The sequence below is a fragment of the Glutamicibacter sp. AOP38-B1-38 genome, assembly GCF_052377485.1.
Lineage (GTDB): Bacteria > Actinomycetota > Actinomycetes > Actinomycetales > Micrococcaceae > Glutamicibacter.
In genome coordinates this window covers 1-55,962 of sequence record NZ_JBQSWU010000027.1, presented here as the reverse complement: position 1 = coordinate 55,962, position 55,962 = coordinate 1, and the positions used below count along the sequence as shown (strand labels likewise).

Genomic DNA, 55,962 nt, shown 5'->3' with positions numbered 1-55,962 from the left:
AACCAGCCACAAGCACCTCAGCAGGGCGGTCAGTTCCAGCAGAACCAGCCACAGAATCAGGCTCCGCAACAACCAGAACAGGGAAGAACGCCTCAGCCTCAGCAGGGTCAGTCAATGCGTGAACAGCCGATGCTCGACGGCGAAGATTTCTAGACGAAGCTCCTGTTCCAGGCACCCGTCCAACACCATGGACGGGTGCCTGTGATTTTTAAGCACGGGTCACCGTTCGCAGACCGGCATGATGGGTAGCAGAACGTGTGGAGAACGGACATAAGCCTCGAATGGATAACCAAGAAAAGCCTAACGGCCTAAAGCAAATCAGCGATGACAAGAAGAAAGTCGGACTGGAAGCGCTTAAAGGGTTCACTACAGGTGGCGCGACCGGCGCAATTACTGGCGGTGTCAAAGGTGCGCTCAAAACCAAAACAGGAAAGAAGGCAATCACTCTGATCATCGGCGTATTGCTCATCGCCGGCATAGTTGTAGGAATGGTCGGATACACGCTTTTTGTCAGCATGATCGGGCAAGAAACCGAAGCTAGCACCTCAAATGCGAGAGCCAGCATGTCCTTAGCCACCATGAACAAAAGCGTTGGCGCGGACAATGGAGACGACGTGAAAACCGTTATGACCGCCTCACAAGAGGTCGAATGGGAACTGACCGTTGCAATCTGGAACCTTCAAAGGCAAGCTAGCGGAGGCGTTGGTGACTATCAGGTCACTAATAAAGCCATTGAAGACAAGAAGATCAGCAAGACCGATGCTGAAAATCTCGAAAGCTCCACCAGGTTCATCTCCCGCGAGCTTGCCCGACACCTACGCGATAACAGCACCAAAGGCGTAGCAACGCTCGATGCTGGTCTGATGGAGAGCGCCAATGCTAAGGGCGAATGGGTGCGCTCCGTTGGCAACGATGACCGAAGTAAAGAGAGTGCCGAGTACGCGAAAAAAGCCATCACTAAATCAGTCAGTGCACTGCCTCTGAGTGGGGTCAAAGACCGCGCTGATGAAATCTACCGCGTGGCCTTAGGGTGGCGCACCGGAGATTCAGGGGCACCCTCGCCGGACAACAACGCGCCAGTCTGTACACCTGGTGATGGAAGCGATGGAACCGTACACATTCCAGAGAAATATCGGAGCCTTGTTGAAGAGGCCTCGAAAATCTCTGGGCTGTCGGTGAACCTGCACGCGAGCCAGATTCAAGCTGAATCGTCGTGGAACCCTAATGCCTCTAGCGGGGTTGCATTCGGGATCGTCCAATTCAAAATGGAAACTTGGGCTGAGTATGGAAACGGCGGAGACATTTGGAATCCAACCGATGCGATTCCAGCACTCGGTAGGTACATGAAGTTCATCAAGGACAAGATGGAGCCATTGGCCAAGGGCGACGAAGAGCTTCTAGCAAGAATGACCCTATTTGGCTACCACAATGGCCCTTATGCGATTTCCAATAATGGTAATGACTTTGAAAAGGCGCTTTCGGTCTCTCCGCGGGGCAAGGCCTACGTTGAAAAGATCATGGCCGGCTCCAAAGGCACCTACACCGCAGATTGCAAGGAAGATGAAGGCGGTGGCTCGCAGGTAGCCGAGGGCACCATCACCGAAACAGCCGGTAAGCTCGCCTGGGATCAATACGTCGAAATGCCCTACACGAGCATGGCTTACGCCTATGGCAAGGACAAAGCACGCCCAGAGTTCGTTGAAGCCGCCAGCAAGCTTTCAAAGGACTGGCACACCGCATACTTCACTGACTGCGGTGTCTTTGTCTCAACAGTCATGCGCACTAGCGGTGCAGACCCAACCTTCCCCAAGCGCAGTACGCCCGTCATGCTGAACTACGTCAGGAACAGCGAGAAGTACGACACTTTCATCCCTAAGAGTGAAGCTGACCTGAAAGCGGGCGACGTTCTTGTGCTCAACGGACACATTTATCTATACACCGGGAAACGAAACGCATCCGATACCGGGCGTGCGCAGGGTGCTTCACTAAGCGCGCGACCACCAGCAGGTCACTACGTGTACCTCTCCGACCGCCGTGGGCAGTACACCGTCGCCCGATTGAAGAACCAGGACTAACCATGAATGTCGCTACAACCGCTCAGAAAAAGCCTTTGGCTCTCAAAATCACTATTGCTGTTCTGATCGCCGTAGGCCTTGTGGGAGCATATTTCCTCACCATCGGAAATCCTCGCGAGCCAGAGGCACCAAGCACTGCCGAACTAACTATTAGTGGCTCTCCGAAGGAATTCAACCTGAAGGTCAACGGCCAGGACTACGGGTTAGTGAAAGACGGCGAGACAGTCACGATTAGCGCCACGGGGTCAGTAGAGCTGGTGGCCTCCCGCGAAGGCTTCGCGGACGTGACAATCCCATGGCAATTGTCATCGGCCAACAAAAACGGTGTACACCTCGCGCTAGAAGCCCAAACCGATGAGGCGAAGGCCATTGTCGCTGAAGAGCAGAACCTCGCAAACGAAGCCGAGGTTGGAGAGGCCTACGTCAAAGACGCCGAAAAGGCCTACAAGGATTACCCAATCCTCTCCGATTTGCCATATCAGGGCAACCGTTTCGAGCTGTACCAAGGGCTAGCGAACAAGCAAGGCTACGAGTTCGGACTTTACCTGCAACTCTTCACCGGCACCGAGGATGAAGGGCGAACCGCTTTCAACGCCTGGATGAAAGACCACGGGTACGACCCAGCGGGCTACAACGTGATTGAAGAAATCAAGTCTGCCAAGCAATCAGCTCAGCTGCCGGAACCGCCGACTAGTGGCGCTCTCGGTGCAATCACCGTAGACAGTATCACTGTGCACGACAATCCTGAGCTGAAAGAACGCACTGCTGATCAGCTAGCGCAGTACTTCGGTCTCTACACAGCCACGTGGGAACCCAAAGAAGACGGCTATATCGAATATTCTGAACAGCGCGCCAAACCACTCATGGCCAAGAATTTAGCCGACACCGTAGAAGAACCCTACAAGCCAACCATCACCTTCAATTGGCAGGTCGCCCAATCAATGAACGGACGCTCCTACCCATGGATTCAAACCTACGAATCCACCACCAAAAAGGGCATCACTAAAGCCAAGATGGAAGTCTGCTGGGCATGGATCGCGGACGAAGAAGACCCAGTATTCGATGCGCCACGCGAACTCGACGTGACGGTGAAGGACGGCAAGGTGCAGGAGTACTACTACACCGACGGCGACCCACTAGTTGACCAGTCCGGTACGATCTGCGACCCGTCGAACCGTTAGACCACAGAGAATTAGAAGGCACCCCATGAATAACAACGTCGATCCGAGCCGACTGCGCAAGCACTACCTGACCGAACCCGGAACCCCGCTGATCATCGCTGAAGACCCGATTGGGCGCATGTATGACTTCACCGTGTTTGCAGACGACACAGGCTTGCCAACCGAGAACATCTCAGCAAGCACCCTCTGCGCCGTACCGCTCCCCATCGTCACCGCCGATATGAACCCAGCCCGCCCCTATGCGCACGTGAACCCGGCAATGATGTGGCACCCGCTCTTCTGGCTTCCATCACGCCTGATCGAACGCGATGTTTACCTGAACGACGATGGTGAAGAAAGGATCGAGGATGACAAGATGTGGTCTTTGCGCCTTTCTCTCGAACTCATCGCAGGAATGGTCTACAGTCCAGAACTCGGCTGGCTCAACATGATGGAACTCATCGGCATCGACGTGAATGACCCCGCCGACGTTGAACGTATCCGGCGCTGGCAGAACGGCGCAGAAGACGATGCTCTGGACAGCATCAACCTAGATGAGCTGATGCGAGACCAGCAGGAACCAAACTGGGCAATGGAAACCACCCAAGCCTTGGTCGATGAGGTAGAGAACGCACAGTTGGCTGTCCATGCGTCGGCGCTGTCCACCTACCTGCAAGCCGGCATGGAAACTAATGACCCGTCAGGCCTGGTGCAACGACTGCTTGAATGTGCCGTGATAATGGATGTTGATTTCACTGAAGTCACAGACGAAATGTTCGAGAATCTGGACACTGAGCACCTGGTGAACACGCTCGATGAACTGTACAACGGTGGAGAGCCAATCGCCTTTGATGCGCTGTTGGAGTATGCGAAGCCAATGCTCGGCATCTTCGATGACATTGCCACCGAATTCGCTGAGTCTGTTGAAGCTGTGCAGGAGGCGTTCACGCCTCAGGCCAGCTAGACAGGTTGGCCGACGGGCACACGCTGGCCGGGCAGGCACTATTCGGTGCCTGCCCGGAGTGGCACCAGGCGAGAAAACAACCCTCGGATGAACGTCGATGCCATTGAAGATCAACACGAAATTCTGGTCTGTATCGCCAACGATCTAAAAAAGTTGCGAATAATTCTTAGAAAAATCACCACCACCCAATTTTTTCGCACACATCTATAAGGTATGAGCGACGTTTCATGGCGATCACGCCAACGCAAAGGACAGTCCAGTGGCGGACAGTTCGCTACTGAGCGCAAAAGAGAATCCAACGTCTCCCTTGTCTCAGCGCAATCAACTGTCACCGAACCGCAAAGCATGTTCGGTGACTTCAGCGAGGCCGAAGTGCTCAACATCGCTGAAAGGTGCGCCGAGAAGTACTCCCGCCAGTACTGGGCCGGCGGTCGCAAGGTAAGCCACAAGGACAAAGAAGACATGGTGCAAGAATCCCTGATTGCTCTCGTCTCCCGAGTTCAAAAGCATGGTCTGCCCGACAACGTGCCCCATTATCTGATGGGAGTCATGGCCTCCAACATGTCCAGGGCAAGCTCGGAAACTTGGCATGCAGGTGACCGTAAGGGCTACCGAGTCCTCAAGGCCTTGCAACAGCAACGCGAAGAACAGATCGGCAGGAAGCTCAAGAGCACAGAGACCGATGCACTGGCCAATGAAATCATCGAGACCTGGCCAAAGTACGCGTACCTGGACGTAACCAACCCACGCGAAGAACAAGCAACTAAACCTGAGGAAAATGCCTCCAACCCTAAAAAGCCACGCCCTGGCTTCCAGCACACGTACCAATACCTCAACGTGAGCTTGAACCTTCCTACTTCCGAAGATGGGCCAGACATGGGAGATCTGATCGCTGACCCGGCGAAAGCCACCTCCCACGTGGCACCTGGTTCCTCACTCGACCGGGTTTTCCGAGAAGTCGAAGACAAAGGCTGGGTGAGCGAAGGGGCAACTGAGAAGGAGGGGCATAAAGTAGGCCGTCTGACCAACGCTAAGAAGGACATATACCTAGCATTAGCTGAGTCATATGACGCACCAATTCCGCGCCTGAATAGTATTAAGGTGTGGGAAGCCAACAAACTGCTGAAGCAAGTCCGTGACAGCGGTTTCGAGGACATAGAGGATAAGACGCTGTTTCGCGCGTTCGGTGATTTGGAGAAGAGCGACCGCATTAGGGTGCGCAAGGTCTTCTACAAGCACCCTAACTACGCGCAGGAGCTTTGGGAGTCGACAATCAAGTACTCAACTGAGCAACAGGCTGAGGACGTGTGGGGTGGATCAGATGAAGCAGACTACGGCTCTTTCTGAACATGGGAAGGGAACTAAATGAGCAAGCAGTACCGGAACCGTGTGCCGAGAGGCCAGAGCACCGGTGGCCAATTCGCCCGTGAACGGCGCAATGAATCGAAGGTATCCCTCACGGGAGCCTCCAACGCGAGAACACCGGACGATCCTGGTGGGTCAGAGAAAGATTTCGGCCCGGACAAGTTTGGTGAGGAAGAAATGAAAGCGGTGATGAGCGACATGGAAAGCACGATTGCTGAGCGCATCAGTGCTGTGCACTCCATGAATAGTGGCGCGCCTGACTTAGCGCTAGCTGATCGAGACCCGCTTATTCGCGCACAAACTATAGGTCTTGTTGGATCCACGCCCGAGCAACAAGAACAAGCCATCCAAGACCCGGAAACTCGGCGCATCTACGAATTCCTCACCCAAAAGAATCATCGCTAAAACCACTGTGCCAGGGTCACCTCCCACAGACCGGCATGATGGGTAACGACCACTCCCATAGTCGACTCACACTTCCATTAGGAGAACCAGCATGAACATCACGGACACCCTGACGGGTTCGATTTTCACGGACACCATCAGTAACTCTCTCGTCATCGGTGCCAACGCCACAAACCTTAAGGGTGGTTGGGATAAGGTCTGGGGTGCTTTCACCTCGGGCTGGGGCGGATTCGCGCTGTTCCTCACCATGATCGGTGTGCTTTTGGCTGTCATTGGCATCGTGACCGCGATTATCAAGGCACGTCGTAACGAAGGTTCTGGTGCAGGCAAGGCTTTCAAGGGCCAGTGGATTATCTTCTTGCTAGCAGGCGTAATGGCCGGCCCACAGCTCATCCTTCCAGTGCTTCTGGGAACCATTGATATTTTGATCAACGTAGGCTTCTCGCTGTGGCAGACCTTCTTCGGGGTCAAGAAGTAAGACAGCAAATCAACCACGAGCGGGAACAGCACTAGCCATGGCAAAAAGCCTTCCGAACATGTTCAATCTGACCGAAATGACTGGCCGGCAATCGGCAGGCGAACGGCAAGTCACCATGATGACTTTTGACATGGCACGACGCACTCAGTTGATCATTATCGGTGCAGGCCTTCCAGGCCTCCTGATCAGCGCACTACTGTTCCCGCTTCTTGGAATCTGGTCGACCCTAGCCTTGCCACTTTTCCTTGGAGCAGGTTTCTATTTCTTCCACCTGAAATCTCAAGACGGTCTGGAACAGCGGAAATACAAGCAGTTTCTCACCAAGTACAAAAGCCGGAACAACAAGTTCATGCGCGGGATGGAAGAGGTAACCATCGGCCAGTTCAAGATGGACTGGATCGTTCGCACCGTTGGTGAAGTACCTTTTGAAATGCTCACCCCGGACATTCAGAAACTCGTTGACCACGACCGCTGGGAACGGGAAGAGCAAGACCGGTATATGCAGAAGGTTCAGGACGAGAACGGTCTCAAGGCAGAGAGACGGGCCAAAGAACAGGTGATAGCTGAACAAGCTCAAGCCAAACTTGACCGGAAATACACGCGCAGAACTAGGACTGGCCTCAGTGCATCCAGCCTGAAAACCAAGTTACGTCGCGCGAAGTCGGAAGATACCGAGGATAACGATGAAGGCTAAACCAATCTGGGCACGGCTCATTACCACTCTTGGAATCCTCGCTCTATTCCTTGGCATTACCGCATCGCCAGCTAATGCGTTCTCATCGGTAGTGAAGACGGCTCCCACTGTTGCACATCCCGCATCTTCAGGTAGCGTCTGCAACACCAGTGGCGAATCCGGTTCTGAAACCTCGAATCTACTGCCAATCAACCGCTGGTCAGACGCATCCAGCGAAATGCTCACTGTTCTGCTTTCGCAAGACCACATCCAGAACATGAGCGACCGCGCGAGTCGAAACACACTAGTCGGCTCGTTCATGTCCTTCGGCAACACGATGTTCAAGAGTGCCACCGAATTCGTGACGTTCTCATCCAATTTCTGCTTCTTAGATAAAGCAGGCGGAGCTATCGACAACATTGTCGGTTCCCTGGGCAAGACCATCTTCAAGTCCGAGGTCATGACCTTTGTTATCCTCGCCCTGTTCGTCTACGTCATCTGGGTCTCACGTCGTACTGGTTCCTTCGACTTCAAGACCTTTGGCACGAAGATCGCAGTCATGTCTCTGGTGCTCTTCATGAGCTTCCAATCCGCGCTGTCTACCGGGGGCGGAGCGGACAAGGGCGGAGATATAGGCAACAAAGATGCGAACTATCAGCCAGCTATCGGCGGTTTCGGTTGGGTAATGGTGACCGCAAACAACACCTTGGGCGCGATCATTTCTTCTCCGGCAGGTCTTTTCGAGAAGGGCATCAACGGCGACAAGAACATCTTCGACAATGATCCAGTAGGCGAGCGGAATACCAATCCATTGTCTTGCAGTATGTACGTCGAGGGCATGCGTGATGAATACGTCAGCACCTACCCGCAGAATGTTTACGGCCTTAATGCCGGTATGCCACTCATGCTGGACTCAATGTGGCAAGAAATGGGTTTGCGCGCATATAGAACAGCTTCTTTCGGCTACAACCTGCCTAACCCTGAAGCCCCTAAGAACGCTTACGATGATCAGGCATGGTGCCGTCTTCTGGAATGGAATTCCGGTATTCCTGGCACAGTCGGCTACGACAAAGCTACCGACGTGAACGGCGATACAAGCGGTATGTCTGGCGACGGTGGACGCGTTCCACGATTGTCAGGCGATTTGGAAAACGGTGTTTCCCAACGCCACGCGCTTCGAGAAGCTGGCCTGGGCGACAACCTGCCGACAGCACCTGGCATTGGCACGGGGCAGGGTGATGGGGTAGTAGGTAAATCACCAGGCGATGAGCTTTGGCCATACACGTGGCAAGGCAATGCTTTTAACCCCGGCTCGGATGTAGAGAAGCAACGATCCCTGATCGCTTGGAGCGCCTGCAACCTTAAAGACGGCGAACGCGCGGGCGAAGGAAATTCGTGGGAGATTCGAGGCGACTTTCAGCAGATATTTCCCCCAGACAAGCGTTACGGAGAAGAGTGCGCCAAGTGGTTCCGTGGGTACGACGATCCAGGGAACTCGCCCTGGGCAGGCGATGGTAGACAGGACGCAAAGAAGTTCGAGTTCCCTACCACCAAGGGCGAAGTGGATGAAAAGGTAGCTAAGGCAGGCGGAAACCCTGCCCTGGCCAAGTACGTCGCCACTATCAATGGCAATGACAACCAGCAGTCCATGGCATCATCTATCGTTTACGTCTTTTCAGCAGGCGTACTCTCCGTCGTGTTCTTCATCTTCGGGGCGATCACCCTCTGCGCAAAGATCTTCTTGGCTCTATTGATCTTCGGACTCTTCGCAGGCCTCCTCATGCTCTGCTTCCCGAAGTCGCTCCCGACCGTCGTCGGCAAGGTCGGTAAAATCGCAGTCTCAGTCATTTTGCTGACTTCGATGGTTGGCTTCCTCTTTTCGCTGATCACCCTTCTAACGCGCATGATGCAAAGCGCAGGCAACATGTTCCTCATGCAAGGTAGCATCATGCACCTGCTCTGGATGGGCTTGTCACCTGTGGTCGCCATTGTGGGGCTTCATTTCGTCTTCAAGGTTGCGAATATCCCGTCTCCCTTCACTTTCAAGGGAATGGCTCAGTGGGCAACCGCTGGCGGTGCAGGTGTCATTGGCGGTGCAGTAGGTTCAGGCCTCACACAAATGCGTCAAAGTGGCCGAAACATGCTCAGCCGAGCAGACCGTCGGAGCATAGGAGCGCGATCACGGAAGACTTCACCAATCCAGCGTCTGAGCAACCGGGCCAGCCAGCACAACGCTCCTGGCCAAGTAGGCGCTGACGGCGTTAACCGGCGCAAGTTCGCCAAGAAGACCGAACCAGCTATGGCGGGCGGACAATCGGGCGCATCGAAAGGCCACGGACCTACCGACAATCCAGGGGCACCAGGCTTGGATGGAGGCTCCACGGCTCAGGAACCTGTAGCGTTCCGTAAGGCTGGACGAGCGGGGGTACCTGGTGGCGAAGTCGAAATTGAGCGTCCAATGGGAAACAGGTTCTCGACCGGCGAGAAGTTTGCACGCAGGGAGACCCGGAACATGCGCCACCAGGATCGTCTTGATCGTGGCCACGCGATTGAACACGCGCTGAACTCCCCTAACCTCCCAAGGAAAGATCGAAGGCTCCTGGAAGAGCAACAGCGGTCTGACCGAAGCGTGGACGACAAGTTCAGGGATGCTAGTGTTCGCGCCTACTCCGGCGCACACCAAGTATTCGGGGCTGTGCGTTCAAAGGAGTCGTGGAAGAACGGTGCGAAGAGTGCTGGGCGCGGTATATGGCAAGGTACTCAGGCCACAGGACGCGGTATCAAACGTGGCGTAACCAGTGAGAAGTTCAAACGCATGGCTCATGATCCTGCCGGCGCTATGGCTAGTGGAACTGTGGCACTGGGCAAGGTCGCAAAAACCACTGCTAAATACGGTGCCCTCGGGGTTGGCCTCACCATGGCCAGCGCTCTTACGGGGGGAGTGGCCGCTCCGATTCTGATAGGCGGTGCTGTAGCTGGCATGAACGCTGGGCGCATTGCTCGCGGTAGTTCCAGAGTGGCCCGTGCAGGAGCGAATGCGGTGAGACAGCGCAAGCAACGTGTTGAGCGTAGACAGGGAGCAGTTAACCGTTCTCTCGCCGGGTTCCGCACCCCGGAGCTATCTCAGGCCAGGGTAGAGGCCAAGCCTCAGTCTGATCCAATACGTCAGGTGAAGAAGCCTCGTGTGATCAGCCCGAAAGCTCAGGAAACGCAGGTACGGAAGCAGAGAACAATCGAAGTACGGAACGCAGACCGAACGCGCCAGCAGGAACAGCGGAACCGCGACCGCTTGATGAGCCAGCGTGCGCGGGAGAAAGAACAGTGGCATCGGACGAACCGACAACCAAGCCAAATCGGTTCCATTAGGGGTGCGCACTGGAAACCTCGCCCATGACCCGCTAATCAAGGAATGAGCTGTGGCCACCATGATAAACGCAGGTGGCCACAGCTCAAGTCGTTGGAGTGAAGAATTGAGGGAGTAAAAACTGTGGCCAGGAACTATTCGGTTCCTGGCCACAGTTTTTACTAATTAAGAATTCTCTGAAGCTGAAGGCACTGGTTGCATCGTGCATCCCGATCCTTCAGGGGCGAACATCATGTACCTCTTGGCTACGCCACCCCGAGCATCTGATTCAGTCTTGAAAGCATCTAAGATCGCTTGACCAGCGCTTCCTGGCTCGCAGGTGAAGTTCGGAAGGCTCGCAATCGGCTCACCGCCACCTTCGCGGTCGTAAACAGCAAATACCTGTTCGAAAGCGTACTCTGCTGGGTCTGACGTATCAGATATAGGGAATTCCATGCCTCCACCGGCAACCGTAACGTAGTCAGTTTTGATGCTTGAATCACCGTAATTGAATGGGCTTATCTCACTTTCCCATTCGCTCGCAGTCTCGCGGAAAGAGGAATCCCTGATGCTCCCTGGGCTTTTCGATACCAAGCATCCGTTTCCATAGGGGATGTTGAACAGCGGATCAATCGTACTGGTCGATGTTGACTGAGTACATGCCTGGTTGACCAGCACGTAAATCTCGTTCTTTGCCTCGAACGCTTCATCTTCGTCTTGGCCGTCTTTGATTTTGTCGACGCGGAATTCTGAGGTGAAGTAGTCGTTTTTGTCGGCTTGTTCCTTGAGGAACTCTTGAGTCTTCTTCTCTACTGCGGACTTTGAAGCTGGCTTGCCGTTGTTTTCCTCTGCCAACCGTTCGACGAAGCCCTTCCTGACCTTCTCAATGATGTATCCACCGTTGGGGAATTCCTGGATGGTCATGGAGGCCCGTCGGGCCGTGCCGTTGGGGGCGTTGTAGGCGAAGGTCTGGTGGAACTTGGTGGATTCCTGGTCTGGAGTGAGTTCTGGGAAGCCAGACAGGTCGACTTTTTCTTCGGTCTGAGGGTTTTCACCGTTGTTTGGTGCGTCATTGCTGGTACAGCTTGTTAGCAGTAGGCCGGCTACGGCCATGATGCTCATCGCCTTGTACGTTTTGTTGCGCATGACTTTGGTTCCTCGAATGGTTCCGGCCAGGTCGTTCCTGGTGGTCTTACCTAAAAAAATACCGTATTTACGGGAAAAATGCTGTATTCCTGCCCATAAATACGGTTAACTCTATGGTTTAACAACTGTGAGCGGTTGTAAGTCCAGCCTAGCAACGGCACCGGGAGCCAACGAAAAACTGTTTCCTGCCAGCACACACTGTCGGCGCACCATTCCTGAGAGGATTGGAACAACCCATCGCACCGACGAAAGGACAACCTATGTCTGATTTGCCCGGCAACCCATACGCAAACATGAAGGACGGCGTTAACGAAACCCGCGCCACCCTTGCCCTGGCATACGAACAGCGTACTGCCAGCCTCATCGCGCTCATGGCTGACGAAGACTACGCCAAGCGCTACGGCGCTCAAGTTTCCAAGGAAATCTCTAAGCGCCTTGGCCTGAGTGGCAACAGCAAAAGCTAAGAACCCAGCTCGAATGCCCCGCTCTCTTACTCCATATGGGGGGGCGGGGCATTCTCCTATCCAATCGATGACGGAAGGACACCACCCGATGAGTTCCCTACCTGGAAACCCGCACTTCTTCGAAGGCCCACAATTCGCCACCCCGGAGACAACCAACGAGAAATTCATCGCTGAAAACGGCCCAACTGACACGACAGCGATCCTTTCTGAGCTAACCCGCAACACGGAGGCCACCCTCGCACTGGCATTCGAACAACGGACAGCAAATATGCTTGCGCTAGTTGCAACCTCCTCCCAACTAACCAAACTAGACGTTGCTGGACAGCAACTTGTGGTGGCTGAAGCCATGCGACGGCTCAGGCTCCCTGCGACGAACTAAGCACTTCTGAATTATCCTGTGGTGTCCTGCCCTAGCCACCTCGGGCAGGACACATCCACACCATCTGACTGGCAGGACGACTGAAATAAGCCAGGGTGGCTTCGAGCAGACCGGCATGATGGGAAGCAAAATGTTCTGAGAGTCCGCGGTGCAAAGTTTCTGTTCCCTCGTGCACACATTGTGCGCACTAAAACTTCTCAGAACGGAAGGACACCATGAACGCCACTAACACTAGCCTCTGCGAGTTGGAGCGCCACACTGAGGCTTATGGCCTCAGTCGCGGATTGATTATCGCGTTGCTCATCTCCATCGCGGGTACGGCCATGATCATCCTGGCCTTGTCGGGAACTCTCTCACTCGCACCGGCGCGATACCTCAAAGGCGGATCTGGCCATTCGCCCGTATGGGAGATTTCAGTCTTGGCCGGTGCATTCGTCGCGCTCCTTGGTTACAGGCCATTTTCCGGCTGGCGCTTGAGCAAGCTCAATGGGGCAATCGAACAAACTCGCACCCAGGAACAAAAGAGCGGCGGCCTTGATGACTGATCAGCTCTTTGAAACGCCTGGTGTGAAGTACACCGAGCGCGACATGCTCAACCTCCTGACCCTCCGGTACAACACCGAACGCCGGGGCACCATCGCTGACCGGTACGTGCGAGCCGAGCACGTCCGAAGCACCCAAAACCTCGGGCGCATAGTCTCCATCGCAGACTTCATTGCCGTGGACAAGTACTCCACCAAGCAGGCCTTGATCGGACACGAAGTGAAAGTATCCCGCGCTGACTGGCTCACCGAACTGAAAGACCCTGCCAAATCCGAACGGATCAAACGGTTCTGCACCTACTGGTTTCTGGTTGTGCCGGATGAGAGCATCGTCAGGCCTGACGAACTGCCTGAAGGCTGGGGATTGATGGCCAAAGCTGGAAACCGGCTACGCATCAAGCACCAGGCACCGAAGCTTGCCCCGGAACCAATGACCCTTGATTTCGTGGCAGGCCTGACCAGTGCCGTCCAACGAACCGCGTTCAGAGAACCCCTGCACAGGTCGGCCAGAACCGTGCAACTGTGGCGGGAGAAAGCTAACGATTCAATCGCTGTGTGCCAATCCTGCGGAGAGCCGGCACCATGCAGATACCACCAGAACGGAGTGAACTAATGGGATACGGACAATACCTCCTGAACGACGGTCGCGAAGCTGGATACACCGTGACAGCAGAGTGCGATAAGCCTGGTTGCTCAGTCGTAATCAACCGTGGACTGGACTACCTCTGCGGAGAGTCACCAAGACTCGATCCAGACACAGAGTACGGATGCGGGCAGTACTTCTGCGCAAAGCACCAGGGAGACTGGCACGGTTGCCCTAACCCGGAGTGCGGGAAGTTCTCGGCCGAGGGGGGTCTGTATTGCCAGCGTCCACGCGACCACGAAGGTGCTCACTTGGACTTAACAGACACCATCGAGTTCGAGAAGACAGAGGATGACGATGAATGAACAAACTGAGCGCTTAGACGGCGAGGCGGACGAGACCATCCTGGGCGTGCTTCGGGAGCATTCCGCTTGCTATGACCAAACCGCCGTCTTCTTGATGTGTACCTGTGGCTGGGGCTATGGAGAGCACCTGGATGAAGAATCTCATCTGTCGCACCTGGCAGGGTTTTTGGAACTTCACGAACAGGAAGCCCGGGCGAGGGAGCTGGAATCCTACGTGCAGGCCATTGAGCACATCGACGATGCGATCCTCCGAGGGGCTGGCAAGGATGATCGTTGGTACGATTTCATCCTCGCGGAGAAGGAATTCCACCGAGTCGGATACGACAAAAAGCAGGACTATGTGACTGCTACCGTGCACTATGCCAAGTACCGGGCACAGCAAATCCGAGACGGCCAACTTCAGTTAGAAGAGGACGAAAGCGGAGATACCGGCACCGGATGAGCTGGAAGAATCGGTGGCGTACTGACGCTAAGTTTTCCAGGGAAGAGGGGTGGTTCCTGAACCAGTTGGTTCGGGGAGCACCCCTCTTCTGTGCAATGTTCCGTTTACAGCCGTGCATGACTGGCTTATACGGCGGTGATTTCAGAGAATTAGGTGAACACCTGGCGCAGAATAGATCCAGGAAGAACTGCCCGTCGTGGAGGCCAAATTGAGTGCACCTAAGAAACCGAGCGCCCGTAAAACGAAAGCAATCAAGGCGAAGAAGCCAATCAAGTGGGATACCTCCTGGGCTGAACAACAGTCGGCCAAGAACAAGGCGATGATCGAATCGGGGGAGTCTTTCGCATCTCAGAAGCGCACAGGGAGGGAGAAATCCCCATCGGCTTACAAAGAAACCCGCTAGTACTCCTTTCCTCTTCTGGCACTCGTTAGAAGCGACCACGACTAACCCCAAGCGCTGATGATCCCCTGCAATGCTCAAACAATTCTTTCCCATCCGGCACACATGGTGAGTGCCCTGGATGTGGCCTCTCTCCATTTCCAGATCCAGTCGCAAGTGATACTGGTAGCACCCAAGGAAAAGATAGATTCATGATCCCCGGAATTCCATCGAGAGGAACCCCATGAGCACTACTAACCATGATTCAAAGGCCACCACGGCAGAAGACACCCGCCTGGTTCAGTACCCGGAGCACGAGAAGTTAGCCAAAATCACCAAGGAATCACAGGCGATAGCTGACTTTCTTGAGGCCACCGAATACCAGCTCGGGCACTACGTGACCTATGAAGGCTTCTCCAATCCACAGTTCGTGCCCCCGTCGGAACCGCTAGAAAAGATTCTCGCGAAGCACTTCGACATTGATCTAGCGAGAATCGAGCAAGAGAAACGGCATATGCTTCAGAACCTCTAAAAATGAGGGAGCAGGCCAGCTCGCAAACATTTAGCGCTCTCTAACCGCATCGGGTAGGGAGCGCTATTCCTATGCCCGCAATTTTTCCTTTCCTGCCGGCACACATAGGTATTGCAAGAGCAAACCTTCCCAGCGAAAGGGGAACAATCAGTATGACTGCCCACCAAGAAACCATGAACGAGATTCTGGACTTACTCGACGAACTGAACGTCGATCAGCTCGCCAACCTTGGACACAAGATCAAGGGCATTGCAGAAAAACGCGGAGCTTTGTTGCCGTGGATTCTATGGGCAAAGGAAGACTTCAATCCTGATGCCTATGAAATCACCGAACAAAAGGCCGAAATGGCGATGGACTACGCATGGAATGCCGTGCTTGCCAATAAGCGCTTCACTGACCTTGCTGAGACAGATCGGGAGCGTGTGAATGAGGCTATCGCTGAGGGCGTGGAAGCTGTCAGCGCCAGCGGTTTTGAGCCGGGGCTAACCCGCGCAGAGGCTGACGCGATGGAGCGCCGAGCGCTAACCCAGCTAGAGCCATGGGTGGTCTATGAGGTGCCCGAACGTCGTTCCGAGCCAGAACCGCACTGGCATTCTAACTGGGGTGTCAGCCCGGACGGTGAGGGCATGTACTGGTATGAGTCATTCGCAGAGATGGTGGACAACCACTTCGGTATTGGGCGACTTGTTCCGCGTGTACGCATGGGGTCGAAAAGGCTCGAAATCATTCGGTAGAGTGCGAGAACGACTTCCCTGATGGGGGTGAGCACTTGTCCCACGTGGCCATGACCGAAAAGGACTTTGAGGCTATCCGCTACGGCGAGGACGACGAGAGCTGACCGACCGAAGAGACAATGGCTCGCTAATTCATGGGGATTAGCGAGCCATTGTGCTAATTTAAAAGTGGCTGATAGCCCAGCCCGTCTCCGAGCCACCGGATCACCCGCATTGATCTGCCGGCATTCGAGGACAAGCGCCTCAGGTGACGGCTCGATTATTTCCATGGTTTCCTTTAGCCGTGCGGTTATATGCGGGATGAGCGCGCGTTGAGACTAAGGGGATCATTATGACTTCCACCCGCATCACTAAACTTGCCCGTGAAATTCAACGGCAGACCGGGGTTCCTTATAGCCTCGCCCTGCGTGAGGCCAAACAGTCAGTGGGGCTGAGTCTTCCTCCCACGGATCTGGTTCCTCCTAAGAAACACTCACACAGCTATGCAGTTGCTTATGACTACGAGGAAACGCACGGCGACAATACTTCTCAGGTTTTCTTCGGTGTTCACAAGGACACTGGTGCCCTGGCCAGGGTCGACTTCGACGAAGAAGTTCATCTCTTGATTTCAGGAAGCCCCAATTCTGGCAAAACGACCCTACTGAAGAACCTAGCGTTTTCTGTACTACGCCTCCGCCCGTGCTACGAAGCATCAATCATCGCTATCGCAGATTCTCGCGAGTACCTTTTCGCTAACGGTTTCGCCAAAGCTGTCGCACGCACCCTCCAAGAGGCCGTAGCAGTACTCAGGGCTGTTCGGCAATCAGTGATTGACCGTATCGAGATTCAGGAAATGTATGCTGTCTATTCGCCAGAGCTTCCCCCGGAAGAGGCCCTATTCGATGAGGACTTCAATCAGGGTCGTCACGTATTGTTTATTAGCCATCTCTTGGAATTGCTAACCCCAGTAGCTGTTCCGCGAGAAACCCCGTTGTCCGAGTTCAAGAAGCTCCGGGATCAGATCATCCAGGAGAATGCTTGGCGGGCAGAGATGAACGAGTTGTTGAAATACATCATTGTGCACGGAGAGAAGGCCAAGGTCTCCGTCGTCTGCGAAAGTGACCTTTTTAATGAAGACAGCGAGTTTCCCGCTATTCCGGCCCTACTTAGGAAATCTGCGCGCATCCTTCTGGGCGATAGAGTCCACCTAGCCCGCCGAACCCTGCTTCACCATCCTGATAAGACTTCCCTCTTGACCTACCCGATTCCAGCCGGCGTCGGAATCCTCAGTTCCAAAAAGTGGGGAGACAAGGAATTTCTGGGTTGGTTTGATGACCATTTTGAAGCTGACCTCAACCGTGCTGAGATTCTTACCCAATCGGTCGATTTCGGAGATATACGGCCACTCTATGCCTTGGCCGAGTACATGGATTAGGTCTATTGGGTGCCGGGGAATTTGCGCGCCGGCAACCTACCCCACTCAGTTAACGCCACCCAATATCTGATAGATTTGGGTCTAACAGGTGAATGGTCTCGCCTATCTCCGAGCCACCGAGCTACCTGCATTAGCTCACTGGCATTCGAGGACAAGCTTCTAACGCTGACGGCCAGCTTCTTCATGGTTCCTTTGTCGTGCCGTTGGATGCAGGGAGACCGCACGCAGGCAAAAGGAAATCGTCATGACTTCTCAACGCACGCGTAAACTTGCTTTATCCATTCAGGATGAATTGGGCATAAAGTACACCGAAGCACTCCGTAAGGCCAAGATTCAGATCGAGGAACGCTTGGCTCTTGCAGTCACTGCACCCTCTGCCTCACGAGCCACTGAGTTAACTGAGCGTCGCTTCCCACATGAAGGAACTTTCGGCTCTGGCCTGCCCTTGGGGCTGGACGAGACCTACGGCAACTTCGTGACTTGGAATTTCAAAGACAACGATCACCTCCTGTGCGTTGCGCCCACTGGCAATGGGAAGACCGTCTTTCTACAGAACCTTGCCTACAGCGCGTTGCGTTCCGTTCCCTCAGCCGAACTCTCGATTGTTTCTTTGAAATCGCCGGACGCTTTTAGGTTCGCTGACCCACATGCGAGAGGCGTAGCGCGTTCCATTGAAGATGCTGTTGCGCTCTTACGGGCGCTCAAGGATATGGCACTTGGTCGCCAGGAGTTGATATCGAACCATGGCGTTTCGTCTTTCCACGAGCTTCCCAGAAGCGTGCAGCAGACTTATGGGTTGGAGCTTCGTCGGCATATTCTAATCATTGACGAATTGTCCTCTCTGACTGAGGTAATTCCAGTTCCAGAGACACCCGAGCCTTTTGCCCCGTCTTCTGATGATCAGAAAATTATGGGTGAGAACGCTTGGCGCTCTGAGATGAACGAAATCTTGTCTTTCCTTGTGCGGGCGGGTCATTCGGTCGCGATTTCTGTTGCAGGGGCTACCCAGAGAATCCATTCGACCATGGCGCTAGAATTGGCCGACTACGTGCAGAAGTCGGCACGGCTCATCATGGGTCGTGTGCCCTCTAACGAAGCACATCTTCTAACGCTCAATCAGGCCGACCGACGACCATTCTTAGCCCCGATGAATGTAGGCCATGGTGCTTTCATTCCCTCTTCGGGTGAATCTGAGCAGGTTATGATGTGGCCTCCTCTTGACGATGAACAGATTGAATGGCTCGAATCCTCGCTACAGCCATTGAGTGACCGCCAGAGGCTCGATCTAGACGGGCACAGCGACTGGTGGATTGATCGCATGTCCTACGACGTTTAGGCCTCAGTTCGGATATTCATTTCCCTACCTCCCGGCACACCTTGAAGGCGTATCAACAATGCCCCGCGAAAAAGGGGCTGATGTGCTGGGAGGAACTAATGAGCACACTGTACCGGCCAATCTGCCAAGGCAAGACGCAAAAAACCACCGCTGAAGCTATTTATAACTACGTGGTGGCCAACCTGGAACGGTGGCTGGCCTCTAAAGGTGAGGTGGACGTGACGTTCCGGCTCGACGATTCAGCCGTGGCCATTCGGTTCCAACAGGGTGGCCTACGAGGCAACGTTCTGCCGGTGATCGCGCCGAAGAACCCGGCAAGCAAGGCCGAACCAGCCTTAGCTGGTTCTCTCGCTGACGGGATCGGAGAGGACTTCAAGGCAATTGACGGTAGCCTCGCCCGTCGCGTAGATGCCGTTAGGGCACTCAAAGTCGTCATCGGTCGCGCACGGCGCTGGCACAACGCCTAAGCGTTTGGGTGGGGCATTCCAACCCCATGAATGCTCCACCCTGTCCGTCTAGTCAGAAATAATGGAATTGATTGGCCTCGATCTGGTCATCAAAATAGAATTAAGGAGTTAAGCCTATGATGGGCGCTCACCATGCTGCCTGTGGCGCTGGTGCCTGGGTGGCTCTGACGAGCAGTGTAGAGATTCCACTCGACCTGATTACTGAGAAAATGGGTTGGAACCCTGTCACCCTGCAACTAGGGCTGGATTTGCTCGATGTACCAGGATTCGGAGTAGTCCTGGGCGCACTCATTTGCGCAGGATCAGCACTTCTGCCGGATGCTGACCATCACTCAGCGACTATCGCGCACTCACTGCCTCCCGTCTCAAACATCCTGTGCCGGGTGCTGGGCAAGGCTTCTGGCGGGCATCGGCATGGCACTCATTCGATCCTCGGCATCTTGTTTTTTACTCTGATCGCCATTGGAGCTAGCTTCGCCACAACGATTGTAGACGGCTGGGGAGCCGTGAATGTTGGTGCCGGCATCATGTCGGTCATCCTCATTAGCTTCGCCTGCAAGGCACTTCGGATCATCCCTGATTCTTGGCGTAAGTCTCCCTGGGGAATCGGCGTGGTCTTTGGTGCCCTGGTAGCGATCAATGACTTCGGGGAACCACGCTGGTTCGCGTACTGTGTCGCCCTCGGCGTAGTCGTTCACCTATTAGGCGACATGATGACCACAGGCGGATGCAACCTTTTGTGGCCTGCCACGTGGAAGCCACCAGCGGTAGTGCGTAAGACCCCGTGGCTGAACAAGTGCTGGATGGATAACGGCTACCTAGCTATCCCAGTGCTAGGAAATGCCGGTTCAATACGCGAATGGCTCCTACTAATACCGGTCTCCTTGTATGCGGTCATCGGAGTACTTCAAGCCTTGGTGGCCACAGGGCAATCGTATTTCCGCTAAAACCGGGTGCTTCAAGAAAAGTATTTGAACGCCCGTGACCGGAACGAAAGTTTCTGGGGGCTAGCTACACATTGGCCTTGTTAGTTCCCAAGACCTAGAAAGAGGCCAAAGACAATGCCCCTGTTTCAAACCGTTCTCCCTGAGAGCTTCACGGAGTCTGCTGACCCTGCCTTGTTCACGTGGCCAGTCATCCTGCTCATGTTCGGCGCAACTGTCGCGCTGTACCTCGCACCTTTACTGATCGGCTGGTTCATTGACTCGGTTTTCAGTAATCCTTCCGCAGGATGGGCTTCTAAGAGCATCAGCGGTCTGCTGTCGGCAATCAGTGTTTTCTTCGCGGTGGTACTGCCTATCCGGCTGATCGAGGGAGTTGAATACCCTAGTGACGCGTGGAGGCTCGCATTCGGGTTCTCCCTGATCGGACTCGTTTTCATCTGGTGGATGCACAAGATCACGGAGAATTCCCGCGTGAGCTGGATCATCGGCGGAAGTTATACCGGGTTGGTTCTGCTCACCGCGTTTTTCGTAAGCATGAGTATCCTGCTCAGTAATCTGGGTGCATACCTGGCTACTATCCCTGTGGGTCTGATCGTGGTTACCGCTCTGTTGATCTTCAGCAGGCGTTAGTCGCTTCTAGAGCTGGTGGACACCGGTCTGGCTGGCGGTGACCACCAGCTCTAGTCTTCATCCCGCGAACAGCCCGAATTTTTCTTCCCTGCGCACACATAGTGAGTGTTCGAGTTTCCCGACCTATGAAAGAGGTTGCCCGATGTTTCCAAAATTCGATGTTACGCCCATGCCCGTAGAGACCGTCGATACGAGTCTCACCTCATGGTCAAGCGTGATCATGATGGTTGGTCTGACCCTTGCCCTCCCGTTAATGGTTATGGCATTCAACTGGTTCATGGAAGTTGAGCCGTTCAGCCCTATCGCTAGGTTCTTCAGCAAGCTGGGATTCGGTGTGCTGTGCCTTTCCAGCGTTAGCGCTATTTTGGTCTTGCCGTTTGTCCTCATGAACCGGGCGGAGTCTGCCGGTGGCGTGTGGACGATGTTCATCATCTTTGTGATGATCGCATTTGTCTCCCGGTGGTTGATGAAGCAATCCGAGGTCGATGACTGGACTAGCTGGGTTATCTTTGGCGTGTTCGTCGTCTTGTGCTTCATCGGAGCCATCGTCATCAGCTTGTCGCTCCTGATTCAGTCCTTGATCGCTTCGGTTGTCCTGCTTCCGCTTGGAGTTATTCTCATTGTCGTAATTGCGTTCATGTCTCTCAGCCAACGCGCGAACTAGCTTCTGATTAGAGACGGCCACTGCCCCGCTAGGGTAGTGGCCGTTTCGTGTATCTGGAAGTCGTGCTGAATTTCCAAGAATGAAAAACGATCCAACAGGAAAGAAATTTTTCTTTCCTGCTGGCACACATTGGGGCTGTCCGAACAAAAGTTTCCTAATGAGAGGAACAGGCAGTGACCAACTTTGATCAAAACGAGAATCCCATCTCGTTGCGCGATGCTGAGAGCATCCTCGCCTACATCCCGCACGCACTTGGCTTTCAGCCTAAAGACTCACTGGTGCTCCTGATGTTTTCCGGCACCACGCTTGAAGCCACCATGCGCATAGACCTCTGCCACACGCAGAACAACATGAGCACCTGGGCTGACCAAGCTTCCGCCATGACACGTCGTCTGGACAGCATCACCCGCGTCATCCCTATCGTTTACGTTCCTGCCGGCGACCATGCTTCTAGCGCTCACTACTTGGAGCTCATGGACAAACTCGTAGAAGCTCTAGAGTCCTACGCTGTTGACGTGATCACCGCATATGGAGTGGATGACGAGGTGTTCGGGTACTCGGAAGATGAGTACATGAACGTGGATTTGAGCAACCTCAAGTTCCACCCTGTCAGCGTTCAACTAGTCGCCGGTGGCTCCGCGCCACAGCCGAAAACATGGAACGCCACTGACGTTCCACGGTGGGGGAACATCGACCGTGTTCGCGCTTTGGTCGCTGACGCGGAGTATCAGCTCCCGGATCACTTCGGCGCATGGATTGGAGTGCTACAGCAGGCTGACCCAACGACCATCCTCACGGATGAAGAGAACTGCGTGAAGCTCCTACACGGCCTGAACAGTAAGGTCGTGCGCGACATGCTTCCGGTCCTTGCAGGGCTGGGAGAACCCGCGATGAACCAGTTCTACGCAGAGGTGAGTTCAGGCGTAGAGAGTTGCTTTGCACAATTTCTGCTGGGCCAAGGTAATTTCACACCAAATTGGGAACGGATTGACCGGCTTGATGCAGTATTGCGTCTGCTCGTGGGTGGTGCCGAGCAAGATGAACGTCACGCGATCATGAGCTTGATCGCTTGGATCGAGTGGGCGCGTGGCCGTGGATCATTGGCGATGCCGTTGATTAGGCAATCCCTCTCTGAGGATGGAACCTACAGCCTGGCCAACCTGCTCAAGCGACTGATGAAGTCAGGTTTTGTTCCTGATTGGGTGGAAGATAAATATAGGGCTTGGCGACCGAATTTCCGCCAGTAGAGCCTAACCAAACTGGCATTGGTGGGGCAGGTGCGCAAGCTTAAGCACCTGCCCCACCAATTCATTTAGATTCCTGGTCGATGGGCAATTCCAGAACGTCCGCCAGAGCTGATAAAAATGAATTGGTACGACATTAAACTTTTGGAGCATTTTGATTGGATTTAGAATGCTCGCGTCCACAACCACTCTGGACGCTGAGCAAAAAATAATAGGAATCTTCGAGAACTGGTTCAGGTCTCGAAAATTCGACGATCTGCCCGCTTCAGATGCCCGAACGGAAAACTCCAAAGGACAGACCCTCCGGCATCAGTACCGCGTCATGGAGGACGGCACGAATGCCTACCGCTGGCTCCTTACCGAGGAATGGGAAAAAGCACACTGGCAAGAAGACGGGCTAGATCAAACCGCGCGCACACGCATCACAGTCACTTCTCAAGGCGACAAAGTGTGGGTGCTCGCAGACATACTTCCACCACTGGAAAAATCGCGCTACGGGGGCGACAGGCCACGTGATACGACTACGCCTGCTTTCATTCAGCCCTTGTTGAAAGCCGTTGATTTCCATGACGGAGATTCCCCCCTTTCTGCTGGACACTCGCTTGTCCGAACGGCGGAAGGACTAGACCTACTTCTCAACACCATCCAGGATGAGAACCGGCGCGGGATGGTTCTTGTCACCACCCCGCCAGAAGACCAAACCCCGGAACGCTGGCAGGGTACGGTTCATGACGTATTGAAAGGTATGCACGGGTTGACCAGCATCCATATGGTTGCCGGCGAAAAGCTCGACGCTTTCAACTCCTGGATGGGAAACGCCCACGGAATAGCGCCCGGAAGCATCAGAACCTACAAAGCCTCGGTTGACCTCGACAACCGGCTCGATGGGCATGCCCACCGGATCATGCAGAAGCACCGCATCTATTCGGAGGCTTCTCATCGTCTCAACCGTTTGCTTCGCCGTTCGCTCATCAAGGAGTTGGCCGGCGTTGAACTTCCCGACACTCTACGCCGTGCAGACCTTGAATTCCGCAAGCCTGTCCGTCACCGACAAGAATCATCGGTCTTTGAACAGGCCGTCGAAACAGTCAATCTTCAAAACGAAAACACCGAACTCAACGAACTGCTCGATGCCTCCGATACAGAGAACGCTGTACTTCGCGCGCTCACGGAGGAAATCGAGCAAAGCAACAGGGAACTGTTGGACGAAACTGACATTCTGAACTTCGAGATTTCTGCCAAACAGGATGAGCTAGACCGCGCTCATAGTGAAATCCAAAGGCTCAGGCACAAACTGTGGAGTACTGGCGATCAAGATGCGTACATCGAGCCGGCCCCAGAAGAACAGAGCGCTCCGCCCGAGAGCTTCGATGAACTTTTGAAACGAATGGTCGAATTGCCTGGTGTGCACTTCAGTGGCAATGAGGAAATTACCAGAGAACTGGACGATTTCAGCGATCTGGGCGAAAGCGTAGTCCAGAAAACTTGGGAAGTACTGCGCACTTTTGACGCTTATGCAAAGGCTCGAACCGGCAAAGAATTTGATGGTGGAATCTTCCAATACCAGCGGAATACCGAGCATGGATTCTACATGCGCATTAGACAGATCAGTGCCCAGGAATCAAACACGGTTCAGCAGAATGGCAAGATGCGCGATCAAAGGCTTTTTCCTGTGCCTGCTGAAGTTGATCCTTCAGGACAAATGCTCATGTATGCCCACGTGCCTTTGGCGACCAAGCGAGGTCGTTCCCCACGGCTCCATTTTGAAGACACCTGGGCATTCAATGGACAAATCACCATCGGGTATATCGGCCCGCACCTTGACAACAAATCCACGAACTGAGAGGACAGCACATTGGCACAACCATCGACCCAACCCACACGCACCCCAAAAGAACTGGTCGCGAAAGCGATCAAAGAGTGTAGTGAGCAGTCCTCTGAGTTCCGCATCTATCCTCGGGAACTAAGCCGGGAGACCTACGCGCTACTCATCTTTGCCTGCTCGGTACACTGCCCGATTGAGCGAGTTGCTGAAGAGAGATTCCGTGTGACCTCCATGACTGAGAAGGGCAAAACCTTCTCGATCAAAGAGGGGGATGACTTCCGTCGGGTATTCAAGCTCATGATCAAGGCCTTCCTCCCCGGCCCGGATCAGCGCATGCCCTACCTAAGACGATCTGAGCAGTACGCTGAGGCTTGCTTGTCCACCGTCGATGAAATGCAGGAGAATAGCGGTTCACTGCCACTGCTCTCCGATATTTTGCCAACACTCAACACGGAAGCTGGCTCCGACCAGGAAAGCACCGACGAGACCGCTGGTGATGAAAAGAAAGATCCACGGGATCAGCTTGACCCTCCGTCGTCGGCAGAGATACAAGCCAGCCTGCCTACTCCAACCGCTAAAGAGAACGAACCCTCGGCATTCGATGAGATGAGCGCCGAACAGAAGATCGACGCGATTCAACGAGTTCTGGGCATCACCAAGAAGACCCGTGAAGAGCAGGCGCAACGGGAAAAGACCATCATCAGGCTTACGGAACGGGTGAGTGCGCTCGAAGCTCGAACGGAGGAGCTGAAAAGGGAGAACGAAGAGGCGGAAGAAGCCAAGACCAAACTGCGCCGAGAGTACGACGACTACAAGCTCAAGGTTCGGTCAGTACTTCTCGACTAACTTCTTGAAGCACTGAAAGGGCGGGGCACTACGAATTTCGTGGTGCCCCGGCTGTTGTTTAATCCAGTTCGAGGAATGGGGCAGGAAAATATTTGTCGTACTGGCAGCACACAATAGAAGTGAACAACTACTAGCCCACCCGAAAGGTGCCGGAAAAACTAATGTCCGATATTCGCCAGAATTTGGCCAAGAGTCCTGAAATTCAGAACCTTTCGATTGATCCGCGGAGTGTCACTCAAATTGTCATTGATGCACGCCGTGGCACCTCAGAGAAGCCCTTGTCGCCTTGGCAACATCACACGCGCTGGTCAGCCAAGGATGCTGGCATCATGTGTGAACGTATGCGCGAGCTGTACCAATCGCCTTATGCATTACTGACTACGGCTGAGCTGATTTCACGGGGTAACTTCGTCTTCCCCCCAGGTACTGATCCTGCGCGCAGTACTGCTCAAAGATACCTTGATTTCTGGGCTTCTGATGATGTTCTCATCGGCTTCCTGGATGACCCGACCGCCGATATGGTGCTTGCATCCAGCCTCAGCGCACCTCCTGGCGTGCTTCATGAAGACGAACTGATCGCACCACGTGGCATCGTCTTCTTCCAAAACCCGACCAGGATGTTCGAGGATATTTTCACCGACCTCCCGCCTGAGGAAATCGTTCCAGTGCGCGCAATTGCCTGGGAACTGCCTGTAGAGCAAGGGCAGAAATTGGTCTCGCTCACCACCTACTTTGATGGGTCGGAGCAGGTATTCACTGAGATTCCGTTCGAGGGCTATTCGGCTGAAGAACGTGCCCGGACTGAAGAATTCATCGCCAAAACAGCTTCTTATCTGAGCACTGGCCTGATCAATAATATCGTTCTAGACCTGGTTGAGGACGAACCAAAGACCAGCTCGCAGAGACTCATCAATTACCTACGCGCCCTGAATGCTATCTCCCAGTCACCCCGCACTAGCTCCATTACTAAGGCCGTGGCCGTCGCCAAACGCAAGAAAGGGAAGCGTACTTACACCAAGGAACGCCCAGTCACGATCATGTCACTGCACAAGCCTGAGACCGCACAGTATGAACTAGACGGCGTGCGAGGCACTGTCCAGCGTCAGCATTGGGTACGAGGGCACTGGCGCAAGCAGTGGTACGCCACTATGGAAGACCACCGCCTGAAGTGGATCGACGGTTTCATCAAGGGCGACCCGGAACTGGGAACAGTGAATGCGCGGAAAGTCACGAAGTTTTAACCCCTCCTGTCACACATGGAACGTATCGCCAGGATCTATTTGAAGAGGGGATGAAGGTTTTCCTGTCGGCACACAATTAGGCTGAAATAACGAACAACTCAAATTTAGGAGAAATCATGGACTACCCGGAGACCGCAACTCATGTAGTTAAATTCGATGACGGAAAAGTTGCTTGGTGGGATACTGCACTCGGCTACTTTGGAGGCGACGACGACGTAGTGGCCAACGCGATCATGTACGCCGTCTACGGATGGACTGTCCGCCTCGGCGCAATCAACGTTGGCGCTAACAAGACGACCCCACTAGGTATTGCTGGTGCACTGGCATCCTACGAGCCAGGGCGAGCGTTCTTCGTGGTGATACCCGAAGAGGTGGTAGAGCAGGCCTTCAGTAGTGAAGACGAAGAAATCAACTCGTAGTCCAGTTTTGGGGTGCCGAAAATGAAAATTCAGATTAGCCTGACCGTGGAAATTGACCCTGAAGCATGGGCCAGCTTCTACGGAATCGAAAAGCATGATGTACGCCAGGACTTTAAACGATGGGCAGTTCAAAAGATTCTTGAACATCCAGAAGGTCTGGTTTCACCAGCTCCGAAGAACGCTTCCACTGATTAGCGCTAAAGACTGGCCTCAACGTTCATCGTAAAATCGTTTGGTCTAGCTCTACGCTGGTTTGGTTTCCGAAGTTCCTTGACGATTTTTTGAGGACAGTTTTCGATATTTTTCTCCTGAATTCGCCACAGCCTCTATTTTTCGCATACATCTATAAGCATGGACAGAAACGATTCGTCATGGCGTGCACGGCAACCGAAAGGCACAAGTGCTGGTGGACAGTACGCCACCATGCGCTCCAATGAAGCCCGCATCAGCCTGATCAACAACAAGCATCAGATGAACCAAACCCTAACGAAGACTCTGAACGAGTTTGACGGCCTCATGGTCGACGGAGTGCTGACGGGTCGTGACGGCCAGTTTCAGGTCAATTTCATGTCCGCCAACGAGGATCAGCATCTCACTGACGGTTTGGCCATGCTCGAAGAAGAGGCGCGAAAACATGGATTCTTTGAGCTAAAGGTTCACCCCAACGCTTTGGAAGACTTTGACACCCCTGAACAGTCAGCTGGGTTCTTGAGTTCAGCCGGATACAAGTTCGATGGTCAGTCCTACGTGAAGGAACTGCGACAAAGACCAGCCGACATAGCTCCCGAGCCAGCGCCGGAGCCGGCACCTGTGAAGCCAGCGCCGGCACCGAAACCACCACGGCCTGATGTGGTGAAACCTTCTCCTGCCCCAGAGCCACCCCCTGCGCCAGAGACCAGCAGTGGAACGCTCTCGGAACGCGGAGTACCCACGGCGGAGATTACTGAAAAGAACTACGACGGTAGCGTTCCTGTTCCCGCTCATTTGACCGCTAAGTACCAAGAACTCATTCGCAACATCAATGACCCCCAGGGCGGAGAGCAGGGAGCTGTCGCTTTCGGTGCTCTACTAGCCAAGCGAGCGGACGTTCTAGCCGGGTTTGATGTTGAAGCAGAAGCAGAACGCCTTCGTAAAGACACCATGCGCATCCGCAATGAAATCAAAGACGGTCTGGTGGCTTCCCGTGGTCATGCAACCATGGACGGCATCTCATCTCGGTTGGAGTGGAGGGTAAAGTCGGCCGACCTTAGCGACCCGACTCTGAAAGTGAACAACACTAAACTGCGTGACGCGTACCGGCAGACGCTTGCGGAGATTCGACCAATGGGAGGCACGGCACAGACCGGTAAGCGTGCACAGAAGAAAGCCATTTCGTACCTGAACGAAGCAACCAAAAACTTCCCAACTGAATGGGTCGAACGCTCAAACACCCATGGAAACCCCCTGGTTCCCAAGATGAGCACCAGGCGCGCACACTACATTCCCGCACGGCTGAGCCAGGACGGGCTGACCGCTCCGCTCACTATGAACGAGGAAAGCTCCTATGTAGATGGGCAAGCCGGTGCGGTCGCCGTGGCCACGCATGAATTCACTCACCGGATGGAAGACGTAGTTCCTGGCATCTATCACCTAGAGAACCAATTCCGCACCAGGCGTACAACGTTGCCTAATGGGCGACTTGAACCACTTGTTCCCATCTATCGGCACACACCAAGAGAGAAAGCGCGCGTCGATCACTTCGCCAGCCGGTACATGGGCAAAGTCTATGGTTTCGGCGGGTATACCGAGATTATGTCTACAGGCACAGAGGCGCTGTTCGGTGGAGAATATGGCGGGTTGACGGGAATGAGCCGAGGCACATCTGCCGACAAAGACATGAGAAATTTCATTCTCGGTGTCCTGGGCGGGCATACCGTGAAGAACTAAGTAAAGGAAGGCGGCTTGAATGCCTAGACAACCGCGAATCTATTCAACTGCGGTAGACATTTCCGCGCGAACCCAAGGGGATCGCGTACAAGCATTGCTGGCGCTAGCCTACGAGCTTGAGCACGACGGCTCCGATCAGCGCATGTTTGCAGATGCCACCACGTTCTTCAGTGAGCAAGATCAGAAGCTCAGCAAATCGACTTGGTGGAAGGTTCGAAACTCTAAGTACCTGGTCACCTCCTATTCTTTCCTTTCCACCCTGGCTCGCTTCCTAGATGTGGAACCTCAAGTGCTCACCCGCGAGCACGCTGAGTTGCCGGTAGATATGGGGGAGGGGATGACAATGCTTCATGATGCCAAGGTTCGAAGGATCATAGATTTCGTGGAGCAACAGTTCGGCGCTGTAGATGACCAGACTCGCCTGAAGCTTACGCAGGCGCTGGGCTAAATATGTGCGCTGAGACGGGCCGTTCCTGACACTGGTTTGGGGCGCTCTCACGGTAGTGATTTGCCGTTTAAAGCCAGGCAAGAATGTTGTGCACGAGTCAACTCCCACAGACCGGCATGATGGGAATTGAGAAACAATCAACTTCTAAAAGGGGAGCCTGTGACCATGAATGGCGCGAGCGCACTAATTTCTACTTCTGTCAACGGAGGCGAGACCGGACAGAAGGTCGAGAGAACCTTCAACGAAATGTGGAATAGCGTCATCGCCTCTGATCCGCAGACCGAAGACGCAGTGTTCGTTGTCGGCCTCGCGTGGGTCATCCTGGCTGCCTGTGGCGCACTTTTCAGCTTGAAGAAAGGCTGGAAGAAAGCAGGCATCAGTTTGTTCTTCGCTGTTATTCCCGGCCTCTTTCTGATGTTCCCGCAACAGACTCTTCTAGCTTTCCTCGGGTTCCTCGGTTTCATTTGGGAATTCATCGGTCGCTTCGTAGAATTCGTCACAAACTTCAATTCTTAGTTCCTCCGGCCAACAACAGAAAGACTCACGGTTTTCCCATATGGCAATGATCCGAGTTTCCGACCTTAGCGGAAAGCGAGACGCAGAAGTCCTCCAATTCTCAGTTGGAGACGAGACTTTCGAAATTGACGTGACCTACGAAGAGAAAAGCGTCATGGAACAAACGTTGGGCAAGTTCCTGACCGTTGCCCGCAGAAAGCCCTCAAGCGCTAAGAATCTGCCGACACGGGCAATGGAGAGTAAAGCAATCAGGGAATGGGCTGAGGCCAACGGACATGACCTCAGCCCTCAGGGCCGATTGCCTAAGCGCATCATCGAGCTGTATCGGAATCGCTAGTTGAGAGTTTCTGAGACCGCCACTTTGACTGGTGGCGGTCTCTTGGTTTAAAAGGACTGGCCTCCCGTACCCTTGGTTGGGTGGGAGGCCTAGCTGGCAATGTGGGCGACTAGCAGTGGTCGAAACCGTAAGCCAGGTTGTAGAGACCGTTCACCAAGTTCTGCACGCCCAATCCAGCTTCGTGGCGTTGCTGAATCCTCTTCAGCTCTCGGTTGTACGTATCGACTTGTTCGTCGGCCCAAATCGCGCCATTCCAGCGTCTCTCACCGAAAGGCACCGGTTCAAAGCCGGTGATACCTGCTGGGAGGGTTGTGGTTTGTGCCATGGTGCTCACCTTTCAAAGGCTGGTGCTCTGTCGAGCGGTGCGCCTGTCCGGGTGACCGGCGCTCACTGACCATGTGTGTCTGGCGGAGAGAAGTTTTCGGCGTAGCGGGTCGCGCCTTTAGTTTCCCCATGGTTCTAGGACAAGCCCGTTTCTATGGAATTGCTGTGCGGTTGAGCGCCAACAGCGAGAAATAACCCTGACCCAAGGACATTCCAATTTTTCACTCGTAGGCTTCCAAGTGTGGAGGAAATATAACCACCGAAACGGAGGCACGAATGAACATTGATCTTAATAGGATTGACCACACTGAAGCCGTCTCTAGGCTGTCCTTGTTGGGCATAACCCGCGAAGCATTTGAAACCGCGCGAGGGCATGATGAAACCTTCCCGACTTCATACGACGTGCGGGAAAAGACTCCTGACAGCTGGGTGGCTTACTACGACTGGCCCGACTTGGAATCCTGGGCTAAGCGGTACATCGTCTCTCGCTAGACGCAAAAACAACGGTGGGTATCAATTTTGATGCCCACCGTTGTTGTGTTCAGATGAGGCTAACCGTCTTGGGCTTTCACTAGCTTCTCAGCTTGCAGTTCCATGTATATGTGGTGGTGTGCGTCTTCTTCATCGGTATCTGATTGTGCATGGGTGCGGATAACCCATGAAGCGTCCTCTGTTTTTCCCATGATTCTGAATAGGTCCGCCGAGGACTCAGCCTCTTTGCAGGAGGTCTTTTGCCATATGTCGTCTTCGACCCAGTAACGGGTGACTTCGGTGAACTCTTCGACGGCATCAAAAATTGGATCTTCAGTCAGCGTGTCGAGCTGAGTTCGAATTGACGTTATTGCATCTTTGGCTTTCTTCCACTTTTCGTCTGCGATCTGTTTGTCTTGGTCGCTGTAGTCTCCGAACTGAGCCTGGTAACCAAAGTCGCTTCTTCCTCGTTCGGCCATGCAAAGAACTTCTTTCAGCCCGTCTACAAGATCTTTCGAGAAGCGTAGGGTCAGTGCCATGAATGTTTCCGTTCTCGGTGGGCGGTTCTGTGTTGACCGCCGTGCACTCATAATGTGTGGCATTTGGGAACGTTTTCGTTGCGGATACGCCCAGGGTGCCAGATCGTTTCGAGAATTCTCTAAAGTTTTTTCGCCAAGAGTCGCCACACCTGCATTTTTTCGCACACATCTATAAACATGAGTAATCAAAGCCGAGTTCAACGTGGTGTGCGAGAAGGCGGACAGTACACATTCGGTCGCCAAGCAGAGGCGAGTGTGTCACTGATTCAGTCGGCTCCGACCGCAACGGACGATACCCGTACCCAGACCATTGCCGATCCCGAGCCGACCGTTCAGCCCGAGACCCTGACTATCAATCCCGATTTTGGTCAGGAACGAGCGGATCTTCTTGCTTCCAAGGGCTACGTTCCAGCAATCTCCGTCGACAAGATTCAAGAGAGTGAAGCCCGAGATTGGTGGGATAAGCACGAAACTCTAGGCGAATATGGTGAGCGCAATCGTTCGGTTATGCGTATGCCCAACAACGCCACCCCGAACATGACCCCAGGCCGTGGCGACGGTGGTACTCGCATGACCCATAGGCGCACCTACGAGGGTGGCGGTACTTCCATCAGGATGCCTTCCGTTACGTCAATCCGCCGTGCTAGCGCCTTGAACAATGACGTGACCATGGCGGTGCCTGTGCGCTACAAGGACGACCAGGGCAACGAAGTAGAGTGCGACGTGCACGTTACCCAGTCTGCGCCTGGACGATGGCACGTATCTGCCATGGGAGTGGAAGACGAAGCCCTATCGGCACACATTTCCGAGTCCGTTCAGGCTTCGCTGGAAGCGCGCCGTATTGGCAATGCCCTACAGAATGTTGATTGGGCTGAGCGTCGTCGGCAGATGCACGCATCTGAAGGCAAGATTCTTCATCCGTTGCCTAATGGGTCTTCATTTGTTTCCGGGGTGGCCTATAACCGTGCCAGTGGTTTACTCGTCATGGAGATGAATGGCCGACACTATGGGTACAACATTGACCCAGCAACTTATCGACAGTTGTTGGAGTCTTCTTCTCCGGGAAAGGTCTACAACGAGCTGATCAGAAAGCGCACTGGCAGTACCCCCGTTCAGCAGTGCGAAAAGTGCCAACGCTTCACCTCGGCCAAGGAACCGCACCGTTGCCCAGGGTTCCACAAAACCTTGAAGGGAACTGGTGCTTCGGCAACGCGAAGCGCCCGCCAACGTGCTTCCCTTGTGGCCGAGCGTCAGGGTTCGACGCTCTATAGAGGCAAGGACGGATCAGCTTCGCCACGTTCAGCTTCGCCTTTGACTGTCTGGGATTCCCAGACTGTCAACCATGTAACGAAGGATTCAGGTTGGACGCGTCCTGCTGTCCAGGCGTTGGAGAATGGCCACATCTATGAAGTGGACTCGAAGAATAACCACTACGGTTTCCGCGGGGTTGGCCGGCAGACGGCAGGGAACCTCTACCGTTCCTTGCCGAGCCATGTCCTGCATGCCTCGCATCATGGAGCGCCACCGCTGTCAAAGATGCTTCATCTGACCAAGAATTTTAGCAGTGTTGAGGTTCTTGGTCGGTTGAACTCTCCGAACTCGAAAGATGAAGGTGTTCAAGGCACCGGCCTGCGTATCCGCGACTCGAACCTTGTCGCCAATATGCGTTCTCTGAGCGGAAAGGTCAGCGGTGAAAAGCTAGATCAGCAGATGTGGCTCAAAGTTTCTTCCGTGACTGACCTGCCGGTTGGTAAGACTCTCCCGAAGACGCGGATTGTCCGCACAACTGAGGGCGAGGAAGCAGTTGAGTTGAGCTGGGTCTAATTGGCCGGTTGCGGGGCGAAGGATTTTCTCCCCAGTGGCACACAGTGTAGGTACAAGCGATCTCTTCCAGCAGGGATGAGGTTCAAGGATGAGGAGGGATGAATGGCTGTTTCAATGAATAGCATCATCTGTCTATGCCATTGCACTCAGGATCACGCTAACCTACTCGGAGAAGCAATTGGAATCCGGGCCGGCAAACGTCATCTCCGGTTGGAGGGGTTCGCTGAAGCCTACGCTTTAGCTCACCCAGCCGAGCAAGTCACTGTGGCATCAGAATTGGCCAAGTGTGGTTGGAATGCAACGACTGCCAAGCTACACAGTGCCGACTACCGTCAGGCGGTAGACCGTGCGTGGGTTCATTCGCAGACGATCCACGGAGAGGAATGGCCCATCGAAGTTGCCCAGGCGTTCCTTGATCCGACACAGCCAGTTCCAGAAGGATTGCCGAAGGCCGTAAAGAATCTTGTGTGCCCGATGCCTGATGAGGGATTCGTCGTCAGCGACAAGTTGAGGCTCACGACCTACCTGCCCTGGTTCCGTTCCAAAGGTGCGCTGATCGTTCACCAACAAGACCAGCCTTGCGATCAGGCCACCAGCCAAGACCAATACATCCATATCGGCTCCGGGAACTCGGCCAAGAACTATTTAAAGGCCTCTGAAGCAGTTCTTCAGTCGCTCACCACTAAACTTAACAGCTAAGGAAAACACTCATGTTGAAAGTTACTGAAAAGAACGAAATCCTGGTTCACAACGACGGAGCAGAATTCCCATTTGCCATGATCACCCGCGCAGATGGTGTCGAAAAGACTGTTTTCGCTGATACGCGAACCGACCTGTTCACGTTCTTCATGCCCGGATATGACGCACTGAACGATGCCGATGCTCAGGAGCAGTTGCAGTCGTTTGCAGAGGTCACCTGCGCACAGCTTCAGTCTGGGGCGGTAGCCAGCGCCGAGGGGTTCGACCAGGACAACTACACCGAGAGCCAGTTGAATGCGATCTTCGGGGAACGTGGGCTTCCTACGGTGCTCAAGGAATGGACTCGCGACGAGCCTTTCCCTCTGTTCTTAGTTGCAACTCTGCATGAGCCATATTCGGCAACGGTTCTTCCCGAAGGTGGCAACATCGTCCTGCTGAATCCTGAGAACGAGACCACTTTGCTGGAATCCCTTGAGAAGGCAGGTCTGATTCGCTTGATGATCAACCAGGATGCGTTGAACAACTACTCCGACCAGCCTGACACTTTCCAGAACGATGAGGCTTGGGCTGACCCTCGCTTGCTTGGGGTCTGGGATGCAAACAGCTAACCCGAAGATTGGCACCTTCCTTCAGAACTGAAATCACGCTGGAACACCTGCGAAACAACGCCAGTGTTCCAGCGTTTTTCCTTACCTGAAATCTTCTGTGCCAGGGTCACCTCGCACAGACCGGCATGATGGGTTTCAGAGGACGATTGGCTACCATTCAAAGGATTCATCATGGATTATTCGGCGCTATCCGAAGAGCATCAGAAGCTCAAGCCTGAAGAGATTCTTGCTCTGCCTGAATACCAGGCGATCCTAGCGAGTCGGGCCAAGCTCCCGGAAGATATTCAGCGCCTGTATGGGTTCATTGACCACCTCTACATCCACAAGGTCTCCAACGCGCACATTCACCCCGATAAGCCGGTGCGCCATGACATTCAAGATGTTCTCCGCATTGATAACGAGAGCGCGTACTCCCTCTTCGTTGAAGAGGAAATCAAGGCGTGGGCTGAATACGGGCGTAAGGCCTCGGACGTGGCACGGGTCGCGCATCTATTGAAAACTCACGGGCATGCATCCGTCGCTATTGATACCGACTTCGCGCGCGTTCGAGCCACCTTCCGTGACTCTATGCAGGGCTTCTCCGCATCCTTCCGTGTAATCCCGCGTGAAGTACCTACTCCTGAAATGCTGGACGTTCCCGAGGTAATTCAGGTTCAGGCCAAGCGTCGCTCCGGCCTAATCTTTGTGTGTGGCCCATCTGGATCAGGTAAATCTACGCTGAACCACTCTCTTCTGGGCAAGATCAACCGTGAGACCAACCGACATATCTACACGCTTGAAGACCCTATCGAATACCTTCACAACGAGGCCGGCGCGTCATCTATCGTCCAGAGAGAGATTGGCACCCACACGCCAAGCTACGGCGCTGGTGTTGCTGATGCGCTACGTTCCAAACCACACGTCATTCTCGTGGCCGAGATTCTGAAACCTGAAGATGCCCGTGCGGTACTCCGAGCGGCCTCCACTGGACACCTTGTACTGACTACCTCGCACGCTGGTTCAGTCCGCGAAGCTATTGAGTCTTTCGTCGCGTGGTTCCCTCCTGAAGAGCAGGAACAGACCCGACGACGCTTTGCCGATGTTCTGTTAACTGCCGTGGTACAGAAGCTGATTCCTCGTACTGATGACACGTTGTTTGCGGTTCGTGAGATTCTGACGAACACTCCGAATACTGCTGATGCCATTCGTAATGACCGATTAAGTGGAATCCAGCAAATCATCGTTTCCAATGCTGAGAAAGATTCGAACAGCATGGAGCAATCCCTGGCGCGCGCTGTCCGCGAAGGGCTGGTTTCCTTACCTGTCGCGAAGTCCTTTGCCCGTGATAGTGGTGCACTCGATGAAATTCTCGGCCAACTGCAACAGGCCGATGAACTGTCCAAGCCTAAAGCCGGACGCTTCCGTCGCTAAACGGACTTACTTTACTTCCCGAAGGATCTATTCATGACCGAAGTTGCTGAGAAACCAGCTACGAAACGTAAGCCGTTCATCACTTTCACTCCTGGCAGACGGGCTGATACCAACACCATCGCGAGAAGCCTACGTTCCCTGAGCCTGCAACTTTCGCTGTCCACCAGCGAGCAGACGGCCCTGTTGACCATTGGCGAGCAGTACCGAAAGTACGACATTGGGCACAAGTTCATCAAAGCCTCCAACGACATGGTGGCTAACGGAACTACACTTAGTGAGGCGCTAGCCAGCATCGACATGATTCCCCTGATTTCACGTCAGCTCATCGCGTCTTCGCAGAACACCTCCCAGCTCTACGCCAACATCAAATCCGCAAGCGAGATGGTTGCCGATTCTAAGAGCGTGAAAAAGCGTGTTTGGGGGGCGCTCATTCCATCCATCTTCAATGTCGCGGTCACTCTCGCTTTTATGTTCGTCGCAGTGAACTTTATTGTTCCGAAAATGATCGAGGTATTTGGTAATTTTCAGGCTGAAACGCCGGCAACAACCTACGTGCTCCTAGCGGTGGCTGAGGTTGTGAAGTGGACGGTCGCCACAGTCTTCATCGTCACTCTCGTATTCATGCTCTGGTGGACGGCCTTTGGTCGGCGCTCCGAACGATTCCGCACCATCATGGACAAGGTTCTCATCCGAGTTCCATACATCGGAGAAGTGCTGATGTATTCCTCAACAGGCCGTTTGTTCAACGGGCTCGCGCTCAACCTCAAAGCAGGCATGTCCGAAACCGAAGCGCTCAAGAACTCTGCATCGGGATGCGGTAACGACGCGATCCGAAGTGTTTGCATGAAGCACACCAAAGCCATGGTGAACGAGGGCGCTTCGTTCAAACACTTCGTAGACTCGAAGTTCTTTCCGCCAGGTGCCCGTCAGCTCGTTCTTGCTTCATCGACTTCGTACCAGGCTGTGGAATTATTCGAAGAATTTGCGCCCTCCTACCAGAACGAATCCAGGCTGATGCTTGAAACTTTCTCCGAAACATTGCGCCCCTCGGTAAATTTCATCACTCAATTGTTGCTTGGAATAACAATCGTGATGGTGGTATTCCCGATGTTCCAGATTTATCCAGCGCTACTAGACGTGGACAGCGGTTTGCAATGACTACTGAACCTCAAGTTTTTGGTATCAGTAAAGAGCCTGCCGTGCTCTTTGCTTTGGTTCTATCCACCGCGGTTTCCTCACTAGTTTCGCCGGTCATCATCTACCTAGGCTTGCCCAATTCCGACGCTTCGTTGACTTCTACATTCGCTTACGCAGTGGTTGCCTTGTTAGGTGCATTGCTGGGTCTGCTGAATGTCGTCGATAGCGTTACCCGACGAATTCCCAACCAGGTTCTCCTAGCCTTCACCGTCGTACTGGTACCGCTCGTGCTTGCTCAGACTCTGGTATCCAGCGAATGGGGCAAGCTCGGATTAGCTATTGCAGTCTCGGCTGGCTGGTTTGTTGCCATGTTGATATTCACAGTGGCAAAGCCTGATTCCTTTGGCGGGGGAGACCTCAAGGCCATTCCCTTGGTCATGCTCCCTCTCGGACTCTTTGCGTATTGGGTACCTCTTCTGTGGGTGGTGCTGTCGCTGGTCTTCGCAACCTTCCACTCAACACGCAAACGATCCTCCACCGGAGGGAAAGTGCCGTTCGCTCCTTCTATGAATATTGCCCTTCCTATAACGCTCGGAATCTATTCCCTGATCACGACTATGGCTACCCTGCCCACGTCGTAGCTCCCTAGTTTTGAGGCTCAGTTACATGGCCGGCTGAGACCTCACGCATCTATGGCCACTAATGAGAAAAGGAATACAACATGCAGTTCTCTACCCAGGACACCGCCATTGCCGTTACTTTGATGGCTGTGCTGACCCTTGGCGCACTTGCTGCGGTCTTCGGTGTCGTTCCAGCAACCCAGGATCGTGCGGCCCGAAACGCTGTTGCTGAAGCTGTCACCGCACAGGCTCTGTGCGCATCCGAAAAGTCCACGACCGGTGCACTGGCGTTCTGCTCACGCGAAGAGCTGGCTAGCACTGGCTACCTGCCGTCCGCTTCCAATGAGGAAGGCGAAGATGCGCTGAGCATCACCACCTCCGGCACCGGAACCACCGCTTCCTACGTCATTAACGTAACTTCCAAGACCGGCAAGCAGTTTCAGGCAACCAACGAGCGCCAGACCCCTATCGAGGTCAACTAATGCTTGGTGGGAGTCAAAGTGATCCTGCCTGACTCCCACCGACCTGCTCTTCCCTCTAATCTGCACCTTCTGGAAGGTCTCATCATGTCCTTGACTTCACGACTGCGTGAAGCGCTCCGTGATAAAACCGGGTCGATCATGATCGACTCAGTAGTATCCTCGGCAACGCTAGCGATCTTCACCGTTTCAACTGTCGTGATCTTCGCTGTGTTTCTCACGCATTCCAGTGCGAATGCAGAGAAGCTTGACCGCGACCGTACAAACAGAAATGCGGTCAGCCAGATCGTTGCCCTCAAAGGTGACGAACTGACCAGCTCACCAGAAATCCGCACGTATGACGATGAAAGCGTGAAAGTCTGGACTGAAGATTCCAACGGGCAAACCGTCATCTATGCTTCCAACCCAGAATGCAACGCTCCCGAACTCAGCGGATGCCGTTATGCTTCCCAGCACCTGATTTCCGGGCAAGGTTCCGTAGCTGACGATATGAAGCGCGACATTCGTATCACGGATGATTCAGGTACCGAATATGACCTCAAAGTACCTGCTGATACAGAATCTATTCGATACCTATTCACGGAAGTTCCAGTGGATGCAACGCTGACCGTCCACCCTGGCGAAGACACCGATATCGGACTGCCACTTATGCGCCAGGACATTGCCTTACCCGGCGATGATCAAGACAGGAACAAAGACGGGGAATTGAAATACGTCACTGGTGTGATTGAGCTTCCTGAAAAAGTCAGCAACTGGCACACCATCACGATTGAAGTGCGCAACAAAGATAAGAGAAAAGTAGCAGTCAAACCGTTCTTTTACACCTTAGATAAGGCCGAATAGTTCATGGGAAACATCAGGAAGTCGCTACTTTCGAAACTTCGGAGCGAAGACGGAAACGTCGCAGGCGTAGCCATAGCCTCCATCTTGGGGTCTGTTGTACTCATTGCTTTAGGTACAAGCATCACGACCTCCAACACTGTGATGACCGGAGTTTTCGAACGCATCAACACCAACTCCGACATATCCCGTGAGCTACATTCCCAACTAGAGAACTCTGACCGTTGGCACGGCAAGGAACACACCGAATCAGTCACTAAAGACACGACTTCCAATGGTTCTGTCTCGCGCACTGAACACTATTCGAAGAGCGGTGGAATGCTCCTGCTCGGCTACGACACTGCCGGGAACCCCATATGGGGTAATGCCGGCGACGATGAAGCAACTTGGAAGATCGGGTTCTGACCATGATGGGCAATTTGAAACAGCGCGTTCACACTGCGCTCGGCAACGACCGTGGGGAAACCATCAGCTCCGTGGCTATCGGTTCTCTGGTCTCCACCGTGATCACTTTGGCTGTATCAGCGTCAATGGTCGGGATGATCGCCGTTCAGCACAAGGTTGAAGAACGCACAGAAACAGCTACCGGATACGCCAGCGTTGAGCACAGCATTCGCGACGCGCTGACCTGGGCTTCTGATATTCCCAGCGTCGAGGCACGATCAGACCGGTTTACCACGATAAGCACGGGCATCGGCACCGAAGATGATTGCCAAGCCAGTACCTGGTCTAAAGAGGCTCACCGCCTGATCCTGACCCGCCAGACTTACCCTGACTATTCTTTCCACCCAACCACAGGCATGCCCATTTGCCAGGGTAAAGCTTCCCTCACGACTGATTCCATCATGTCCACCAACATCCCGGATGACGCGCGGTTCGTTTTCCTTTCTGCCCAGGGGAAAACGCTTGAGCGCGACGGGAATGTGTACCGTAACGAAGACAAAGACGAAACCCGCATCGTTGGCGTGCTCTTTGAAGGCGGGAACTTCCGCGTCCATCAGGTCGCGTCGCGCTTAACCCCCGAAAATGCGCACTCCATCGAAACAGGATTTGTTGATGGGGATGATCGGGGTACAGATGCTAAGCCAGGTGAGGCCGTCGCCTTGAAAACCACAGGCGTAATGAAAACAGTCTGGGATTTGAAGGAAGCGCCACGGGGCACCTGCGAGCAGGGTGAACGCATGATCACCCTTCCCCTGCGTTCTCGCGGTGACAGCAAGCTCAAGGCTGATATTTACTGGGGCGACGGCAAACGCACCGACGATGGAACCCTGACGCATTGCTACGACGCAACCGAGGGGCGCAAGCGCATCACTGTGATCGGTGAGGTTCCGTCCTACGGTATGGCTCATCGTGGTGGACAATACACCGGCGTAAGCGATGCAGTGCGAGATGGGCAGATGCGCATCAATCGAGCGCTCGTTGAAGTCGAAGAATTCACCGAAGAGCTAAAAACCACGACCCTTGACGTTGCCTTCGCCGGGGCTGAAAACCTGAGCCATGTTGGCAACATTCCAAAAACTGTCGAATCTATGAATCTGACTTTTATGGAAGCCGGGAATCCCGACTTCGGCACCGTAGACACATCGAACGTCTTCTCTCTGCGAGGAGCCTTCAAGGACAACACAAAGTTCGATCAGAACTTGAATGGCTGGGATACGGGCAAAGTCACTGACCTACACCAGGTGTTCGCTGGCTCCACAAGATACAACCAGCCGATGAATCGGTGGAACGTCCGTAAAGTAGTGAACGCGCAACAAGCATTCAAGGGAGCCACTAGCCTAGACCAGTCGTTACGAAGCTGGGATGTAAGTAATACCGAGCGGTTCGATGCCATGTTCAGCGGAGCCACGAACTATTCAGAAAACCTGTCCAATTGGAATCCGAAGTCGGCCAAGAGCTGGGGAGACTTCGCCAAGGACACCAAGCTTGAGCAGGAAGACCTGCCTGAAGAGTTCCGCGATCCAGTGACTGAAGAACCTACATCTTCCCCAACTCCCACGCCGTAGGTGTGATGGGAACGTGGCCGAGAAGCTAGCTCATTCCGCTAGTTCCTCGGCCACATTTATTCCTGGTGCTTCTCGCAAATATTTCATTCCCTAAGTCACACATTGAGGTCACCGAGGCAGGCCACCTGGCCAGTCACCACCTCACTATGAGCCGAAGGGGCATCACCATGCGAGAAGCAATCAAAGTCAGCAAGAAGATCGGGAAACAGGTTGGCATCTTCATCCTGCTTATAACATTTCTTGTTGTCGCCCATGTCATCCCGATGCTAATCACGAACTCCGTCGATCCATCCCTCTCACTCTAAGGACGCACCCAGATGGACACTTATGCCGAAGGAACGATCCCCAATGGAACATTTGTGGACGTATACAGCAGAGGAGTTTGGCAGAACCAGGATCATCAGTGCCAGGTCGTCAAGTGCAACGTGACGCGAGGTGCCTATGTGATCCGGGAGATGAGACATGAAACAACGTTCCTTGCCCCACCGAATGATGTTATCCGTGCCGGCACTGCCAAGCACCCGTGAACCAATAACCGGAAAGGCCCCTCGAATCGTCGAGGGGTCTTCTTCGTCCAAGATGGAAAATAATCCATACCTGGTACTGTCTGAGCAGGCGTGAAGTATCGACCCTGCGACTCCCAAACTAAGAATATAGGTACATAAAGATGTACATATTTATGCGCATCTTTGCTATGCTGAACTCATGACCACCATCCCAGTTCAGAATGTCCACACAAGCAAAGAAGCCCGAGATGAACTCGGCTCCCTTCTAGCTACATTCCGAAAAGAAGGCTCCAAGGCCTCACCCCTCGTATTCGGCTCGCACCGCAAGCCCGAGGCCGTTGTACTCCCGTTCGAGGTCTTTGAGCAGATCGCCCCTGCTCTGGAAGATCTAGAAATCGCTCATATCGTCAACAGCCGATGTGACGACAAGATCATCCCTCTATCAGAGATTGCGGAACAGTTCGGGCTAGACCCGGAGCAGTATGTCTAAGGGCAAAACCGGGCTAAGCCTTGATGCTACCGAGGGATTCAAGCAGGATATACACGAGCTCCCCCCAGAGATGCGAAAGCTCGTATTAGATTGGTTGGTTTCGATCAAAAAGGGAGAGACATCCGGGACACCCTTGGATAACTTGCCCGAAACTGGCGACCTGTCGGACTGCTACAAGTTCTATTTCGACCCTGACCCTTCTCCAGACCAACCGCCTCGATATCGGCTGGTATATCGGTACACACCCAACGAAATTCGGGCAGTCTCACTTCAAGCTGTCGCTGTTGGAAAACGAGCGAAACTTGACGCATATATCCGTGCACTGGCGAACCTCGGAAGGCTAAAACCCTAAATACACGTTTGAGGCCACCCCCCAAATTGGAGGTGGCCTCAAACGCTCTTAGTAGAGCTATTTCGCGATGGTTATCGATGCTGTAGCGCCCTGTTGATTGCCGTTCATCGGTACAACACTGATCCTGGTTCCCGGAAGGTCAGCGCCTGGTACGGTCGCGCTTGTGCCTTCGACTGTTTTTACCTCGCGACCTTTTTCATTGGCCACAATTAGTTCGTACTTTGTGGCCCGGTCTACTGCCGACCACATGACCTTTGTGCCCGCGGTGCGGATAGCGGGCGCGTCTAAGGCACCAACCGCTTGCACCGATCCACCCACGCTCCTTGCCAGGTCTTCGAACTGCAATTTACTCAGACAATCGCTCGCCCATTGTCCAGGCGCTTCGCGGGGCTGTTCGTCTTCTTGCTCCATCACCCAAAGGTTGCCGGCCTGCGACTTTCCGATGACAGCGAAACATGCGCCACCCTGCCCAGCGCGTGTAGCCACGTTCTCCGGCACGCTTGAGACCCATCGGTACTTCTCTAGGTCTTCGGAACTTTGGTAGCGGGAGGTGGCCGACAATGCCCCCTGTTGGCCACGTGCTACTGCCGAGACTTCATCAAATGTGGCACGATCTTGGAACGTTGGTACGACTTGAGGAACGATACTGAAAGCCCCGATCAGAAACAAGGCTCCGACCATTGAAGCGATGACAATGCTTGCAGGTGTGAATTCACCCCGCTCGTTAGCTAACGCGCCAAAAGCTTTCCGGGGAATCATTCTGGCTTACTCTCAGACTTTGGGCGTTCACCGAGGACTCGCTCGATTTCCTCCAAGTCAGTGATCTTGTCAGCAATGAGCTGATCCGCGTTGTGCCAGAACGTTTCTGGCTGGTCAGCCTTTGCTAGCTGACGAATGCTGTCCAAGGACTCCTGGTTGACCAGAGCATCGACGATTTCTGGTGTGATCACCATAATTTCGTGGATAGGTACGCGCCCCTTGTATTTCGTGTATTCGTCTTTCCCATCCCATTCTGGATTCAGCTTTGCCACCAGACGCTGGGAGACCAACCCCTGAACGGAATCGAGTACCGAGTACGGGGTATCGTCGGCCAGCTCGACAAGACGAATGAGCGCGGAGACGTTATCGGTGGCGTGAAGCGTTGTCACCACCTGCCGGCCAGCGCGCGACTGGCGCACTGCCGCTCGTGCGGTTACGTTGTCTCGCAATTCGCCCAGGAAGAGGGTGTCGTAGTCGGCGCGCACCAACGCCGGAAGCATTTCCTCGTAGCCAGTTCCAATGTCGTCGTTGGCTTCGAGCTGGATGACTCCCTTAATGTCGCGTTCTACGGGGTCTTCCAGCGTCCAGATGGTTCGGGTTCCATCGTGTAGGAAGTGCAGGCCGGCATAAGCGGTGGTGGACTTACCTACACCCATCGGGCCGACGAAGATCATCATCTTCTTAGCTGTATTGAGTAGTTGAAGCACACGCCCCTTGTTCTCCTTCGTGAAACCAAGCTCGTGGATAGTCTTCAGCTTTCCTCGCTGTGGCAGGCGAAGAACAATGGTGCTTCCCGTGTCTGCCGTGGTGAAGAGCTGGATACGGGCTTTGCGCTCCACCATTTTCTCTTCACCGTTTTCATCGACGAAGCCAGAAGGTACGTCCATCTTCAAGGTGGAGCTTTCTGGGCGCAGATTGGCACTGGACTTCAGGTTCGCCCTGGTCTTGAAACTGTTGAGTACCTGGACTGCGAAACGCCCAGGAACTCGGTAGAACCGGCGCATGGTGCCGTCAATACGCACCTGAGTAACCAGCTCTTCGTCCGTTCCGCGACGCCATTCGATGAGCACATCACTGGCGCCCAATTCCGAGGCCTCCGCAATCAGGTTAATGAGGCAAGTTTCAATGTGTGGATTCTCAATATCCACATAGTCAATCAAGTCGGCCTTTGGCTCCACTGCTATCTCTTCTGGGGCTACTGCAACCATTTGTTAGCTCTTTCTGTTTTAGGCTCGGTGGCTGTTGGCGCGGTGCTGGTCAGCTAGCACCCTAGATTCATGGGATGCTCGGGCTACACCTCGTAGAGGCTTGCCGTCTTCCCCGTAGCTGATGGGAGTGTCTACCGGGTCTCCCATCTTTTCCCGGCGCGCAATGGTTTGCTCCCTGTCATCGTTCAAGCTGGGGGAGTACATTGCGATTTCGTAATCCGATGGTGCTGGCCGTGTAGTTCTGTGCACACCCAGACTGAGTAAGGCATCGCGGTACTGCCCAGGTTCGCCGTAGAACGTTTTGTAGACGAAGGAACCTGCACCTTCTAGCTGAGCCAATCCAACACCCTTAAAAACGCGTTCGTCCTCAGCTATGTGCTTTGGCACGACGGGCACAGATGCTTCATCGTTGAATGCCTGACTCCGTGCAGTCTTGGATGGTTTCGATCCTTGTAGGAGCCGGTGGCCGTTCTTGGCCTTGAACGTCGGTGAAAGGCCTGTGTTGGCGTTGGTAACCTGAGAGGAAGTCACCATTCGAATTCCAACGAAGCGCATTTCGGAAACGATCCGATCCAGCAGTTCCATGATCTGGATACGCAAGAGGTTGGTTTGCACTTTCGCCTGAATTAGCGGGTTGTCTTTGGGTACTCCGGCAGGAATCTTTTCTGTCACGACTAGGCCTGCCACCTCATCAGCAATGATGAGAATAGGGCTGAACCGTGTTTCCTCAGGCATTTGGAAGTGGTTCAAGTATCCGTGTTGCTTCAGAATCTTTGAACGCCTCGACCCTTCGTTGTAGACCATCTGAAGGGTTGCCACGCTGGCACCGAGCGAGTCACAACCCCAGCCACCTTCACGCACGAAGTCTTTACACCACATGAAGTCTGTTGACTTATCAGTAGTGTCCACAATTGCCAGTTCCGCTCCGTTCGAGAGCTGATCAGCGATGATCGCATTCAGTGTGACTGTATTGTGTGTTGGGATGAACCCATCGGTCAGATAGATGTGGGTTGGGTCGGTAATGCGGACGCACCGACCGGGCGCAGGATCGAGCTTGTTGATCTTCTGGATAGCGAAGCCTGCGGGAGCCAAAGTTACACGCAGTTCATTGGTGCTATGGATGACTTTCATGCCCATTGATCGCAACAGTTCGATTAGGCTCTCAACTTCAGCATCGTCCAAGGATCTGAGGCTCCAAACTTCCACGTCCTCAATAGGTTCAGGGTTGAACATGCCCAGGAGTACGTGCAGAATATGGTTCTTTGACTGAACGCCTGAACGAAGAAGCTCTGGGGTGAGCAAGAGACGCGTTTGCGAGACGTTGCTTTCCCATTCCAACATTCGTTCATCCGACAGCTCCATGGTTGCGCCACTGTAGCGAGACATGGGGATGCGGTAGTCATCCAGGCTAGGGGTATTGACAATCTGCTTGGTCGTCAAAAGTTGCATAGCTGGTTCATGCGTGCACCCGTCGTGATCCGCCAACCAGGCAAGCACCTCATCGGTCGGGTACAAGACAGCGCCCTTGTCGTTAGGTCGCCCATAGATCCCCACAAGATCAATGAACCGCTGAACGTTCTCTGCTGGAATGGAAGTAATGTCGCTGATGGTTTCCACGGTGGCATCAATGTGCTGAGCACAGGCTACCTGTGCAGTGATGTTCCATTGATGAGACTTCAGGAAAGACCCATGAGGCTTCGCGCATGCGTCAGCAATGCTCGAACGCTGAATGAGCCACACGTGGTCAGGATCAGACTGGGGCTTCTGCCCATCATCAAGCACAAACTCGTAGAGGTCGTTGATCACTACATCTGTTTGGCCGTCGACACTGACTGATGAACCGTCCAAGCCGAGTATCTTGTCGCCAAGTTCTAGATCCCCGAATGTTGCCCAACCGGTCGGGAACTTTTCGCTGACGGGCACTGGCAATCGGGCAGTAAGTGGTTGGCGCTTACCTCCACCAGGCAGACCGCCAAGGAGCGTGAATGCTTGTGCTTTCCAGTCGATAACAGCCTTCTCTGGCTCGGACTGACCTGTTTCGGGGAGTTTCATCGCGAAAGGTGTCCTATTCACGTCGCCCTGCCCCAGCTTATGGATAGGGAACGCCAACATCTCTGGGAAAGTTGGGGGCGCTGACGGAATGAACCGGCATTGGAGGGTCAAGGGGTCAGCTTCAACCACCCATCCAAATGACCCTACGGTTTCTTCAGCTACTTCTTGAAGTTTCGCAAGATGCTTCGAAGGAACATAATTCTTCGGCAATGCTATTTCGTAGCCTCCGTTAGGGGCATCTTTGACCTTAATATCCCATGGCTTAACACCGAGAATGGTGGTAACAGCACGCCTACACTGAACCTCCGTCTCAGTTAATTGAGCTAGCACAGCCGTCTTCAGGTGCGGGTTGAATTCAACCATGACGTAGCCGGGATATTGCTTGGAGAACCGCTCTGAATACATTTCTCCGTCAGAAGCCTTAGCCTTAGCCGGCAAGCCGATTTCCTTCTCACCGTCGGCACCTCCTTCTCCCACCTTGGATACGGAGTTGTAACGGGTTGCGGTGACTTCCCACCCACCCTTTTCCGACTCGATTGGCTCAATAGAATCAATTTCAAACCCACTACCAAAGTTCCTGGTGATGATATGCATGAGTTGACCCTGATGCTTATCAGGATCAAAACTTGCAGGCAGTTTCTGGACGATTCGTTGTGCGCTCATTAGATCGGGATGGTGCTTTCTGCTCGGATCTTCTATTTCCCATCATGCCGGTCTGGGCGAGGCCACCCGTGCACAGAACGATCCGTCAAAGTATTCCAAGCCAAAACTCGCCAAAGACATTACTTTTCGCACACATCTATAACTATGAGCGATGTTTCCAGGCGATCACGCCGACCTAAAGGACAGACAACTGGCGGACAGTTTAGCCACGAAAGAAAATCCGAGTCGAAGGTCAGTTTGGCTCATTTTGCTCCCACGCCAGGACATATTAGGTATCAGAACTGGGTGCTAGATAACCTTCCGGCGCACATGCACGAGCTGGTCGAACACGCTGATGATGAGCGTCTTTTCCTGAGCACCAAAGACGGAAACTACCGCATCGAAGTCAGACCGGGAACTGATCAAGAATGTGACACCTCCGATCCAGAATTCATTGCCGACACCACGACTGAGTTCGTTGGCGACAGAAGCCACGAATACACCACAACAAATCCCCTACGACGTGCTGGCGACAACCAGGCGGAGCTTTACTGGGCGTACAAGGAAGCGTTGTGTCACGATGTAGCAAACAAGCTTGGCAGAGAGCACTTCCATACTCTTTCGGAAGAGAATGGAAAAGACCTTCAAGCAGTCAGCGTGGTGCCTGGTGAAACACTCCCGACGATAACCCTCGAATATGCTTCATCGTCGACTGGTAAAACTGACGATGAGAAGCTGTCGTTTTACCAACTAACTCAGGACTCGCCAGCCTACGCTCAATCCATCAAGTTCTACAACGCGTTGGCAAACGACCCTAACTATTCTCCCGGCTACCAAAGGTACGCCAGCGCTGTGCTCGAACTGGATCAGCTTCACCGGCACAACAAGGTACCAGATTCGATGACCAACGAAGCTCTAGGTCATCTATATCAGCGCGACTTTCAAGCAACGTCGGCTCGGTTGGATTCAACAGGCCGATACCTAGAGTTCACAGCTGATCTGGGAATGGATACCGAGTACAACCTGCTGTACGACTCGGAAACTGGGTATGTCGGCGGATACTATGGCACCAACCGTGACGAGGACTTCCAGACCGATCCAGAGAATCCATACGATGACGGGTTCCCCTTGGCATTCATGCGTAAGCACAGACCTCCCATGGAGAAATTATTCAAGAAGGCCAATCGGGAAAAGCAGGTCATTATTTCCAGCATTCAAGCACGCCAGAATCCTGCCGAATAACTGTTAAAGCTAGAAGAACGCCACACCCTTAGATGCACCGTTCTCTTATAAGGCAATATCTACAAGCAGGGGCTCCGCTGATCCGTCGCTTGCTTGGCGCTGGCGACCACTTCAAGTGCTTTCCTAAGCACTTCACCAGCGTCAAGGCCTACGTCTTTGCATATCAGCGCGAATATCGGAGTTGGCAAGTCACGTTTTCCGTTGATGTACCTACTTAGCGAACCTATGCTAATTCCAGTTCTTTCCGCTATGCCCTGCAATACAATGCCCTTCCCTTTGATCTGCTCAAACAGTTGTTCAGCGATTGATTGGGAAAGAGGGTTATTTACCTCCATACGGAAATTTCCTTACTGTTCAAAAGCTTCTTCCCGTTGCGCAATTAATGGTGTCAGCCCTGTAATCGCGCCAGCACGTCGCACTTCGCTGATGAATTTGAGTTGGCAAGACTGTTCGTACCATTCGCGAAGTGCTTCCAGCATCTCTCCTTTACTGAGCTGATCGTTGCCGAAAGATACTCCGAACTGAATTTCAGGACGTTTGACGGTATGCACGTTGATGGTGTGGCAACCATCCCATTCGATCAGGACGGCTTCTTCCAGGCGCTGTTCTATGTTCTTCCAGAGCTGTTCTTGGAGCGCTGGATGCTCTTCTCCTGACATGCCCATTGCTGTTCTCCCATCCTGAAGCTGAACATTCGTACAGACCCATTGCGTTCTCTGCTAAAGGGTTATTGTTCAAGCATGGACTGCTCAACATAACTAATTCCCAAGTGGACTTCTCCTTGAAGCTGACTGAGAATCCATCGAGACTCACCCATGATGGGGAGAAGATACCCTGTTGGCTTCCCGTCCTTGCAACCGCTGGGCATGTGGCTAATGACTAGTGCTCCTTCTGCCGGCATCACGGACATACCCACGCTCTCGTAAAAACCGATCGACGCTGGTGTTGCTACGCCCCAAAGATAGTCGATCTTCCGAGTACTAGCTTTTTCGACAACACTTCGGAGAAGTTCTTGAGCTAGTCCTTTGCCTCTATGATCTGGTGCCACGGCCACGTCAAAGAGCATCCAGGTGTGATCCAACATCGCCAAAGCCAGTTCGTTCATGGCTTGAGCTTGACCTTGCAGGGAGCCAAACATCTGAGCCTGTTGCGCTTCCGCCATTGGTGGGCCAGCCCAGATAGCCCCCACTAGTTCGCCTTCTAGATAAGCGACGAGGACGGCGTTCTCCTTCCCGTCCTCGGCAGGAACATTAGAGAGTCTGTAGCGCGAGGGATCCTCGATTAGATCATCAAAGAACCGGTCAACCCGCGCGTAGCTGTTAATTAGTTCTTGGGGGTCAGCCTGATCAATCCATTGGAGACTGAAGCTCGGCTTACGAGACTCCCGTGTTGATAAAAGTTTCTTTAAAAAACTCATCATTCTTACTCCTAGGTGGCAACGCGTTGGGCAGTAACTCGAAGATACTCTGAAGCTTTCAGCATAGCGCTGGTGTCCGAGAGGTCGGTGTAGCTGGCGCGGTTAACTTCTACGGTGTGCCCGAACCAAGCTGAACGGTCTACGTCTGAAATCTGGTCACGGAGTAGTGTATTGAGCGTTGCCCGCCAGATGTGAGTTCTCTCGTTCTCAAGCTCAACTATTTTCAGAGTTTTAGCGAGCATTCTATAAAGATTGGATGCTACTTTATGAACGGCTGGCCTGTTCCATTGTTTATTCTGGTGTATTGGCGAACCGATGACGTAAAGCGAATCTGGATACTTGTTTTTGCGCTCAATAAATCTTTTTGCAACGCGAGGGTCAAGGATAGATACTCTGCGCGCCCTGTGCGTTTTGGATACCTCCGCGTCGATGGAGATGTGGACATTCTGATCCTTGTCAATTTCGACGTGCGCCGACCAGACGAGCGAATTAGCTTCGGTTACCCGCAGTCCAGTCGTGGCTTGCAGTAATGTCAGATCAATTATAGATTCAGCTTCTCTAAGGTCGCGCGGTATAAGGTATTTAAACCTCTCAAGCGTGCGCTCTGGAGCTATATCAACGGGGTCTAATTCCAGTAGGAAGTCAATTACGCGGTTGTAGTCGTCACGGGAGAGAGCAATGCCACCTTTCTTGGTGTTGGGGTTGATGACGTTTGCTACGTGACGTAATTTGAAATCCATCCCGCGCATGGGGTTGAAGTCAATCAGCGCATCTTTTCGCATCTCTTGAATGATGTATTTAGAGATGACTGTTTTAGCCTGCTCGGCGGATTCTCTGCCGTGTAGCTCGGCTATCTCTTGCAGGCACCGTTCAATGACTCTGATCGTTTTCATGTCATCAATCGACTTATATTTCAAAGAATATGAATGCTGTTTATCCGAGTTTTTTCCGTGTTTATTGCAATCCCCAGCGACAAGACGGAGGACGCTGAGGTACTGATCCTTGGTACGATCACGCAGGTTGGCCTTCTCGATTTCTGGCCTTGATACTGTGTTGATGTACTTGGCAAGCTCAGAGCCTGGTTTCCATTCAGAATCTTGAGCATTCGCTAGGACTTCCTCCGCCTTAGCTCTGGCCTTCGCTCTCAGGTCTCCTTTACGCACGGATTCAGTACGCCGTCGAACGAGCTTTCCGTTCGGCAGGCGTAATGACCAGGCGAGCATCCACTTCTTAGTGTCTTCGTCTTGCCATGGCGATACTCGGTCAATGGAGTCTTGGCCTGGTTCAAGCTTCGTCGAAGATGAGCGGGTTATAGTTGTGGCCATGAACGTGTCCTTACTTTGTGGAGCGCGTAGGCTAGCTACGTCTTTCGCTACGTTGCAATCGTATCGCATCGGCGTATCTGTGCATTCTCCCTTATATCTACAGGGTTCTAGCCCTCTACGGCTCATTAACTTTGACCTAAGCTTACCTTAGGTATGTAGTTAAGGTCGTATAAATGTATGTAAACCTGTACAGCAACATGTATTGAAGTATGGTGATTTTTGCCTTCTGAACATACGGGGTATCGGTTCGACTCTTCATGGCAAGGGTTGACCAATCCCCAGCTTCACTTTTCACAGATTTGCCACAATCTGTTCAGGAGCATTAATAGAAATCGTTTCTATTAGGCGTGCTTCTTCGATTTCTCGCCTTTGAGCACACATTGGAACCGCAACCTGAATGTCTACGGAAGGAACCATTATGGATAGTACTTTGAATAACGCGTTGCCTGTTCCGGTCATCGAAGAATGCCTCGCCTGCTATCTTGATCGAGCTATGTACACAGCTTCATGCGATGGAACATTGAGGGCAATTGAGTACTTTGCAGAAACTGTCGCGCCAAGTCAGCACCCGCTCGCAACAGTCATCAAGGCCGATGGAATTCACTGTGACTGCGAGTATCGAATGAACGCCAGTAGGGTCGCAGGTACAGCGGAGCGTGATGCGCGGGGAAGAAACACATGCCAGGGAACGTCTAGCGGTAGCCTGACTCCCTGCCCAAATTGGTCCTAAGGCCAGATGAAGCAGTAACGCTAAAACCCCGGTATTCCGTATTTCCATACGGCTTACTGGGGTTTTTTACTGTATCAAGGTATGTATTTAAGCATCTACGGTACAGCTTTACATGTTGGTGTATTTATTACTGTATTTGACCGGCTTCTTGGTAGACCAGCACTTTCTTCTAGTTACGTCGTTTTTTGCTGGCTAGCACGCTGGTTGCCCTAATTTCAGTGACTACCTCGGAGCCTAGCCGGCTGGCAATTAACTCGACTATCTGAGTACTGTGCAATTTCATTTGCGCCACCCAAGCCGGCGAATCGCACTGCACGAGCAGTACCGTTCCCTCCATTCCTTCAGCGCTACAGCGTTCTGCAATCGAAGCCGGCACTATTTCTCGCCAGCATGCGAGGACTCGGCCTACGGCCAATCCTGACTCCCACGCATGATTCTTGGTGAGCTGATCAAATATGCCACCCAACAGTTTTGGGTCACCTGGTGAGTCCTCGCCAGATGACGGCCTTGAGGCATTTCCACGGCTGGACTTCCTGAGACGCCCATTTCTCGTGTTTCTTCCCGGCGCTGTTCGCCTCGCTCCGGTACTATCTGCGATTGATCGCCAACGGTTCAGAAGAGCTCTAGGTGCTTCCACAATGTCATCGGATAAGGTGCTTTCGACTTCACTCATCATGCACTCCTAGTCTTCAGCCGTGACCTTCGTGGCCTTATCTGGCTTTCTGCAATTGCCAGCTCGCTATGAAGCAGGGTGAAGGTCTTTCGATCACTTTCGTAGTTCAGCCCTGGATAGATTAATCCAACCTTATTGATTGCCTTCAGGAACTTCTGTTTGAAACGATAGGTCTCTGCAATCTCGGTTCCAAATTGCCGATGAAGTGTCGTCCATTTGATGGTGACTGCTCGGGTTCCTTTGCCTGCCTTGTAGACTCTGAGCACTGTCCAAAGGTAAACGTCCAAGGCCAATGCATCCTTGCCCAGAGCATCGACCGCGCGCATATCGACAGGAAACGCTTTTCCGTTATCTTCGCCCTCACGCCCAACGATGCGTTCGTAGAATCCCTGATTAAGCTGGATGTACGATTCCTCGTTTTCTGCGGGGTTTGCTCTACCGGCTTCACCTACGTGTGTAAAAATCCTGCCTTGCTGAGCAATATGGAAGTTCTCAAATTCATCGACAATCAAGTTTCCCGTCGTATCTACTGCGGTCACGCTTATGCTTGCCCGTAGAAGTGCCAGAGTAGCTTTCCTGAGCGATGCTACTTGTGAACCACCTACGTTTACTTTGAGCTTGTTTTCCATAAAGTACGCGAGCGAAGACCCCAGGTATAGCTTCGGGTTACGGGTACGCAGGGCTTCAGTGATGATCCAGATCATCATTCTGCGTGGATAGACACCATAGGGATAGATAAATTCGCTCGTACCATCTGGGTTGCGGATTCGAGCTGGTTGAATTTCTAGGTGAAGCTTCCCATTCCGCTTTTCATAGACGCGAAGTTCACTTCCTGGATCGCTAACAGGGAGGCAGGTTTCTGCCAGGAAGTCTATTCCGAAGCTGAGTTCTTCAGCCTTTTCTTCTCTCACCTTTTGCGCGACGTTTAGGAGCTTTGTCTGCTGTGGGGTCAGCTTGAGGACTTTACCTGGTTCAGCTTCGTTGCTGTCGTTCTCAGTCTTTTGTGATGTAGCTTTGCGCGTTGGGGGTGTATCAACGTCGGAGTTATCAGGTAGCATGAATGTTGCTATCCTCCTTTGGGCGATTCGATGTAGAAGTCGATTGGGCTGAAGGGCGTTTCCCTCTTGCTGGTTGCTATGGGGTCGACGTTGTTATAGAGAAGTGGCGTTCCCTTCTATGTGGTTCGTTCGCTTTGGTGGATCGAGAACTCATGGTCGGCAAAACTTCAGTTCTCGAAGGACAGTGATTTAGCTGTAGACCCTCTTGGTATTGCAAGTACCACGGGGGTCTTTTTTTGCTTAATCTCTCCGATCCTAGCACTGACCTATCCCCAAATTTGGCATCTACTCCCGTCCGCGAATCACGGTTTTTCCACGGGATAATCCCGCTTCCCTTAGTTATCCACTGTCGAAGTGGTAGCTTTGCTCCAAGGCGCATCTTCGGCCTGTTGATAACGGTATATTCCTTGAATTTACGGGGCTAAATCACTTGTCGAAGTGGTAGGTTTCTATTTTCTTAGCCGTTAGTGGGCTGTCGAAGTGGTAGGTTTTCCTTGTCGAAGTGGTAGGTTTTCCTAGGATTTTTTCGACATTGCCTTACCTAGTTGCCAGCGTTAGCAAGGCTGTTTGACAAAAAACGAGGTTTCGCGCACCCTCTAGTTAAACAGTTAAGTACAGCTATAGACAGCCCAATACCCGTGGATTTGTGGATATAAGCTTCCGTGGGGTCATGAACAGACGATCAAGTTTTCTATTTTGGTCTCTACTTGCTGTACCAGGACGCAGGATGTGGCAGAACCTTCTAGGTCTCTGCCACATCCTTCAACTTCCCTTCTAGACAGTTAGCAGTTCGAATGCTCGATCTTTGACGCTCTGGTGAGCTTGATCGAACTGGCGCATAGCGCGAGCTTCAGATGCATTCTGACCGCCAGTTGCGCGCACGGTGGTTCCCCAGTCAAGGAATTCAGTGACAGCGTTGAAAGCGCCCCACTGGGTATGCCGTCCATAGTCATTAGTATCTGCGAACGTGAACAGGCTGATCAGCTCTCGACGACGGTTGTACCAGATAGTGTGGCTACGCTTTTCGCGCTTGTCTGGTTCTGGGTAGAGAGCATCAATGTAAGCAACAAAATCTGTCCGCGTAAATGGCCGAGAAATCATTTCCTCTGCAATGGCGCTGAACTCCTTGGCGTAGGTGATAGCTCCCTGTAGAACGCGCTCTGCCGTAGCGAGACGTTGCCTTGCATTCGTAGTGTGGCGGATGCTGAAGGCGTGAGGTACGTGCATCTTGACGGCCATACCGTTGGTGCAGGCTAGGCGGAGGCCTTCAACACCAGCCGTGACGGTGCCGGAGCCATCATGGCAGGCACGGAGCACGATGCCAAATTTCACCAGGTCTGAACCTCCTACATTCACGTGGGTTTCTGGAAGGTCGAACCGCATGAAGGTGCGTCGGCCATGGTTGAGTTCACCGCCTGAGACCAGTTTTCCGCCATGGCTGAGGATGTGCTCGCCCAGAGAAAACACTTCGTGGTTGTCGACGTTCTGGTAACGTCCGCCGACAACGCCGAGGGTCACATGATTGTCGGAACGCATGACCATCCGCATGTCAGGTATGGAAGTGTTAGTTACGCCTTCCTCGGTCAGCATCATGAGGCCTTGTGCTGGCACCAGATTCACCGTCCAGTCGAGCTTGGCCTTGGTCATTGCGTCGTCGATGCTGGTAATGCCCGAAAGATCTGTGCCGATGCGGGTTGCCTGGCGGTTGTGGGAAGGGATCAGGGTGGTCATTGGAGACTTCCTTTCATGAAGCGTTGTGGTTCGTACATCTCCAATGTGTGCCGTGAGGAACAAAAAATTTCACGCGGTTGACTAGGCGTTTCTGTTCCACCTCAGCTTCATAGTTCGCAAAGCACACCTGCTTTCAGCGGTTCTGGGCTGCCGGAATGGCTTCAAGGTTCGTTTTTTAGATACTCTGCCCTTCAGGACATGCATAGGAGGACACCGGAATGCATCATCTTCCGCCGAAAGTATCAGGCTGGTTAACGAATGTCTTCCTGGTAGCGGAGCAAGCCAGTTGGGCCGTGTACTCCGACGAGACAAGCGACTGCAAGAGAACGATCATTTTCAAGCGCCCCACCGCCTACTTCACAGTCGTAGTATTTTTCCCCGATGAGAACCGTCGACGAACCAGACGAACCGCCTTCCTAACGACCGTTGCAGGTGTAAAACCAGTGCTCTTGCGCGAAGCGATTTCAACGTTGAAGTCTGTTTACTGAGAAAGCCGGACTCATAATCTCTTATCCGAAGGCACACATAGGA

At 53.3% G+C, this 55,962-nt stretch carries 59 protein-coding genes; 45 read left to right on the top strand and 14 right to left on the bottom strand.

The window, feature by feature from the left end; translation table 11 throughout:
- Window positions 1–281: 281 nt before the first annotated feature.
- From ACT3TP_RS15060 to ACT3TP_RS15025, 8 genes are all read left to right on the top strand, one after another.
- A complete protein-coding gene (locus ACT3TP_RS15060; protein ID WP_443452425.1) occupies window positions 282–2,075 on the top strand; it encodes a transglycosylase SLT domain-containing protein in 1,794 nt (597 codons plus the stop codon).
- A 206-nt stretch (window positions 2,076–2,281) separates the two neighbouring features.
- Window positions 2,282–3,256 (top strand): hypothetical protein, encoded by a 975-nt coding sequence (locus ACT3TP_RS15055; protein WP_444616563.1) that lies wholly within the window; start codon window positions 2,282–2,284, stop codon window positions 3,254–3,256.
- Between the two features lie 25 nt (window positions 3,257–3,281).
- Complete coding sequence (locus ACT3TP_RS15050; protein WP_443452427.1) at window positions 3,282–4,199, top strand: hypothetical protein; 918 nt, start codon at window positions 3,282–3,284, stop codon at window positions 4,197–4,199.
- Window positions 4,200–4,412: 213 nt separating this feature from the next.
- Complete coding sequence (locus ACT3TP_RS15045) at window positions 4,413–5,546, top strand: hypothetical protein (RefSeq protein ID WP_444616561.1); 1,134 nt, start codon at window positions 4,413–4,415, stop codon at window positions 5,544–5,546.
- A gap of 18 nt (window positions 5,547–5,564) precedes the next feature.
- The gene (locus ACT3TP_RS15040) at window positions 5,565–5,969 is read left to right on the top strand and encodes a hypothetical protein (RefSeq protein WP_444616559.1); all 405 of its coding nucleotides are present in this window, start codon (window positions 5,565–5,567) and stop codon (window positions 5,967–5,969) included.
- A 91-nt stretch (window positions 5,970–6,060) separates the two neighbouring features.
- Complete coding sequence (locus ACT3TP_RS15035) at window positions 6,061–6,447, top strand: hypothetical protein (RefSeq protein ID WP_444616557.1); 387 nt, start codon at window positions 6,061–6,063, stop codon at window positions 6,445–6,447.
- A gap of 58 nt (window positions 6,448–6,505) precedes the next feature.
- The gene (locus ACT3TP_RS15030) at window positions 6,506–7,141 is read left to right on the top strand and encodes a hypothetical protein (protein ID WP_444620902.1); all 636 of its coding nucleotides are present in this window, start codon (window positions 6,506–6,508) and stop codon (window positions 7,139–7,141) included.
- Window positions 7,131–10,514, top strand: coding sequence for a hypothetical protein (locus ACT3TP_RS15025; RefSeq protein WP_444616553.1), 3,384 nt, complete (start codon window positions 7,131–7,133; stop codon window positions 10,512–10,514). The genes ACT3TP_RS15030 and ACT3TP_RS15025 overlap by 11 nt, the downstream gene beginning before the upstream one ends.
- Before the next feature lie 135 nt (window positions 10,515–10,649).
- On the opposite strand, the gene ACT3TP_RS15020 is transcribed toward ACT3TP_RS15025, so the two are convergent.
- Window positions 10,650–11,609: a hypothetical protein gene (locus tag ACT3TP_RS15020; protein ID WP_443452433.1), complete on the bottom strand. Its 960-nt coding sequence runs from the start codon at window positions 11,607–11,609 to the stop codon at window positions 10,650–10,652.
- Between the two features lie 260 nt (window positions 11,610–11,869).
- Here ACT3TP_RS15020 and ACT3TP_RS15015 point away from each other — a divergent pair, with 260 nt between their 5' ends.
- The 24 genes from ACT3TP_RS15015 to ACT3TP_RS14900 all read left to right on the top strand — a co-directional run bounded on the left by ACT3TP_RS15015 (window position 11,870) and on the right by ACT3TP_RS14900 (window position 30,286).
- Window positions 11,870–12,073: a hypothetical protein gene (locus tag ACT3TP_RS15015; RefSeq protein ID WP_443452434.1), complete on the top strand. Its 204-nt coding sequence runs from the start codon at window positions 11,870–11,872 to the stop codon at window positions 12,071–12,073.
- Window positions 12,074–12,161: 88 nt separating this feature from the next.
- Window positions 12,162–12,452, top strand: a complete 291-nt coding sequence (locus ACT3TP_RS15010) for a hypothetical protein (protein ID WP_443452435.1) — start codon at window positions 12,162–12,164, stop codon at window positions 12,450–12,452.
- 215 nt (window positions 12,453–12,667) lie between these two features.
- Window positions 12,668–12,997 (top strand): hypothetical protein, encoded by a 330-nt coding sequence (locus ACT3TP_RS15005; RefSeq protein ID WP_443452436.1) that lies wholly within the window; start codon window positions 12,668–12,670, stop codon window positions 12,995–12,997.
- Window positions 12,990–13,607, top strand: coding sequence for a hypothetical protein (locus ACT3TP_RS15000; protein ID WP_443452437.1), 618 nt, complete (start codon window positions 12,990–12,992; stop codon window positions 13,605–13,607). The genes ACT3TP_RS15005 and ACT3TP_RS15000 overlap by 8 nt, the downstream gene beginning before the upstream one ends.
- Window positions 13,608–13,934: 327 nt before the next feature.
- Window positions 13,935–14,384 carry a hypothetical protein gene (locus ACT3TP_RS14995; RefSeq protein ID WP_444616550.1) on the top strand — a complete coding sequence of 150 codons (450 nt, stop codon included), beginning with the start codon at window positions 13,935–13,937 and terminating at the stop codon, window positions 14,382–14,384.
- A gap of 196 nt (window positions 14,385–14,580) precedes the next feature.
- A complete protein-coding gene (locus tag ACT3TP_RS14990) occupies window positions 14,581–14,787 on the top strand; it encodes a hypothetical protein (RefSeq protein WP_444616548.1) in 207 nt (68 codons plus the stop codon).
- A gap of 220 nt (window positions 14,788–15,007) precedes the next feature.
- A complete protein-coding gene (locus ACT3TP_RS14985) occupies window positions 15,008–15,295 on the top strand; it encodes a hypothetical protein (protein WP_443452440.1) in 288 nt (95 codons plus the stop codon).
- 173 nt (window positions 15,296–15,468) lie between these two features.
- A complete protein-coding gene (locus ACT3TP_RS14980) occupies window positions 15,469–16,029 on the top strand; it encodes a hypothetical protein (protein WP_444620901.1) in 561 nt (186 codons plus the stop codon).
- Window positions 16,030–16,360: 331 nt separating this feature from the next.
- Window positions 16,361–17,443: a hypothetical protein gene (locus ACT3TP_RS14975; RefSeq protein ID WP_444620900.1), complete on the top strand. Its 1,083-nt coding sequence runs from the start codon at window positions 16,361–16,363 to the stop codon at window positions 17,441–17,443.
- A gap of 244 nt (window positions 17,444–17,687) precedes the next feature.
- Entirely contained in the window at window positions 17,688–18,779 is a 1,092-nt protein-coding gene (locus ACT3TP_RS14970) for an FtsK/SpoIIIE domain-containing protein (RefSeq protein ID WP_444616542.1), read from the top strand.
- Window positions 18,780–18,877: 98 nt separating this feature from the next.
- Window positions 18,878–19,246 (top strand): hypothetical protein, encoded by a 369-nt coding sequence (locus tag ACT3TP_RS14965; protein ID WP_444616540.1) that lies wholly within the window; start codon window positions 18,878–18,880, stop codon window positions 19,244–19,246.
- A gap of 116 nt (window positions 19,247–19,362) precedes the next feature.
- On the top strand, window positions 19,363–20,193 hold the full coding sequence (locus ACT3TP_RS14960; protein WP_443452445.1) for a metal-dependent hydrolase: 831 nt from the start codon (window positions 19,363–19,365) through the stop codon (window positions 20,191–20,193).
- A gap of 114 nt (window positions 20,194–20,307) precedes the next feature.
- Window positions 20,308–20,820, top strand: a complete 513-nt coding sequence (locus tag ACT3TP_RS14955; RefSeq protein WP_443452446.1) for a hypothetical protein — start codon at window positions 20,308–20,310, stop codon at window positions 20,818–20,820.
- Between the two features lie 169 nt (window positions 20,821–20,989).
- Entirely contained in the window at window positions 20,990–21,484 is a 495-nt protein-coding gene (locus tag ACT3TP_RS14950) for a hypothetical protein (RefSeq protein WP_443452447.1), read from the top strand.
- 173 nt (window positions 21,485–21,657) lie between these two features.
- Window positions 21,658–22,731 (top strand): DUF4192 family protein, encoded by a 1,074-nt coding sequence (locus ACT3TP_RS14945; protein WP_443452448.1) that lies wholly within the window; start codon window positions 21,658–21,660, stop codon window positions 22,729–22,731.
- Between the two features lie 166 nt (window positions 22,732–22,897).
- On the top strand, window positions 22,898–24,571 hold the full coding sequence (locus ACT3TP_RS14940) for a hypothetical protein (RefSeq protein ID WP_444620899.1): 1,674 nt from the start codon (window positions 22,898–22,900) through the stop codon (window positions 24,569–24,571).
- 12 nt (window positions 24,572–24,583) lie between these two features.
- Window positions 24,584–25,399, top strand: coding sequence for a hypothetical protein (locus ACT3TP_RS14935; protein WP_444616535.1), 816 nt, complete (start codon window positions 24,584–24,586; stop codon window positions 25,397–25,399).
- A 161-nt stretch (window positions 25,400–25,560) separates the two neighbouring features.
- Window positions 25,561–26,640: a hypothetical protein gene (locus ACT3TP_RS14930; protein ID WP_444620898.1), complete on the top strand. Its 1,080-nt coding sequence runs from the start codon at window positions 25,561–25,563 to the stop codon at window positions 26,638–26,640.
- 116 nt (window positions 26,641–26,756) lie between these two features.
- A complete protein-coding gene (locus ACT3TP_RS14925; RefSeq protein WP_443452452.1) occupies window positions 26,757–27,059 on the top strand; it encodes a hypothetical protein in 303 nt (100 codons plus the stop codon).
- Window positions 27,060–27,080: 21 nt separating this feature from the next.
- On the top strand, window positions 27,081–27,254 hold the full coding sequence (locus tag ACT3TP_RS14920) for a hypothetical protein (protein WP_444620897.1): 174 nt from the start codon (window positions 27,081–27,083) through the stop codon (window positions 27,252–27,254).
- Between the two features lie 156 nt (window positions 27,255–27,410).
- Window positions 27,411–28,985, top strand: coding sequence for a hypothetical protein (locus ACT3TP_RS14915; protein WP_444616531.1), 1,575 nt, complete (start codon window positions 27,411–27,413; stop codon window positions 28,983–28,985).
- A gap of 19 nt (window positions 28,986–29,004) precedes the next feature.
- A complete protein-coding gene (locus tag ACT3TP_RS14910; RefSeq protein ID WP_444616529.1) occupies window positions 29,005–29,433 on the top strand; it encodes a hypothetical protein in 429 nt (142 codons plus the stop codon).
- A 159-nt stretch (window positions 29,434–29,592) separates the two neighbouring features.
- Window positions 29,593–29,949 (top strand): hypothetical protein, encoded by a 357-nt coding sequence (locus ACT3TP_RS14905; protein WP_444616527.1) that lies wholly within the window; start codon window positions 29,593–29,595, stop codon window positions 29,947–29,949.
- 40 nt (window positions 29,950–29,989) lie between these two features.
- A complete protein-coding gene (locus ACT3TP_RS14900; RefSeq protein ID WP_444616525.1) occupies window positions 29,990–30,286 on the top strand; it encodes an Lsr2 dimerization domain-containing protein in 297 nt (98 codons plus the stop codon).
- A 109-nt stretch (window positions 30,287–30,395) separates the two neighbouring features.
- Here ACT3TP_RS14900 and ACT3TP_RS14895 read toward each other — a convergent pair whose 3' ends face one another.
- Together ACT3TP_RS14895 and ACT3TP_RS14890 are read right to left on the bottom strand one after the other, a co-directional pair.
- Window positions 30,396–30,611, bottom strand: a complete 216-nt coding sequence (locus tag ACT3TP_RS14895) for a hypothetical protein (protein WP_444616523.1) — start codon at window positions 30,609–30,611, stop codon at window positions 30,396–30,398.
- 550 nt (window positions 30,612–31,161) lie between these two features.
- Entirely contained in the window at window positions 31,162–31,620 is a 459-nt protein-coding gene (locus ACT3TP_RS14890; RefSeq protein WP_444616520.1) for a hypothetical protein, read from the bottom strand.
- Window positions 31,621–31,797: 177 nt separating this feature from the next.
- On the opposite strand from ACT3TP_RS14890, the gene ACT3TP_RS14885 reads away from it, so the two are divergent.
- From ACT3TP_RS14885 to ACT3TP_RS14840, 10 genes are all read left to right on the top strand, one after another.
- A complete protein-coding gene (locus tag ACT3TP_RS14885) occupies window positions 31,798–33,444 on the top strand; it encodes a hypothetical protein (RefSeq protein WP_444616518.1) in 1,647 nt (548 codons plus the stop codon).
- A gap of 264 nt (window positions 33,445–33,708) precedes the next feature.
- Entirely contained in the window at window positions 33,709–34,143 is a 435-nt protein-coding gene (locus ACT3TP_RS14880) for a hypothetical protein (protein WP_444616516.1), read from the top strand.
- Between the two features lie 11 nt (window positions 34,144–34,154).
- Window positions 34,155–34,751, top strand: a complete 597-nt coding sequence (locus ACT3TP_RS14875; protein WP_444616514.1) for a hypothetical protein — start codon at window positions 34,155–34,157, stop codon at window positions 34,749–34,751.
- Between the two features lie 171 nt (window positions 34,752–34,922).
- Complete coding sequence (locus ACT3TP_RS14870) at window positions 34,923–36,161, top strand: type IV pilus twitching motility protein PilT (protein WP_444616512.1); 1,239 nt, start codon at window positions 34,923–34,925, stop codon at window positions 36,159–36,161.
- Between the two features lie 33 nt (window positions 36,162–36,194).
- On the top strand, window positions 36,195–37,319 hold the full coding sequence (locus tag ACT3TP_RS14865; protein ID WP_444620896.1) for a type II secretion system F family protein: 1,125 nt from the start codon (window positions 36,195–36,197) through the stop codon (window positions 37,317–37,319).
- Window positions 37,316–37,939 (top strand): prepilin peptidase, encoded by a 624-nt coding sequence (locus ACT3TP_RS14860; protein WP_443452465.1) that lies wholly within the window; start codon window positions 37,316–37,318, stop codon window positions 37,937–37,939. Before ACT3TP_RS14865 ends, ACT3TP_RS14860 begins: the two co-directional genes overlap by 4 nt.
- A gap of 80 nt (window positions 37,940–38,019) precedes the next feature.
- A complete protein-coding gene (locus tag ACT3TP_RS14855; protein ID WP_444616509.1) occupies window positions 38,020–38,400 on the top strand; it encodes a hypothetical protein in 381 nt (126 codons plus the stop codon).
- Between the two features lie 84 nt (window positions 38,401–38,484).
- Window positions 38,485–39,240, top strand: coding sequence for a hypothetical protein (locus tag ACT3TP_RS14850; protein WP_444616507.1), 756 nt, complete (start codon window positions 38,485–38,487; stop codon window positions 39,238–39,240).
- 3 nt (window positions 39,241–39,243) lie between these two features.
- The gene (locus tag ACT3TP_RS14845) at window positions 39,244–39,642 is read left to right on the top strand and encodes a hypothetical protein (protein ID WP_444620895.1); all 399 of its coding nucleotides are present in this window, start codon (window positions 39,244–39,246) and stop codon (window positions 39,640–39,642) included.
- A 2-nt stretch (window positions 39,643–39,644) separates the two neighbouring features.
- Window positions 39,645–41,246 (top strand): BspA family leucine-rich repeat surface protein, encoded by a 1,602-nt coding sequence (locus tag ACT3TP_RS14840; RefSeq protein ID WP_444616505.1) that lies wholly within the window; start codon window positions 39,645–39,647, stop codon window positions 41,244–41,246.
- A gap of 95 nt (window positions 41,247–41,341) precedes the next feature.
- Here the strand turns inward: ACT3TP_RS14840 and ACT3TP_RS14835 are convergent, their stop codons facing one another.
- Complete coding sequence (locus ACT3TP_RS14835) at window positions 41,342–41,500, bottom strand: hypothetical protein (protein ID WP_444616503.1); 159 nt, start codon at window positions 41,498–41,500, stop codon at window positions 41,342–41,344.
- A gap of 451 nt (window positions 41,501–41,951) precedes the next feature.
- On the opposite strand from ACT3TP_RS14835, the gene ACT3TP_RS14830 reads away from it, so the two are divergent.
- Window positions 41,952–42,242 (top strand): hypothetical protein, encoded by a 291-nt coding sequence (locus ACT3TP_RS14830; RefSeq protein ID WP_444616502.1) that lies wholly within the window; start codon window positions 41,952–41,954, stop codon window positions 42,240–42,242.
- Between the two features lie 409 nt (window positions 42,243–42,651).
- Here ACT3TP_RS14830 and ACT3TP_RS14825 read toward each other — a convergent pair whose 3' ends face one another.
- From ACT3TP_RS14825 to ACT3TP_RS14815, 3 genes are read right to left on the bottom strand one after another with little or no spacing between them, the layout of a single operon-like run.
- Window positions 42,652–43,353 carry a hypothetical protein gene (locus ACT3TP_RS14825; RefSeq protein WP_444616500.1) on the bottom strand — a complete coding sequence of 234 codons (702 nt, stop codon included), beginning with the start codon at window positions 43,351–43,353 and terminating at the stop codon, window positions 42,652–42,654.
- Entirely contained in the window at window positions 43,350–44,561 is a 1,212-nt protein-coding gene (locus tag ACT3TP_RS14820) for a GspE/PulE family protein (RefSeq protein ID WP_444616498.1), read from the bottom strand. The genes ACT3TP_RS14825 and ACT3TP_RS14820 overlap by 4 nt, the downstream gene beginning before the upstream one ends.
- A gap of 18 nt (window positions 44,562–44,579) precedes the next feature.
- Window positions 44,580–47,276, bottom strand: a complete 2,697-nt coding sequence (locus ACT3TP_RS14815) for a hypothetical protein (RefSeq protein WP_444616496.1) — start codon at window positions 47,274–47,276, stop codon at window positions 44,580–44,582.
- 144 nt (window positions 47,277–47,420) lie between these two features.
- Here ACT3TP_RS14815 and ACT3TP_RS14810 point away from each other — a divergent pair, with 144 nt between their 5' ends.
- Window positions 47,421–48,497, top strand: a complete 1,077-nt coding sequence (locus tag ACT3TP_RS14810) for a hypothetical protein (protein ID WP_444616494.1) — start codon at window positions 47,421–47,423, stop codon at window positions 48,495–48,497.
- A gap of 59 nt (window positions 48,498–48,556) precedes the next feature.
- On the opposite strand, the gene ACT3TP_RS14805 is transcribed toward ACT3TP_RS14810, so the two are convergent.
- The 4 genes from ACT3TP_RS14805 to ACT3TP_RS14790 all read right to left on the bottom strand — a co-directional run bounded on the left by ACT3TP_RS14805 (window position 48,557) and on the right by ACT3TP_RS14790 (window position 51,239).
- Window positions 48,557–48,832, bottom strand: a complete 276-nt coding sequence (locus ACT3TP_RS14805) for a hypothetical protein (protein ID WP_444616492.1) — start codon at window positions 48,830–48,832, stop codon at window positions 48,557–48,559.
- Between the two features lie 12 nt (window positions 48,833–48,844).
- Entirely contained in the window at window positions 48,845–49,156 is a 312-nt protein-coding gene (locus ACT3TP_RS14800; RefSeq protein ID WP_444616490.1) for a hypothetical protein, read from the bottom strand.
- A 68-nt stretch (window positions 49,157–49,224) separates the two neighbouring features.
- Window positions 49,225–49,917, bottom strand: a complete 693-nt coding sequence (locus ACT3TP_RS14795) for a GNAT family N-acetyltransferase (RefSeq protein ID WP_444616488.1) — start codon at window positions 49,915–49,917, stop codon at window positions 49,225–49,227.
- An 8-nt stretch (window positions 49,918–49,925) separates the two neighbouring features.
- The gene (locus ACT3TP_RS14790) at window positions 49,926–51,239 is read right to left on the bottom strand and encodes a hypothetical protein (protein ID WP_444616486.1); all 1,314 of its coding nucleotides are present in this window, start codon (window positions 51,237–51,239) and stop codon (window positions 49,926–49,928) included.
- A gap of 397 nt (window positions 51,240–51,636) precedes the next feature.
- Between ACT3TP_RS14790 and ACT3TP_RS14785 the strand changes: the two genes are divergently transcribed.
- Complete coding sequence (locus tag ACT3TP_RS14785; protein WP_444620894.1) at window positions 51,637–51,969, top strand: DUF2695 domain-containing protein; 333 nt, start codon at window positions 51,637–51,639, stop codon at window positions 51,967–51,969.
- 169 nt (window positions 51,970–52,138) lie between these two features.
- Here ACT3TP_RS14785 and ACT3TP_RS14780 read toward each other — a convergent pair whose 3' ends face one another.
- From ACT3TP_RS14780 to ACT3TP_RS14770, 3 genes are all read right to left on the bottom strand, one after another.
- Entirely contained in the window at window positions 52,139–52,642 is a 504-nt protein-coding gene (locus tag ACT3TP_RS14780; protein ID WP_444620892.1) for a DUF721 domain-containing protein, read from the bottom strand.
- Window positions 52,642–53,700: a replication protein RepA gene (locus tag ACT3TP_RS14775; protein WP_444620891.1), complete on the bottom strand. Its 1,059-nt coding sequence runs from the start codon at window positions 53,698–53,700 to the stop codon at window positions 52,642–52,644. Before ACT3TP_RS14775 ends, ACT3TP_RS14780 begins: the two co-directional genes overlap by 1 nt.
- A 774-nt stretch (window positions 53,701–54,474) precedes the next feature.
- Complete coding sequence (locus ACT3TP_RS14770; protein ID WP_444616478.1) at window positions 54,475–55,431, bottom strand: DUF932 domain-containing protein; 957 nt, start codon at window positions 55,429–55,431, stop codon at window positions 54,475–54,477.
- Between the last annotated feature and the right edge of the window lie 531 nt (window positions 55,432–55,962).

Coding starts and splice junctions, on each gene's coding strand:
- ACT3TP_RS15045 (WP_444616561.1), top strand. CDS start 4,413: ATGAGCGACGTTTCATGGCGATCACGCCAACGCAAAGGACAGTCCAGT.
- ACT3TP_RS14830 (WP_444616502.1), top strand. CDS start 41,952: ATGACCACCATCCCAGTTCAGAATGTCCACACAAGCAAAGAAGCCCGA.
- ACT3TP_RS14930 (WP_444620898.1), top strand. CDS start 25,561: ATGTCCGATATTCGCCAGAATTTGGCCAAGAGTCCTGAAATTCAGAAC.
- ACT3TP_RS14785 (WP_444620894.1), top strand. CDS start 51,637: ATGTCTACGGAAGGAACCATTATGGATAGTACTTTGAATAACGCGTTG.
- ACT3TP_RS14795 (WP_444616488.1), bottom strand. CDS start 49,917: ATGATGAGTTTTTTAAAGAAACTTTTATCAACACGGGAGTCTCGTAAG.
- ACT3TP_RS15035 (WP_444616557.1), top strand. CDS start 6,061: ATGAACATCACGGACACCCTGACGGGTTCGATTTTCACGGACACCATC.
- ACT3TP_RS14890 (WP_444616520.1), bottom strand. CDS start 31,620: ATGGCACTGACCCTACGCTTCTCGAAAGATCTTGTAGACGGGCTGAAA.
- ACT3TP_RS15010 (WP_443452435.1), top strand. CDS start 12,162: ATGAGTTCCCTACCTGGAAACCCGCACTTCTTCGAAGGCCCACAATTC.
- ACT3TP_RS14770 (WP_444616478.1), bottom strand. CDS start 55,431: ATGACCACCCTGATCCCTTCCCACAACCGCCAGGCAACCCGCATCGGC.
- ACT3TP_RS15050 (WP_443452427.1), top strand. CDS start 3,282: ATGAATAACAACGTCGATCCGAGCCGACTGCGCAAGCACTACCTGACC.
- ACT3TP_RS14820 (WP_444616498.1), bottom strand. CDS start 44,561: ATGGTTGCAGTAGCCCCAGAAGAGATAGCAGTGGAGCCAAAGGCCGAC.
- ACT3TP_RS14780 (WP_444620892.1), bottom strand. CDS start 52,642: ATGAGTGAAGTCGAAAGCACCTTATCCGATGACATTGTGGAAGCACCT.
- ACT3TP_RS14995 (WP_444616550.1), top strand. CDS start 13,935: ATGAATGAACAAACTGAGCGCTTAGACGGCGAGGCGGACGAGACCATC.
- ACT3TP_RS14920 (WP_444620897.1), top strand. CDS start 27,081: ATGAAAATTCAGATTAGCCTGACCGTGGAAATTGACCCTGAAGCATGG.
- ACT3TP_RS14975 (WP_444620900.1), top strand. CDS start 16,361: ATGACTTCCACCCGCATCACTAAACTTGCCCGTGAAATTCAACGGCAG.
- ACT3TP_RS14805 (WP_444616492.1), bottom strand. CDS start 48,832: ATGGAGGTAAATAACCCTCTTTCCCAATCAATCGCTGAACAACTGTTT.
- ACT3TP_RS14950 (WP_443452447.1), top strand. CDS start 20,990: ATGCCCGTAGAGACCGTCGATACGAGTCTCACCTCATGGTCAAGCGTG.
- ACT3TP_RS15030 (WP_444620902.1), top strand. CDS start 6,506: ATGTTCAATCTGACCGAAATGACTGGCCGGCAATCGGCAGGCGAACGG.
- ACT3TP_RS14895 (WP_444616523.1), bottom strand. CDS start 30,611: ATGGCACAAACCACAACCCTCCCAGCAGGTATCACCGGCTTTGAACCG.
- ACT3TP_RS14835 (WP_444616503.1), bottom strand. CDS start 41,500: ATGGGCGACAACAAGAAATGTTATAAGCAGGATGAAGATGCCAACCTG.
- ACT3TP_RS14875 (WP_444616514.1), top strand. CDS start 34,155: ATGTTGAAAGTTACTGAAAAGAACGAAATCCTGGTTCACAACGACGGA.
- ACT3TP_RS15005 (WP_443452436.1), top strand. CDS start 12,668: ATGAACGCCACTAACACTAGCCTCTGCGAGTTGGAGCGCCACACTGAG.
- ACT3TP_RS15020 (WP_443452433.1), bottom strand. CDS start 11,609: ATGCGCAACAAAACGTACAAGGCGATGAGCATCATGGCCGTAGCCGGC.
- ACT3TP_RS14840 (WP_444616505.1), top strand. CDS start 39,645: ATGATGGGCAATTTGAAACAGCGCGTTCACACTGCGCTCGGCAACGAC.
- ACT3TP_RS14865 (WP_444620896.1), top strand. CDS start 36,195: ATGACCGAAGTTGCTGAGAAACCAGCTACGAAACGTAAGCCGTTCATC.
- ACT3TP_RS14845 (WP_444620895.1), top strand. CDS start 39,244: ATGGGAAACATCAGGAAGTCGCTACTTTCGAAACTTCGGAGCGAAGAC.
- ACT3TP_RS14915 (WP_444616531.1), top strand. CDS start 27,411: ATGGACAGAAACGATTCGTCATGGCGTGCACGGCAACCGAAAGGCACA.
- ACT3TP_RS15025 (WP_444616553.1), top strand. CDS start 7,131: ATGAAGGCTAAACCAATCTGGGCACGGCTCATTACCACTCTTGGAATC.
- ACT3TP_RS15015 (WP_443452434.1), top strand. CDS start 11,870: ATGTCTGATTTGCCCGGCAACCCATACGCAAACATGAAGGACGGCGTT.
- ACT3TP_RS14885 (WP_444616518.1), top strand. CDS start 31,798: ATGAGTAATCAAAGCCGAGTTCAACGTGGTGTGCGAGAAGGCGGACAG.
- ACT3TP_RS14815 (WP_444616496.1), bottom strand. CDS start 47,276: ATGAGCGCACAACGAATCGTCCAGAAACTGCCTGCAAGTTTTGATCCT.
- ACT3TP_RS14965 (WP_444616540.1), top strand. CDS start 18,878: ATGAGCACACTGTACCGGCCAATCTGCCAAGGCAAGACGCAAAAAACC.
- ACT3TP_RS15060 (WP_443452425.1), top strand. CDS start 282: ATGGATAACCAAGAAAAGCCTAACGGCCTAAAGCAAATCAGCGATGAC.
- ACT3TP_RS14985 (WP_443452440.1), top strand. CDS start 15,008: ATGAGCACTACTAACCATGATTCAAAGGCCACCACGGCAGAAGACACC.
- ACT3TP_RS15040 (WP_444616559.1), top strand. CDS start 5,565: ATGAGCAAGCAGTACCGGAACCGTGTGCCGAGAGGCCAGAGCACCGGT.
- ACT3TP_RS14980 (WP_444620901.1), top strand. CDS start 15,469: ATGAACGAGATTCTGGACTTACTCGACGAACTGAACGTCGATCAGCTC.
- ACT3TP_RS14825 (WP_444616500.1), bottom strand. CDS start 43,353: ATGATTCCCCGGAAAGCTTTTGGCGCGTTAGCTAACGAGCGGGGTGAA.
- ACT3TP_RS14910 (WP_444616529.1), top strand. CDS start 29,005: ATGCCTAGACAACCGCGAATCTATTCAACTGCGGTAGACATTTCCGCG.
- ACT3TP_RS15000 (WP_443452437.1), top strand. CDS start 12,990: ATGACTGATCAGCTCTTTGAAACGCCTGGTGTGAAGTACACCGAGCGC.
- ACT3TP_RS14855 (WP_444616509.1), top strand. CDS start 38,020: ATGCAGTTCTCTACCCAGGACACCGCCATTGCCGTTACTTTGATGGCT.
- ACT3TP_RS14940 (WP_444620899.1), top strand. CDS start 22,898: ATGCTCGCGTCCACAACCACTCTGGACGCTGAGCAAAAAATAATAGGA.
- ACT3TP_RS14955 (WP_443452446.1), top strand. CDS start 20,308: ATGCCCCTGTTTCAAACCGTTCTCCCTGAGAGCTTCACGGAGTCTGCT.
- ACT3TP_RS14850 (WP_444616507.1), top strand. CDS start 38,485: ATGTCCTTGACTTCACGACTGCGTGAAGCGCTCCGTGATAAAACCGGG.
- ACT3TP_RS14900 (WP_444616525.1), top strand. CDS start 29,990: ATGGCAATGATCCGAGTTTCCGACCTTAGCGGAAAGCGAGACGCAGAA.
- ACT3TP_RS14870 (WP_444616512.1), top strand. CDS start 34,923: ATGGATTATTCGGCGCTATCCGAAGAGCATCAGAAGCTCAAGCCTGAA.
- ACT3TP_RS14925 (WP_443452452.1), top strand. CDS start 26,757: ATGGACTACCCGGAGACCGCAACTCATGTAGTTAAATTCGATGACGGA.
- ACT3TP_RS14775 (WP_444620891.1), bottom strand. CDS start 53,700: ATGCTACCTGATAACTCCGACGTTGATACACCCCCAACGCGCAAAGCT.
- ACT3TP_RS14810 (WP_444616494.1), top strand. CDS start 47,421: ATGAGCGATGTTTCCAGGCGATCACGCCGACCTAAAGGACAGACAACT.
- ACT3TP_RS14960 (WP_443452445.1), top strand. CDS start 19,363: ATGATGGGCGCTCACCATGCTGCCTGTGGCGCTGGTGCCTGGGTGGCT.
- ACT3TP_RS14790 (WP_444616486.1), bottom strand. CDS start 51,239: ATGGCCACAACTATAACCCGCTCATCTTCGACGAAGCTTGAACCAGGC.
- ACT3TP_RS14860 (WP_443452465.1), top strand. CDS start 37,316: ATGACTACTGAACCTCAAGTTTTTGGTATCAGTAAAGAGCCTGCCGTG.
- ACT3TP_RS14800 (WP_444616490.1), bottom strand. CDS start 49,156: ATGTCAGGAGAAGAGCATCCAGCGCTCCAAGAACAGCTCTGGAAGAAC.
- ACT3TP_RS14970 (WP_444616542.1), top strand. CDS start 17,688: ATGACTTCTCAACGCACGCGTAAACTTGCTTTATCCATTCAGGATGAA.